This is a genomic window from Citrobacter sp. wls717 (assembly GCF_005280955.1).
GTDB classification, from domain to species: domain Bacteria; phylum Pseudomonadota; class Gammaproteobacteria; order Enterobacterales; family Enterobacteriaceae; genus Citrobacter; species Citrobacter werkmanii.
This window is the reverse complement of the sequence record NZ_SZWW01000038.1, coordinates 173015-230685: the sequence shown is the minus strand read 5'-3', so window position 1 is coordinate 230685 and position 57671 is coordinate 173015. Positions and strand designations below refer to the sequence as shown.

Here is a 57671-nt window from a genome sequence, read left to right as displayed (position 1 = left end):
GTAACTATAGCTAAGAGCGGCATATCCGGAGGTAATGAATTTGTTGCCCCCGGTATTTGTTACGTTCACCTTATGTTTTTCACTTCTCTGAAATAATAGTACCCGTGAACGTGTTAAGGGTACTATCGCCGTACCCTTAACAATCCCGCCGGGAGCCTGGGTTGCAAGGGAGGCGGCGGTGAGCCTCCCTTGCACGTTCACGGGTACCTGTGCTTCAGAAAAGTGAAAAGCTGAAGTGAACGGAACCCTGAGTCGCAATCACATGTTCTCCATAATGATTAACTGACAAGCATTACGCTTCTGACGCGTTTTTTTATGCCTGCCGCCCAGCTTTCCGACCTTCGTCACACTTCCTGATTACTGGATTATATGTCCAGTAAAAGCATTATTTGTCTGATAACGGTCGCTACTTGCCTCGGACCATAATTTCTCTCGTTAACTATTACGAGGAAATGAATATGAGCAAAAAATTGATTGCTGTCTGTGCGTGCCCAATGGGGCTGGCTCACACCTTTATGGCGGCGCAGGCGCTGGAAGAAGCGGCGGTTGAAGCCGGTTATGAAGTGAAAATCGAAACTCAGGGCGCTGACGGAATTCAAAATCGACTGACGGCGCAGGATATCGCTGAGGCGACGTTAATCATCCATTCAGTTGCCGTTACCCCGGAAGATAACGAGCGTTTCGAGTCGCGTGACGTCTACGAAATTACGCTACAGGACGCGATAAAAAATGCGGCCGGCATCATTAAAGAGATCGAAGAGATGGTTGCCGCTGAACAACAATAATCATCGACAGGGAACTACGTATGGCCATTAAAAAACGCAGTGCAACCGTTGTGCCAGGCGCATCTGGTGCGACAGCGGCAATAAAAAATCCACCGGCCTCCCGCAACAGCTTCTGGGGCGAACTTCCGCAACATGTGATGTCGGGTATTTCACGCATGGTGCCGACATTGATTATGGGCGGGGTAATTCTCGCCTTCTCGCAACTGATCGCTTATAGCTGGCTCGATATTCCTGCTGACACGGGCATCATGGATGCGTTGAACAGCGGAAAATTTACCGGTTTTAATCTCTCATTACTGAAGTTTGCCTGGCTGTCGCAATCTTTTGGCGGCGTGCTGTTTGGTTTTGCTATTCCGATGTTTGCCGCGTTCGTTGCCAATTCGATTGGCGGCAAACTGGCGTTTCCGGCGGGGTTCATCGGTGGGCTGATGTCTACTCAGCCTACCCAGATGCTGAATTTTGACCCATCGACGCTGCAATGGGTAACCAGTGCTCCCGTGCCTTCCACCTTTATTGGCGCGCTCATTATCTCGATCGTTGCCGGATATCTGGTGAAGTGGATGAACCAAAAAATTCAGCTCCCTGATTTCCTGCTGGCGTTCAAAACCACCTTCTTGCTACCCATTCTCTCCGCCATTTTCGTCATGCTGGCGATGTATTACGTAATCACGCCGTTTGGCGGCTGGATCAACGGTGGAATTCGTACTCTGCTGACCGCAGCAGGAGAGAAAGGGACGCTGATGTATGCGATGGGGATTTCCGCGGCAACGGCCATCGACCTCGGGGGGCCGATTAATAAAGCTGCTGGATTTGTCGCCTTCAGCTTTACCACCGATCACGTTCTGCCGGTCACCGCGCGCTCTATTGCGATTGTGATTCCGCCGATTGGTCTCGGACTGGCAACGCTGCTTGACCGCCGCTTAACGGGGAAACGTCTGTTCAGCGCCCAGCTCTACCCGCAGGGAAAAACGGCAATGTTCCTCGCATTTATGGGCATCAGCGAAGGGGCTATCCCGTTTGCGCTGGAAAGCCCCATCACGGCAATTCCCTCTTACATGGTTGGCGCCATTGTCGGATCGACGGCTGCCGTCTGGCTGGGTGCGGTGCAATGGTTCCCTGAGTCGGCTATCTGGGCATGGCCGCTGGTGACCAATCTCGGTGTCTATATGGCAGGGATCCTGTTAGGTGCGGTGATTACGGCGCTGATGGTGGTGTTCCTGCGCCATCTGATGTACCGCAAAGGCAAATTGCTGATTGAAAGCCTCTGATCAAAAGGATTGTAACCATGAGCTTACTTGCCTCGCTGCGTGACTGGTTAACGGCGCAACATCTCGATGCGATGCTGCTGTCATCGCGGCAGAATAAACAGCCACATATGGGGATCTCCAGCAGTTCAGGGTATGTGTTTATCAGCCATGAAAGCGCGCATATCCTGGTCGATGCCCGTTATTACACTGATGTCGCTACGCGTACCCAGGGCTACCAGATCCATCTCCTCGATGGCACACAGACGTTGTATTCGCGGGTGAATCACATCATTGCTGACGAAAAGCTGCAGACGGTGGGGTTCGAAGGCGAGCAGGTAAGCTGGGAAACGGCACAGGCCTGGGCAGGCAAACTGCATGGACGGCTGGTCAGCGCCGTGCCGGACGTGCTTCGGCAGGTGAAAACGGCCCAGGAAATAGCCTGTATCCGTGAAGCCTGTCGGATTGCCGACCTCAGCGCTGAACATATACGGCGGTTTATTCAACCCGGTCTGAGTGAGCGCGAGATTGCCACCGAACTGGAGTGGTTTATGCGCACGCTTGGCGCAGACAAAGCTTCTTTTGACACCATTGTCGCCAGCGGCTGGCGCGGCGCGCTGCCGCATGGTAAAGCCAGCGATAAACGGGTTGCAGCAGGTGAATTCATTACGCTGGATTTTGGCGCACAGTATCAGGGGTATTGTTCGGATATGACGCGAACGTTTCGCATACCTGACGCCAGGCAACCAGCAGAAGACAGTGCGCTATTTTCGATTTATCAGGTTGTCCTGGAAGCGCAACTGGCGGCGGTAGCGGCAATTCGACTTGGCGCGCGTTGCAATGAGGTGGACGCCGCAGCCAGGCAAGTTATTACACAGGCGGGCTATGGTAATGCGTTTGGTCACAATACCGGACACGCTATCGGCATTGAAGTCCATGAGAACCCACGTTTTTCCCCTACCGATGAGACGCCTCTGGCGGCGGGAATGCTGCTCACCGTTGAACCAGGTATTTATCTGCCGGGGCAGGGCGGAGTGCGTATCGAGGACGTGGTGCTGGTTACGCCAGACGGCGGCGAGGTGCTCTACACCATGGCGAAAACATTGTTACACACGGGAGAGGCGTGATGGACTTATCGCTACTGAAGGCGCTGAGCGAGGCTGATGCGATCGCCTCCTCAGAACAGGAGGTGCGACAGATCTTGCTCGAAGAAGCAGATCGTCTGCAGAAAGAAGTGCGCTTCGATGGGTTGGGATCGGTGTTGATCCGCCTGAATGAATCAACCGGTCCGAAGGTAATGATCTGCGCGCATATGGATGAAGTGGGATTTATTGTGCGCAGTATTTCCAGGGAAGGGGCGATCGATGTCTTGCCGGTGGGAAATGTGCGTATGGCGGCCAGACAGTTACAGCCAGTGCGGATTACCACCCGCGAAGAGAGCAAAATCCCGGGGCTGCTCGACGGAGATCGCAGTGGCAATGAAGTGAATGCGCTGCGGGTGGATATTGGCGCGCGGTCTTATGACGAAGTACTTCAGGCCGGCGTATGTCCAGGCGATCGCGTCACCTTTGACACGACTTTTCAGGTTTTGCCGCACCAACGCGTCATGGGCAAAGCCTTTGATGACCGACTTGGATGTTATTTGCTGATCGCGCTGCTGCGCGAATGGCATAACGCCATCCTTCCTTGCGAGGTGTGGCTGGTGGCCAGTTCCAGTGAAGAAGTGGGACTGCGCGGAGGGCAAACGGCAGCGCGTGCGGTTGCGCCCGATGTGGCGATCGTGCTGGATACAGCCTGCTGGGCGAAAAATTTTGATTATGGCGCGGCCAACCACCGACAGCTCGGCAAAGGCCCGATGCTGGTGCTGAGCGATAAATCGCTGATTGCGCCGCCAAAGCTGACGGCATGGATTGAAAGTGTAGCCACTGATGCGGGCATCCCGTTACAACTCGATATGTTCAGTAATGGCGGCACAGACGGCGGGGCCGTACACGTCAGCGGAACGGGGATCCCGACGGTTGTTATGGGGCCAGCTACGCGGTATGGGCACTGTGCGGCATCAATTGCCGACTGTCGTGACATCATCCAGACGCAGCAGTTGTTGTCGGCGCTTATTTCACATCTTACGTGCGAAACCGTGGCTCATCTGACGGACTTCAGGTGCTGATTTCGCGCTAATCAGGAGTTGTTATGCTAACGATTCAATTTCTTTGCCCGTTACCCAATGGACTGCATGCGCGTCCAGCATGGGAGCTGAAAGAGCAGTGCAGCCAGTGGCAAAGTGAGGTGATGTTTTTCAACCATCGTCAAAACGCCAAAGCGGATGCGAAAAGCTCGCTGGCGCTGATTGGCACCGGGACGCTGTTTAATGACAGCTGTAGCTTAACCATCACCGGTCAGGATGAAGAGCAGGCCAGGCGGGTGCTGGAGGAGTACATTCAGCAGCGGTTTATCGACAGCGACAGCGTTCAGCCAGGAGCGGCGGAACTGGCGGCGCATCCGTTGCCGCGTTCGCTGATTCGACTCAATCCGGATTTACTGTATGGCACCGTGCTGGCAGGCGGCGTGGGGGCAGGTCAGCTCACGCTGTGGCAGAGTGATAATCTGGAGAGCTATCGCGCGATTGCGGCGAGTGCGGAAGACAACGCCAGGCTGGAGCACAGTCTGGCGACGCTGGCGGAGCTGCTCAATCAGCAACTGCGTGAGCGCGATGGTGAGAGTAAAACCATTCTCAGCGCGCATCTGTCTCTGATTCAGGACGACGAGTTTGCCGGGAATATTCGCCACTTAATGCTGGAGCAGCATCTGGGGCTGGGGGCGGCGATTATTACCAATATGGAGCAAGTATGCGACAAGCTGTCGGCTTCCGGCAGCGATTACCTGCGTGAACGCGTCAGCGACATCCGTGATATCAGTGAACAATTGCTGCACATCACCTGGCCTGAAAAGCGGCCACGCCATGCGCTGGTGCTGGAAAAACCAACGATTCTGGTGGCTGAAGATCTGACGCCCAGCCAGTTTTTGGGCCTCGATTTGCAGCATCTGTCAGGCATGATCCTTGAGAAAACAGGGCGCACCTCGCATACGCTGATCCTCGCTCGGGCGTCGGCGATTCCGGTGCTTAGCGGCTTGCCGCTGGCAGCGATTAGCCGCTATGCCGGGCAACCCGCAGTCCTGGATGCCCGATGTGGGGTCCTGGCCATTAATCCAGACGAGGCGGTTCGCGGCTACTATGCGATTGCGCAGAAGCTGGCTGACGAATGCCAGCGTCGGCAAGCGCTTGACGCCGCCCAGCCCGCGTTAACCAAAGACAATCAACGAATTGACGTCGCAGCGAATATTGGCACCGCGCTGGAAGCGCCGGGAGCGTTTGCCAATGGCGCGGAAGGGATCGGGTTGTTTCGCACAGAAATGCTGTTTATGGATCGCGACAGCGCTCCCGACGAGCAGGAACAGTTTGAGGCCTACCAGCAGGTATTGTTGGCCGCAGGCGACAAGCCGGTTATCTTTCGCACGATGGATATTGGTGGCGATAAGAACATCCGCTATCTCAATATTCCGCAAGAAGAGAACCCATTCCTGGGCTATCGTGCGGTGCGGATTTATCCTGAGTTTGCCGGACTGTTTCGCACGCAGTTGCGCGCCATTTTACGCGCGGCGACCTTCGGTAATGCGCAGTTGATGATCCCGATGGTGCACAGCCTCGACCAGATTTTATGGGTAAAAAGCGAATTGCAAAAAGCGCTGGTGGAGCTGAAAGCGGAGGGTTTACGTCATGCTCCGACAATTTCATTGGGTATTATGGTTGAAGTACCTTCGGTGTGTTACATCATCGACCACTTCTGCGACGAGGTGGATTTCTTCAGCATTGGTTCCAATGACATGACTCAGTATCTGTACGCTGTCGATCGCAATAATCCTCGCGTGTCGCCACTGTACAACCCGATTACGCCCTCGTTCTTGCGGATGTTGCAGCAGATTGTTCGCGTGGCGCACGAACGTGGTAAATGGGTGGGCATTTGCGGAGAACTGGGCGGCGAAGGACGTTACTTGCCGCTGCTGTTGGGCTTAGGGCTTGACGAACTAAGTATGAGCAGCCCACGGATTCCGGCAGTAAAAAGCCAGCTTCGTCAACTGGACTGCCAGGCGTGTCGCGAACTCGCTATACAGGCCTGCGAGTGTCGCAGCGCTCAGGAGATTGAAGATCTGCTGAACCAGTTTGCGCCACAGAAAGAGGTGCGGCCGCTACTGGCGCTGGAGAATATTTTTGTTGGTGAGCCCCTTACCAACAAAGAGCAGGCGATCCAGTTCTTATGTGGCAATCTTGGGGTAAATGGACGCACCGAACATCCGTTTGAGCTGGAGGAAGATGTCTGGCAGCGTGAAGAGATAGTCACTACCGCCGTAGGTTTCGGGGTTGCTATCCCACATACTAAATCCCAGTGGATCAGCCATTCCAGTATCAGTATTGCCCGGCTTGCTCAGCCGATAGACTGGCAGTCCGAGATGGGCGACGTTGAACTGGTGATCATGCTGACGCTAGGCGCCGATGAAGGCATTAACCACGTGAAGGTCTTCTCGCAGCTGGCGCGTAAGCTGGTGAACAAGCAGTTCCGCCAGTCGTTGTTTGCCGCTACCGATGCCGAAAGCATTCTGGCGCTGCTGGAGGCGGAACTGACGTTTTAAATTCTACAGAGAGGAACGCTTTCCAGCCTGCAGCGAGGCGCTTGCAGGCTGCGTAAACGCTTCTGATAGAGAAATTATTAATTTATGGTGTGTTGAATCGGCAGTTTCCCGGCCCTTAATAACGTCATCTCTTGTTTGCAGAGCAGTACCACCGCCTGGCGACCTTTTACGCGTCGGGCGGTGAGCGCTCTTTTCACGGTCCGACGATCCGCACCTGATTCCAGCATCTGAAGACACATCAGGGAAAGTGCACGTCTGTTTTTCATCGAATATTCACTTTGTTGAGTCAGCCTGCACGTTATGTGCGAAGGGGCATTATTTTACAACGATACAAGTGGATATGACTAACGCGTTGGTGTTGTCTCAATCAACGTGCTGACTGGAAACGCGCGCCGTACTCGCCCGGCGTCAGTCCAAACTGACGGCGGAACAGGCGGCAAAAATAATCACTGTCCTGATACCCGCAACGCTGTGCGACTTCGCTAATCGACAGATGATATTTCTGTAAGATGATGCGCGCCTTCGCCATTCTCACCCACCGCACGTACTCGACAAATCCCATGGTGCCATGCTGGGTAAATATTTTTGATAAGTGATTCGGCGTGATATTAAAAAACTGCGCTACGTTGTCCCGGCTCAGCGATTGGGCATAGTTGTCCTGAACCCAATTACATATGCTGTGATAGAGAAATTCAGAGCGCGGGCGCGCTATATCAGGCCGGGTGTTGACCTCGCTGCGGCACAGGTGCAGCAGGCTAAGCACCAGCGGTTGAATAATATCCTGGGCCTGAGGTGAGCGGCTTAAATGGGTCAATGCGGTAAGCATCGCCTCGCCTTCACCGCGCTGCGGATGTGGTAACTCAATGCGACGTACGGGACGCAACAGCGATGCGGTTCGGTTGTCGTAAAAAGAGAGGCCCAGCCAGGCCGGAGAAAATACCAGGCTCAAGAGCATCACCGGTTTATCGTTGCCTGGTAAATTCGCCGCTTTCGCCGGGATGAACAACATGTCGCCTTCCGCCAGGCTGTGCTGCTGCTTTTCCAGTTGGTTGCTGTACTCTCCGCGCAGCACGATATCCAGGCGGGGCAGGTCAATACATAAACTGCCGGTCGGTAATGTGGTTCGCGGCGTAGCGAACCATACGCGCCCCAGACGCTGCGGATTTAACACCAGGCCGCTGAACAGATCGGCAAAAAACTGTTGGTCGGCGGGTAGGCCTGGCTCTTTCATTGCTCTTTCTCTGCGCTATAAGTGCATTAACTGTCTGAACTCTTTCACTTTACTCCGACTCACCGGGATTTCAAATTCCAGGTCTTTTAAGCGCAGAATGTAGGTGTTGTTAAACCAGGGTTCGATCTCGCGAATTTTATTCAAATTGACACAGAATGAGCGGTGGCAGCGGAAGAAATGCGAAGCAGGCAGTTTGCTGCAAAATTCGGTGATGTTCATTGGCATCACATACGACTCGCGCCGGGTATAGACGAAGGTCATCTTTTCATGGGCTTCAGCGTAGTAGATGTCGTTGATCGGGGTTACGATGATCCGCTCATCTTTGATCAGGTTGATCGTATCGTTTTCACGGATCATCGGGCTGGCTGGCGAGGTTCCCGCTTGCTGCTGTTGCCAGGCGGCCTCCAGCTTTTGCAGCATGCCGACAATGCGCGATTCCTGATACGGTTTCAGAATATAGTCAAAAGCTTCCAGTTCGAAAGCTTCAACAGCGTGCTCTTTCCACGCGGTAATAAACACAATAAAGGGCTTATGCGCGAACTGGCTGATGTTTTGCGCCAACAGTACACCATCCAGCGAGGGAATATTGATATCCAGAAAAATAGCGTCAACGCGGTTGTGCTGGAGATATTTCAGCACGTCAAGACCGTCGTCAAATGTGCCGACAATCTCCATCTGGCTGTGCTCTTTTATCAGCCAGCTTAGTTCCTGTTGGGCCAGGAATTCATCTTCGACAATGATGACTTTCACGACTTCACTCCTGGTTAAAGCAATAATGTGGCCGGTGCGGCTGCGGGCGAGTGCTGATTAGGCACATAAAAGGCAATCTCTGTGCCCGGCTCCAGACGGCGGATCAGTAATCCTTCGCCATAGAGCAGCTTAACGCGATGATGGACATTCAACAGGCCAATTTTATTACCCGGCATTTCATTGGATTCGACCCGCTCAATCACTTTCGGATCGATCCCATGACCGGTGTCCCGCACGGCAATTCGTACCCGATTTCCGCACTCTGCAACGCTGATGGTCACCACGCCTTTCCCTTTGCAGGGTTGAATACCATGAACAATGGCGTTCTCGACAAGCGGCTGAATCAGCAGGCTGGGAATATAACAGCTTACCTCTTCATCAATATCATAAATAACCGTCAGCTTGTCGCCAAAACGGGCCTGTTCGATGGCGATGTAATCCTTGATTTGGTACAGCTCTTTCTTGATGTCGATCTGCTCATCATCTTTTAATTCAATATTATAGCGAAGATAACGCGACAAATTAAAAATGAGCTGGCGCGCGGTGTCCGGGTTAAGTCGCACCGACGACGAAATAGCGTTCAGGGCGTTAAACAGGAAATGGGGATTTATTTTACTCTGCAGTGCCCGCAGTTCTGCCTTATTTGCCATTTCGCGTAGCTGTTCCGCCCGAGAAACCTCAAGCTGAGTCGAGATAATTTGCGACAGGCCGATGGCCATTTCCTGTAGCGAGGAGGTGATCTGGTGAGCGTGACAGTAGTAGATCTTCAGCGTGCCGGTGACAACGCCTTTCTCCCAAAGCGGGATCACCAGCATGGAGTGTATTTCCGGTGTTCGATGTGCTTCATCATTGTTTTTTATGATGATTTTTCCGTAATTGATCGCCTGTCGCGTGGTCGGGCTGACGAAGTCATCGTTATCGCGGTAATTCAGTTCACCCACGCCAACGTAGGCCAGAACGTGCTGGGTATTGGTAATCGCGACGGCGTCTGCATGGATGTCATGGCGAATAATTTCACACACCTGGCGGAGCGACTCGCTGTTGACGTGACGGAAAAGCGGCAGGGTTTTGTTGGCGATATCCAGTGCCAGCTTGGCCTGTTTCGCGGCGCTGGCTTCTTTCTCGCCCTCCACGCTTTGAACCAGCATGACGATAAAACCAATACAGACGCTGCCCAGGATCATCGGGATACCGATTTTCGAGACGATATCCAGCCCCAGCGCGGTCGTAGGCGCCCAGGCAACGACGAGGATCATGGTCAGGGATTCGCACAGCATTCCGCCTAAAATACCTGCGCGCCAGTGTTGTGCTTTGGGGATTTTACGGTTGATCCACCCGGCAATGCAGCCTGCCAGAATACTGGTAATAAAGCAGGGTAGGGCGGTTACGCCGCCAATATCAATCAGGTAGCGGTGGGTGCCGGCGATGAGTCCCGTAATGATGCCGACCCACGGACCGAATAAAATTCCCCCTGACATGACCGCGATAATACGTACGTTTACCAGTGAGCCTTCAACCGGTACGCCGGACCAGGTACTGAACAAGGCAAACATCGAGAAAATCGCGGTGACGGCGAGCAACTCTTTCGGGGAGTGAGCTGACTTGTGCAACAGTTCGCGAAACAGGCGGATACGAATCAGGAAAAACAGACAAAACAGCATCAGCGCTGCCCGGTCAAATACCGCCAGCAGCATATTAAATATTTCGTGCACGGGTGACTCTTGCGCAGGGGTTAAACCTCTATGATAGGCAACCTGAGTCTGGATGACCAGCGCCCGCGCAGCCTGCGGCTAATGAGGAAAAACCTTAATATTAAAAGGGGATTGTTGCATTGTTGTTGTATTTACAATACCTGTCTTCTAAGCGCAAAGATCAAGGTAATGTTTTCAACAACAAAATGTTAAATGATGGTAATTTTTAGCGGTGTGTGAAAATGAATATTTCCTCATTTTTTTTCCTGTTCCTCATTTGTGTCGAAAAAAATATTTTGTTTTGCCTCTCGACAGAAGGAAATTATTCAGGCTATTTTCTAAACGTGCCACCATCGTGGCAGCGTCGCTCGGACGGTCCGGGCGCTAACGTTAATCTGAGGATATTATGGCTGACTCCCGCCCTGAACGTCGCTTTACGCGTATTGATCGCCTTCCCCCTTACGTTTTTAACATTACCGCTGAACTGAAGATGGCTGCGCGTCGGCGCGGCGAAGATATTATCGATTTCAGTATGGGGAACCCGGATGGGGCCACGCCTCCTCACATTGTTGAAAAACTGTGTACCGTGGCGCAGCGCCCGGACACGCATGGCTATTCCACGTCTCGCGGCATTCCGCGTCTGCGTCGGGCGATTTCCCGCTGGTATCAGGAACGCTATGACGTTGAAATTGATCCCGAATCCGAAGCGATTGTGACTATTGGTTCCAAAGAGGGACTGGCGCACCTGATGCTGGCAACGCTCGATCATGGTGATACGGTTCTCGTACCCAACCCGAGCTATCCGATCCATATTTATGGCGCGGTGATTGCCGGGGCGCAGGTACGGTCAGTGCCGCTGGTTGAAGGTGTCGATTTCTTTAATGAGCTGGAACGCGCGATCCGTGAAAGCTACCCGAAACCGAAGATGATGATCTTAGGTTTCCCATCCAACCCGACAGCACAGTGCGTCGAGCTGGAATTTTTCGAAAAAGTCGTCGCGCTGGCTAAACGCTATGACGTGCTGGTGGTTCACGATCTCGCCTATGCCGATATCGTTTACGATGGCTGGAAAGCGCCATCGATTATGCAAGTACCTGGCGCTCGTGATGTCGCGGTTGAATTTTTCACCCTGTCGAAAAGCTACAACATGGCGGGCTGGCGTATCGGTTTTATGGTTGGCAATAAAACGCTGGTCAACGCGCTGGCACGCATCAAGAGTTATCACGATTACGGGACGTTTACACCGTTGCAGGTTGCGGCAATCGCGGCGCTGGAAGGCGATCAGCAATGCGTACGGGATATTGCCGAGCAGTATAAACGCCGTCGCGATGTACTGGTTAAAGGGCTGCATGAGGCCGGTTGGATGGTCGAGATGCCAAAGGCTTCAATGTACGTTTGGGCGAAAATTCCTGAGCAATATGCCGCGATGGGCTCACTTGAGTTTGCCAAGAAACTGCTGAACGAAGCGAAAGTATGCGTTTCGCCGGGGATTGGCTTTGGTGATTATGGCGATACGCACGTGCGTTTTGCGTTAATTGAAAACCGTGACCGTACCCGCCAGGCGATCCGCGGCATTAAAGCGATGTTCCGCGCAGATGGCTTACTGCCTGCCAGTGCGAAATCGGCTATTGAAAGTACCGACTAACCGTTCGTGAGATCTCCAAAAGCAAACAGGAGCCTGATGGCTCCTGTTTTTGCTGCGTCTTTTATTTAGATCATCAGGGCGAACGTACCGGCCCAAACGATGACCATAAAAGAAATGCCCATAAAGAAATATTTCACTTTTCATCTCTCCGCGTACCTGGGTACGTCTGAATGAACATATGCTTACCTGACAGAGAGCTGATGCACGCACAAACGAAATGGAGAATATCCCTCGTTTGCCTGGCGGCATCACCTCAGAATTCTGAGCTTGAGTGCTCCAGACGGCGCTAATGTACGCCTAAAAATGAGGTGAGACAAGAGGCATTTTTCTATTTAATTTTAATAACTTACAAGTGTCGTGATTCGGCGACAGTTTAATTTCTGCCGGTAATAAATTGCTATTGAGCGACGTAATGATTAGTCGGAGAATTCTCATATCACCATAGTATGAATGCGGTTAATTTTTCGCGGAATTCAATAATGAAAAGGTTAAAAATGACCAGATTAATGATGTTAGCACTCGTTCTTACGCCAGTGACGTCGATGGCGGCCTCACCGTTGGCGTTTAATTTCAGCTGCGCAAGTATTGGTGGTGTGAATAGTGATGGTAAAGGTAACGTTTGGATTGACGGTGCCAAGGCGACCGTAAAGAGCTTCAATGAAAACTACTGGGAAGCCAAAAGCGGCAAAAATACGCTTTCCATCTCCCGTAAAGATGACGGCAACCCGGAAGTTTCATGGTCAGGGCCAAATCGTAAGCACGGAATTTGTCAGCCTGAAGACAATATTGACTACGCTCCGGGGGAAAAATCGCCCCACAGCGGTCCTTCTTTCTCCTGCTCAGCGGTGGCAAAGGGAAGTATTGAAGAGGTTATTTGCCAGAGTCCATCACTCTCCGCGCTGGATGTTAAGTTGAACGGGGTCTACAAACAGGCGTTGGTTAAATCGAAAAATAACCCAACGCTGAAAGCGGAGCAGCGCGGCTGGGTTAAAGGACGAAACGAGTGCTGGAAAGAGCAGGATAAACCAGCCTGTATTGCTCGTAACTACAATGAGCGCATGGCTGAACTACAGAACGAGTGGGGCGTTAAGTAATTCAGCCACAGACAAAAAGAAAGGCCGTAAGGCCTTTCTTGTTAGATATATAACGAGGCTTCACCCATGGGGCGGGTTTTGAAGCGACGGTGGATCCAGAGATACTGCTCGGGCGCGCGCATGATCTCTTTTTCGATAATTTTATTCATATAAGCCGCAGCCTGGCTTTCATCTGCCGGGTAACCTTCCATTTGTGGTGTGATAAACAGGCGGTAACCTGAGTTGTCTGCTTTTCTCACCATGGTTACGGTCAGCATCGCTGCGCCCGACAGGCGTGACAGCACGTAAGTACCATTGGTGGTTGCCACGTTTTTAACGGCGAAGAAAGGCGCGAACGAGCTTCCTTTACGACCGTAGTCCTGATCGGGAGCAAACCATACCGCTTCCCCTTTTTTCAGGGCGCCGACAATGCCACGCAGATTATTTCTGCCGATCATGGCTTTGTTGGAACGCATACGACCGCGGGTTTGGATCCACTCCATCAACTTATTGTTGTGCGGGCGATAGGTTGCCATCATCGGCTGGCACAGCCCCATTACGCGGCCACCTAATTCGAGCGACATAAAGTGTACGCCTACGACCATCACGCCACGGTCTTCCATCTGGGCGCGTTTCAGGTTGTCCAACCCTTCTACATCAAACCATTTGCGAACGCGGTGATCCGGCCAGAACCAGGCCATACCTGTTTCAAGCAGTCCCATGCCGAGTGAATGGAAGTTCTCATCGACCAGTTTGTCTCTCTCTTCCTGCGACAGATTGGGGAAACAGAGTTCGAGGTTTTTACGTGCAATAGATTCACGGCGCTTTAAAAATGGACGAGCCAGTGTTCCTGTACGGGTACCAAGAAAACATAATACGGGATAGGGAAGTTGTACCAGTAACCAGAGCACACCGACGCCAAACCACGTGAGCCAATAGCGCGGATGTAAAAACGCGCGTGAAAATTTACATTGGGGAAACATAAGCACCTGTTGTTGATACGAAATAGATGTATCGCGAAGACGCTGGGTCTGGCGCGTTACACTCTGCACAGATCGTTAGGCCGCCATAAACGACATTGGTTCCTGCAAAGAGTGTAAAACTGAGTCAGGACAAAACCACGAGGGGCATGAATGATCGGACGCACAATGTACACCCGAAGATTAATGTCAGCCAGAAATAATTACTCAAGTTTCGTAAATATTTTGGGGGCGATTAAGAACAAAAAAAAGACTATTTATAATTCATTGTTTTTATGATGAATAAATAAACTCCAGGTGTATATCTAAATAGTAAGCAGATGAGTGATTTTTGTAACGTAAATGTTGCTTAAATTGCGAACTGATGGAAATTATCTTAGAATATAAAAACAAGGGAGTGTAAGGACTTACGTAAAGTTTTATGGCAAACAGGAGGTATCGCTATGCTCTATTTTTGGACCTTTCTCGCATTGAGTATTCTGAGCGTCAGTTGCTACATCTGGCAGGTAATGGGCGCTGCGGCGTCAATAAGCGCTTTTATCGGCATGGTCATACTCACCGCCTTAATTTACGTTTTTACTATGCGGTTGACTAATGGTAACGAAATGGTAACCGGATTATTCCTTTTTCTTGCCCCAACATGCGGTTTGATCATTCGCTTTATGGTGGGGGACGGTAGGCAATAATCCGGCGTGTTACGATTGGAAATGAATTTTCACGTTTAGCTGTTTTTTATTTAGCAGCTACGCTGGCACTTTTTGCGAGACTGAACTCGATTAACGGGCGTCAGCCAACTGGAGTGATGCTTCTTCTTGCTGAGCATTTTTCCGCTGTTGCTCAAGTTCCAGCGCCCCGCGATGAGAGAGGTAGCAGAACAGGATGCAGCAGACAATTCCCCCCATCAGCAGATAGAAACCGCCATGCCATCCCATTTTGTCGACCATTACGCCAAACAGGCTGGTGCCCAATGACGCGCCAAAAATGTAGCTCATAAATCCGCGCAATCCTACTGCGGAACCCACTGCGAAGCTGGGTACGATTTCCATGGTCTGAACGGAGGCCAGGAACTGAGGAACATAAATCAGGCAGCCAACGATGGCGGCAAAAATAGTCACCATCAACAGCGATTCGCTTTTCCAGTAGCCGATCAGACAGACGAAAATCAGTGCCATACAAATCATGGCCAATGGCATGCGACGGCCTTTAAACAGTTTATCGGTAAGCCAACCCGCCAGTAATGTGGAAGGGATTGCCGCCCATTCGAAAAATAAAAAAGCGACGCTCATTTCCTCTTTCGAGAAATGTTTTTCGGTTAACAGATAAATTGGCAACCAGCTAATCATGCCAAAACGTACCATATAGACAAAAACATCTACCAGTGAAACATACCAGGCATTTTTATTACGCAGGACATAAGTGCAGAAGATCTGGAAGGCGCTCATATTTTCTGGCGCCTGGACAGCGTGTCGGGCATTTAATACAACTTTTTCTTCCGGCATCATTTGTTCCAGAGCCGGTAAACCTTCCTGGCGTGGTGAACCTTTCCCCAGCATCAGCACGATAAATGCAAACAGGACGGCAACGCCGGCCGGAACAATATAGCTGGCGCTTTGCCAGTGTTCACTTCCCAAAATGGCAAAGGCGGCACCAACGATCGGGGCAACAATACCACCACCGACATTGTGTGAGATATTCCAGAATGCGCCAACGCGTCCACGTTCTTTACGCGGAAACCAGTTGGCGATAGTAATAAATGAAGGGCCGACGCCCATCCCCTGGAACAAGCCGTTGAAGACAACCAGCGCGGCAAAAATCCAGAATCCGGTACTGAACCCTAAACCTACGTTGACGATGGCGCACAGAATCAAACCGCATGCCATAAAGACTTTGGGGCTGGCTTTGTCTGCCAGGCTGCTCATAATGCCTTTACTGATCCCATAGGCGATAAGCATGCAACTGCTGAGTAAACCGATCTGCGTGGCGCTGAGATCCAAATGCTCCTTCAGATAAGGCGTTGAGAGCGTGAAGTTATTACGCACAATATAGTACGCAAGATAGCCCAGGAATACGCTGAGTAATGCCTGAATGCGATAGCGGCCATAAGTTTCCTGGACTTTCTCCGCCGGGACTTTATTTGCCGCAGGCCCTGCCTTAAATATTGATAACATATCATCACCTAAATTTATATTGATGTGAATATCAGGAGTTTTCGTGGTGAAGAGTGAAATAGGCAGAAGAGAAACTCAAGTCGATGAAATGTGTCATTATTGACCCATTTTGTGGGTGGCGCGGCGGATTTTGACTCTTTTTAAATAATGGTATTTTATTTCTGTTCTTTTGCGCGGACTTTTATTGCTGGCATGTGCGGATATTAACAAATTCATACTGTATTTTCGGGTATTCTTTGCTGATGTAGTCACTTTCCGTTTGGTAAACTTGCGAATAACCTTATTCCTCTCTGCTGTAGTGATAAACGGGTAAGTTTTGTCTCAATATTATTTTTTGCACATGTTGGTATTTATGAACGGGATCACAAACAGACTTTTCTGTTGGCGGCGTTTTTGGGCAATCTTGCTCTGTTTCATGTCGCTGTTGGCGAGTCGCCAGGCGTTGAGTAAAGAGCTGGTGATGGCCACAACCTTTTCTCCCGGTGCCACGGCCTGGATTATCCAGCGCTGGCAGACGCAGCCGGGATCGGTGATGATTCGCACGTTAAACCGGACCAGCAGCTCGCTGGAACAACTGCTTGATACCGCGAATGCGGAAAACGTTGATCTCATTTTGACCTCATCGCCCATGCTGTTACAGCATCTTCAGGAGCATCAGAAGCTGGCGCCCTTTGATAATGCGCTGCCGGAAAGCCAGAGGCTGGTGCCTGAGTCTATTCGTTCTACCTCTGTGGCGGTGGCGATATCCGGCTTTGGCCTGCTAATTAACCGTTCCGCGCTGGCGGCGCGACACCTTTCTCCTCCCGCTGACTGGGCGGATTTAACGCAGCCGAAATACCAGAATGCGTTGTTGATGAGTAGTCCGTCACGTTCTGATACCAACCATCTGATGGTTGAGTCGCTGTTGCAGCAAAAAGGGTGGGAAGAGGGCTGGGCGACGCTGTTAGCGAGCGCGGGTAATCTGGTGACGATTTCATCACGCAGTTTTGGCGTCGCCGACAAAATTAAGAGCGGTCTTGGCGTTGCCGGGCCGGTCATTGATAACTATGCCAATCTGTTGCTCAATGATCCGCATCTGGCCTTTACCTATTTTCCTCGCTCCGCAGTGTCGCCAACCTATGTCGCCGTTCTCAAGAACAGCCAGCACGCCAGTGAAGCGCGTCGTTTTATTCGCTACTTATTAAGTCCGGAAGGGCAGCGGATCCTTGCGGATGCGAATACGGGAAAATATCCGGTTACCCAGCTCGCGCCAGATAACCCACGGGCCGCTCAACAGGCTATGTTGATGAATCAGCCTGCGCTTAATTATCGGCTGATCCTTAAGCGGCAGCGGCTGGTGCAACGGATGTTTGATACCGCCATCAGTTTTCGTCTCGCACAACTGAAAGATGCCTGGCGAGCGCTATACAGTGCGGAAGCGCGCCTTAAACGCCCGTTACCCGAAATCAGAGCCTTACTGACCAGCGTCCCGATAGATGCCAGGCGTAGTGAAGATGAGGCCTGGCTTGCTCAGTTCGATAACAAAAGCTTTGCCGAACAGCAGATGATGGAATGGCAACTGTGGTTTCTTAAAAATCAACGTCAGGCGATAGCAAAACTGGAAGAATTAAAATGAAAGGTGGATCGATACTGCAACGCCTGCGGCAGCTCAACATCAGCAGCAGCCTGCGGGGAGCCTTTCTGACGGGCGCACTACTGACGTTGAGCGTAAGCTGCGTCAGTTTGTACTCATGGCATGAGCAGAGCTCGCAGATACGCTATTCGCTTGATGATTACTTCCCGCGCGTGCATTCCGCTTTTTTGATTGAAGGGAATCTTAACCTGGTTGTGGATCAACTTAATGAATTCCTGCTGGCCCCCAACACGACGGTGAGGCTGCAACTGCGCAATCAGATAATTTCGCATCTGGATAAAATCGAGACTCTGAGCCGGGGGCTACAACCCGCAGAGCAACAGCAGCTGGCGGTGATTTTGCAGGACAGCCGGGCGTTGATGGCGGAACTGGACCGGGTGCTCTACAACATGTTCCTCGTGCGTGAAAAAGTGAGTGAACTCTCCGCACGCATCGACTGGCTACACGATGATTTTAACACCGAGCTGAATTCACTGGTGCAGGATTTTACCTGGCAACAGGGGACGTTGTTGGATCAAATCGAGGCAAAAAGTGGCGATGCGGCGCTGTATCTCAAACGTGCCAGAGAGGTGCAAAACGAGCAGCAGCAGGTTTACACCCTGGCAAGAATTGAAAATCAGATCGTCGATGATTTACGCGACAGGCTTAATGAACTGAAATCGGGCAGCGACGACGGGATGCTGGTGGAGAACCATATCCGCTACCTGGAGAATCTGAAGAAAACCGCCGATGAAAACATCCGTACCCTCGATGACTGGCCCAGTACCATAACCCTGCGGCAAACCATTGATGAGCTGCTGGAAATCGGGATGATGAAAAATAAAATGCCTGATACGATGCGCGATTATGTCGCTGCGCAAAAAGCGCTCATTGATGCCAACCACGCCAGAGAGGCAACACTCGGGCGCTTTCGAACACTGCTTGAAGCGCAATTGGGAAGTAGCCATCAGCAAATGCAGATGTTTAACCAGCGGCTGGAACAAATTGTTCGCGTCAGCGGCGGACTTATTCTGTTGGCGACGCTGCTGGCGCTCCTTCTCGCCTGGGGACTTAACCACTACTTCATTCGTTCCCGGCTGGTGAAGCGTTTTACCGCGCTCAACCAGGCTGTGGTGCAAATCGGTCTGGGGCGAACGGACGCCACTATCCCGGTTTACGGGCGCGATGAATTGGGGCGTATCGCGGGCCTGCTGCGCCATACCCTGGGCCAGTTGAATGCGCAAAAAAATCAGCTTGAGCAGGAAGTGGCGGAGCGTAAGGAGATTGAGTCCGATCTCCGGGCGACGCAGGATGAGCTGATCCAGACGGCTAAACTGGCGGTGGTCGGCCAGACCATGACCACTCTGGCACACGAAATTAATCAACCGCTGAATGCGCTGTCGATGTACCTGTTTACGGCGGGAAGGGCAATTGAGCAGGGGCAATCCGCTCAGGCCAGAAGCACGTTAACCAAAGCGGAGGGGCTGATTACCCGCATCGATGCCATTATCCGTTCGCTGCGTCAGTTTGCGCGCCGGGCTGAGCCGGGCGCGCCTTTACATCCGGTCGATCTACGACAAACGTTTACTGCTGCCTGGGAACTGCTGGCTATGCGCCATAAGCAGCAGGGCACGCTGACGCTTCCTGCTCACAGTGTGTGGGTGGCAGGTGATGAAGTGCGTATTCAGCAGGTACTGGTAAACATACTGGCAAATGCGCTGGATGCCTGTCCGGCTGCCGCGGAAATAGAGGTTCACTGGCAGGCTGAAGGCCACCGATTATGTGTCTTAGTCTGTGATAACGGCCCCGGCTGGCCAGGCGCGTTGTTGCCATCACTATTAAAGCCGTTTACCACCAGTAAGGATGTGGGTCTCGGTATTGGTTTATCGATTTGTGTATCGTTAATGACGCAAATGAACGGCGAGCTGCGCCTGGCCTCGACGCCGGGGCGCAATGCCTGCGTCGTGCTGCAATTTAATCTGACGGATGTAAACGATGTTGTGTGATGAATATGCTGTTTTGCTGATTGATGACGATGCCGATGTTCTCGACGCTTACACGCTGTTGCTTGAACAGGAGGGTTATCGTGTATACGCATGCAGTAACCCTTTTGACGCCCGAAATTGGCTACAGGCCGACTGGCCGGGGATTGTCCTGAGCGACGTGTGTATGCCTGGCTGCAATGGAATCGATCTCATGACGTTGTTTCATCAGGATGATAATCAGCTGCCGATCCTGTTGATCACCGGCCATGGCGACGTCCCGATGGCCGTGGAAGCGGTGAAAAAAGGGGCATGGGATTTTCTGCAAAAACCGGTCGACCCCGGCAAACTGCTGTTGTTGGTAGAAGATGCGCTGCGTCAGCGAAAATCGGTGATTGCGCGTCGCCATTATTGTCAGCAAAAGCTGCAGGTTGAGCTGATCGGTTACAGCGAATGGGTCAATCAGTACCGCCAGCGTCTGCAGCAGCTGGCGGAAACGGATATTGCCGTCTGGTTTTATGGCGAGGCGGGAACGGGGCGTATGACGGGAGCCCGTTATTTGCATCAGCTTGGACGCAGCACCGAGGAACCGTTTATCCGCGGTGAATTGACGCCAGGCAATGCGGGACAACTCAATGACCTTATTGCCCAGGCGCAGGGCGGTACGCTGGTCCTGAGCCATATTGAATGCCTGACGCGTGAACAGCAGCACCAACTGGTGCACCTGCAAAGCCAGGAGCGGCGTCCTTTTCGCTTAATCGGCATTGGCGCCACATCGCTGGTGGAACTGGCGGCAACTAACCAGATTGTGGCCGAACTCTATTACTGTTTCGCGATGACGCAAATCGCTTGTCAGCCGTTATCACAGCGTCCCGATGATATTGAGCCCCTGTTTCGCCATTATCTGCAGAAAGCCTGTCTGCGCCTGAATCATCCGGTACCTGACGTTGACGGGGAACTCCTGAAAGGCATGCGGCGCCGTGTGTGGTTAAGTAATGTTCGGGAGCTGGCGAACGCCGCTGAGCTTTTTGCTGTTGGGCTACTTCCGCTGGCTGAAACCGCAAATCCGCAGCTGCATATGCCTGAACCGACGCCGCTCGATCGCCGGGTGGAGGAGTACGAGCGGCAGATTATTACCGAGGCGTTAAATATTCATCAGGGACGCATTAATGAAGTGGCGGAGTATTTACAAATTCCGCGTAAAAAACTGTATTTACGCATGAGAAAATACGGGCTGAGCAAAGAACACTATAAGTTTTAGTGGCGAGGTTCCAGAAGAAGAGACGTTGACAGTATTTCGGTGGCGGCGCGAGCGCTCACCGAAATACGCGACGGAAGTCTGAATTATCTGTTTGTTTTTCTTACCACATCAAATCATCAGGGACGACAAAATCAGCATACGGATCGTCTTCGTCCTTCGCTTCCTGGCTAAGCTCGCAATTTAATACAATATAGCTTGCATCGCGCTGGGCAATTTTATCGGCGACGACAGCCGGAATGATGGCATATTCGCTATCGCTGCTGCTTTCAGCCGTCAGACGCGCAATGGCCAGACGGCCCTTGATTAACTGCGACTGGGTCACTTTATCAACATAGACTTTTTTGATTAGGTTATTATCAGTGAAGTTGTAACCAATATCGCCACGAGAAATGGTGATTTTATTCATTTCAATAAGTTGTTTGATCTGCGCTTTATACTCTTTAGACAGCGCAGCCTGCTTTTGCTGCTCGCTGAGCTGTTTATCACGCTCGGCCTGTGCTTTTTTATTCTCTTCCACCGCTTCTCTGGCTTCACGAGCCTGAACGCGCGATTTTTTCGCCGTTCTCTGCACTTTTGCCATTTTTTTGCTGCTGACCAGACCGGCCTTAAGCATCTGTTCCTGTAGGGTAAGTTTTGTCATCGTCGCTTCTAATCCAATAAAATCGTTGTAAGGATTATAACCTTAACGTTCGGTGGGAAGCCAGATGAGGCGCGCTCTGCAGGTAGCTCTTTGGGCGCCACTCGCGGTGGGAGCGATCTTGTGTCTTTCTGCCGTTGAGCATCAAGTTAATCATTACCCTCCTTAGAATAAGATATAACATGCTATATATTCTCAAATAATAAAATATAGATTTGGGAATATAATATAAATGGATGTTTATCCTGTTTGTTCTAATTATATAGAGGTATATTGAACAATATTAAACCAAATAAATAGCCATGTATCTCTTGAAAAGATGTAAAGTGCAGCAACACCACGCCGATAACCATGACGAAAATATGGATAAGGGAGGTAAGTGGCATGTGGTGGGTTTATCGAATGCCGATGAAAATGAAGTTAATAATCGCGCTGCAACCACTATTATTGGCGTTATGTTGGTTTGCTGGTTCAGGAATATGGACGCGCATCGAAACAGAACGACAGATGGAGAATATTGCCCAACTGACAGCCCTCGCGCGCAGTGCCGGAAATGTGGTGCATGAACTGCAAAAAGAGCGTGGAATGAGTGTCGGGTTTCTTGGGGCCGAAGGGAAGACGTTCAAAGATGAACTAAACGCACAACGGGCCTTAACCGATCGCGAGATCGAGGTATTTGTGGATTCGCTGTCCGATACCGGCTTACAGGCAGGGGATGTCACTACCTCGGTCGCCGCGTTTAAGAAAAATATTCTGTCACTGGCGACACTCCGGGAAAAGGTGACGCAATTGGGTCTGCCAGCCTCTGAGGTGGTTAAGTTTTATACCAACGTTATTGCTGATGTACTGAATTTTGTGGGCCGGTTAGGGACGTTGACGGATTCCGGCGAGATGGCGAATTCATTCGCAGCCTACTACAACCTGCTGAATTTGAAGGAGCAAGCGGGTATTGAGCGGGCGCTGCTGGCAAATATCTTTTCCTCTGGTCATTTCGCCGACGGACAATTACATCAGCTTAGCGATGTGGTCAGTAAACAGAATGTCTGGCTGGCGCAATCTTTGCGCCTGAGTCCACCTGAACAGGCCGCCATGCTCAAAAGTCGCTTACAATCCACCGACGCTACCCAAGCGCTTTCATTACGCGAAGCTGCGTTTAGTCATGCGGCGAATGGTGGATTTGACGTCGATCCTACCGTCTGGTTTAAGGTACAAACCCAGCGTATTGAAGTGATGCGACAGATTGAAAATGTGGCAGCGAATCTTCTGTGGGAAAGTGCGATAAAACTCGCGCAGGATGCGCGTAAGAACTGGCAGATATATATGGCCGTGAGCCTGCTGGCGCTACTGGCATCATTGGCGTTCGCCGGGGCCATCGCACTCAATATGCACCGTCAGTTCAGCGACACGCTAAACAAGATTGCGGGTATGAACGGCGATCTGACTCAACGTCTGGCGACACCAGGTAAAGACGAGCTTTCTTCGCTCAATCGCGCCTATAACACGATGCTGGAAAATATTCAGCACATCGTGCAGGAGATTAAACAAGGCTCTCTGGTGCTGTACGATGCCAGCAGCAGTATTACGGCGGGAAATCAGGATCTGGCCCAGCGCACCGATGAACAGGCCGCATCGATTGTAGAAGCCGTGGCCAGTATGGAACAGCTCTCAACGACGATTACGCAAACGGCGGACAATGCCCGCGAAGCGGAGCTCCTGACAATAAGATTGGAAAAAGAGGTTCGCCAGGCCAGTAACGTCGCCAGCGCGGCAAATCAGAGCATGGGGGATATTCGCTCCTCCAGTGAGAAAATCTCAAATATTGTTACCTCAATTGATGATATTTCTTTTCAGACGAATTTGCTGGCGCTGAATGCGGCTGTTGAAGCGGCTCGCGCCGGAGAGATGGGAAGGGGGTTTGCGGTAGTAGCCAGTGAAGTGCGTAACCTTTCACAGCGCTGTGCTAAAGAAGCGAATCAGATCCGTGAGCTGGTGGCGCAGAATATGGTAAAAATCAGCGAGGGCGTTGAGCGGGTTACCGCATCAGCTACCGCGCTAAAAGCGGCGGCGGATAATACCACCAGTATGAAGCAATATATCGGCGATATCGCCCGGGTAGCGACGGAACAATCGCAGGGTGTTTCCCAGATAAACCTGGCGCTGAGACCCATGGAGCAGGTTACACAGCAAAACGCGGCATTGGTTTCTCAGGCCGCGAATGACAGCCAGCGGCTGGATAACCTCTCAGTAACCATGAGGGATCTGGTTAATCGTTTTGTTGTCTGACATGACACCGCTATCCCGATCCGGCAAAGGTGTCGGATCGGGAGGGCTCATTACCTCAGGATGAGCCTTATTCTATTAACGTGGCGCCAGAACCACCCTTCGCCGGGCATACAACGTTACCGCAGACAAGTGAAAATCGACATTTGCTGTCCGTAACTTTCGGGATTTGAGTTCTTTCATGGTGATACCGCGAATATGACCTTCATCTATCAGGCTCTTAATCTCCGCCGTGCTGAGTAAAAGCTGGCGCTTCAATATCGATAGCGCACTGATCTGAAAAGCACAGGTAAGCCTGATGCTGACGGCGAAGTGCTGGTCAATGTTGATGCTGGCCTGCCATTGTTCCTGAACACGAAAATCAGGCTTACCCGCAAGCTCAGCGTTGTTTCGGCTCAGAGTGGCTTTATCATGAGAATAATAGTGAACCGTACTGGCATCATTAGTGATAAACCGCTGGTACAGCTCTCGGTTAATTTTGCTGATGTGAAGCCGTGAGAACAGCGAGATATTCCACGTATATTCACAATGCCTACATTTATAAATGCTCCAGATATCGAGCACTTTTTTTTGTGAATTGACCCTGAAGGACCCGGAAGGTGCAAACTCGCGTTTTACATTACATGCGGGACAGCGTTTGGTAATACGCTGGTACCCGGCAGGAGTGACAGTCCATGTGACTTTCATACCGTACCTTTTTTAACCCAAATAAATTCGGATCCGTATTGAACGAACCATCGTTTTTATATGAGAAAAATATTTGTTAGATATTTTTCAGTGGGTTAAGAAAAGATTTCTAACACGGTGACCCTGTCCGCCAGCCAATGAATTCCATGAGATTATCAGTGTGATAACAATTAAGTATATGAGTTGAATCAATATTTGTTAGGTTGCCGGGCTTTCGGTAGTCGTCTGTCGCTGGTAAAGTGAGCAGCAAATACCGAAATGTGGCCAGAAGGGAATGCCGTGTGAGCGGACGTATTGATTATCAGACTGAAAAGTACAGCTTTACAGAGGCTGCTGAAAGTTCTCGTCTTACCGGCCAATGGGCTGACGTCATTGCTGAATGTCGGGAAATGAAGGCTGGACCGGAAGAGCGTCTGCGTATTGCCTTACTGAACGTGGACTATGTGACCAGCTTTGAGCTGCCTTTTCGGTTGTTATTACTTCGCACCCCGCAATTGATTGCCAGCGTGCGTGACGCGCTACAGCTTAGCCAGAAAAACGTCATCTTTAATGGTAAACGCTTTGGGTGTGTATATACCCTGAAAGCGAGCCTTGACGGTATACCGGATGAATTTCAGTATCGCCTGTCGCATCGTATCCGGCGCATAGATCCAGAAGGGTTGACCGAAGCCCCTTACCAGCAGATCGCAAAAGCGGTGAAATCTCCACGGGAACGCCTGAAGATGGCGCTCGAATCAGGACTTGATGTCACGGCGTTGGACGGGCTTTTCTGGTTTGGCAGCCAGCGTATAGCAGCTGACGTACTGAGGTTGAGAAAATCAGGGATGCGGGTAGCGACGGGCCAGATATTGGTGTCTGATAATCTCACTGCAACAATGAGGCCTGTACCGTTTTATCGCCTGGCTCAGGGCTGAGCTAAAGAGATATTTTCTTGCAACGTTCAATGAGATAGTTAATCGCATCCTGGGGAGACAGCGCCCGGACGATGTGGGACTGAATCATGGCATCGTTGCAGCAGATATCACAGCATTCAGCCAGCTTTCGGCAATATCACGGGCAGAATTCAGCAATGGCTCGCCGGTTGTGACAGGGCACCAGGCCTGATTGGCAACCTGACGATAGGCCAGGGGCGACAGTTTGGCCGGCAGCGTAAAAGTTGGATTCATTAATAACCGTTCTCGGCTTAATGGGAATTTATGGCATATGCTGGCAGAGGTATTTTGAAAAGCCAGACCATTTTCACACTTCAATTTTTAAAATTCGATCTTTTTCGGCGATTAATCAATGATTGCTGGAATATATATCTATTTTATAAATACTTTGACGCATTCATGATTATTGTTGTGAAGAATTATTTTTCAATGGAGAATAAGTTCCTGGAATAAATAATTTTATTTTCTGGAAAATGGTTTAACATTTAAAATATACATAAAACCCACTCTGAATTCTCTGCTTTATGTACATGGTGGGTAATTAATAATTGTCAAAAGATATTGTTTATGTTGTTTGTATTTATGGGGTGAAGTTTGCGGATTGAATAATCATCAGATTGGAAAAACTTAATCGGAGCTGAGCGCTAAATTGTTACTTAACCGAAATAATTAATAACGGGAATTAAGTGGCGCGATGGCGGGTTGTATACGCTTAAATCCTTTATGGGCAATGGATCCGGAAAGAAATATTTGTTCATTTTCTGAAATGGAAAATAGCAGTGACGGACTTTAAGTGAAATTATTATTTACATTTGCATTGGGCGTGCAGACTTGTTAACGCCATCAACCGGCGTACGATTTTCATCGTAACCCTCTGTTTTATTCATCATTATTTATCGCTGTCAGGGCGGTGGAGTCGTTCTGTGGAAAGCTCCTGTGGCTTTCACTTCATCTGCTGTCGTAGACACGTCAAATGAAGGAACATTGCATGTCCGGTTCGTACCAGGAAGAAATACCCAAAGCTCGTATTAACTTATATTTAGCCCTGCACACCGGTGGGGCCCAGAAAAAAACCGAGCTGCCGCTGAAACTGCTGACAGTTAGGGGCTTCTGTCATGGCCGGGAAAATCGTCCGTTGTCTGAACGCGAAAAGGTAAACATTTCGAAGCGCAATTTCGACAGCGTAGGCGACGATCTGCAGGCGTCCCATCCGTTTCGCAATACCAAAGTCATTGTTGAAGACATTGAGGACAAGCCGGGTTTCTTCCGTGTGAAACGCTTTGCAATCCCTCATTTCCAGGTCGATGGCATGGACGTCAATCTGTCTGTGGCATCCCGGATGCCTAAAGCAAAAGCATAAGGCAGGACAGGGATGAAAATTTATCGTCCACTGTGGAACGAGGGGGCTTTGCTGTCCCCTCAGCAGTTCCAGCAGCAGGCTGAATGGGAATCTTTTCGCAGTGCCGGTGCATCAGCGCTAGCCACCCCGTTCCCTTGGGGCGTGGAAAAGATTGAGTTTAATGACAGTTTTCTTTCGTCCGGCCTGATCCAGATTACGCAGTTACGCCTCTGGCTGGAAGATGGTTCACTGATTGATGCGCAAAGGAGCGATCTGCTTCCCCCTTCTCGCGAGTTAGACCCGGATCTGTTGGCTGGTCTGGATGCGGTAACAGTCGTTATCGCACTCCCTCATTTGCAGCCCGGTGTTGTTAATGTTGAACAGGAAGGCATGACCGCTGACCGTCCGCTTCGTTACCGGGAGGAATGGGTAACTATACCGGATGTTTTTGGTTCTGAAGAAGAATCCATGGCAGTTGCCCGGTTTAATTTCACCATCCGGTTTGCCCATGAAAGTAATGAGGCCTGGAAAGTCTGCCCGGTAGCAAGACTGCTCCGGGATGGACCAAATGCGTGGCGACAGGATCCGTCTTTTATTCCTCCAGTGGCGTCATTCGGAGCAAGTCCGGTTCTTCGCGAACGTCTGGTGCTGCTCAATCGCCAGTTACGCTCCCGACGCCAGCGTCTGATGGCCATGCGTCGTGAAAGCAACGAAAGACTTGCCGATTTTGCTGTCGCGGATGTTTCCCTTTTCTGGTTGCTGAATGCACTGAATTCTCACGCCAGAGTGCTGACGGAATACGAACGTTTTCCTTGCCGTCCACCTGAACAGGTGTGGGCGGAGCTCGCTCGTCTGGCAGGCAGTATGCTGACCTTTTCCCTGGACCATGACCTTGACGCTATACCGGGGTATGACCACGAGGAACCAGCCAATGCGTTTCCCCCGCTGTTTGACCTGATAGCGGGGTTGCTGGAGGCAAGTCTGCCATCCCGGGTCATTGCACTGGAAATGTCCCGCCCGGACGGACAGACATGGAAGGCCAACCTTCACGATATTCGTCTGCGTGAAGAGGCCGACCTCTGGCTCTCTGTGCGCTCAGATATCCCTGCCTGGCAGGTTGCCGACAAATTCCCGGCACTCTGTCAGGCGGGGTCACCTGATGAGGTTAATACCATATATGGTGCCGCGCTCAGGGGGATTCCATTGATTCCGGTGAGCAGGGTCCCGGCAGCATTGCCTGTACGTATGGAGAACCAGTACTTCGCGCTTGATATGGAAAGCTCCGCTGCGCATGAAATGCTGGAGCAGGGGGTGTGTATGTTCTATGTGCCTGAGTTACTTGGCGCTCTGGAACTTGAACTGTTTGCGGTATTGCGCTCATGAGACAGGATATTGATATCGACCAGCTGATGGCGGAGACCTGGCTCACCGTCACCATGCTGAAGAACGGCGCTGTCACGCTTAATGGCTCTGCGCTTTACCACAAATGCGTTAAACAGGTTGAAAGTGTGCGGGAAGCGCTGGAGCGTGCCGGTTATGACGAGGCCAGTGTCGGGCATATTTCCTACGCACAATGCGCCCTGCTTGACGAGACGGTGATGAGCCGTAAGCCTGAAAAAAGCGAGGAAGGAGAGGCGACGAAAGTTGATGAAGGCCAGATAGCCTGGCGTAAAGCGCCGCTTCAGGCCCGGTTTTTTGGATCACTTCGGGCAGGTGAAGCGCTATGGGATCGCATTGCAGAAGTCCTGCGTCAGCCCTCACCGAACCCGGCCGTTTTAACCTGTTATCACCGGGTGATTGCCCTGGGTTTTCAGGGGTTATACAGCCTGAAAGAGGTCAGCCAGTCGCAGCGTGATGAGGTAGTGAAAGCCCTTTCTGAACGCGTTTCTCCGCCTGATGCAGGTCTGTCACTGGTTGTTGACCTGATGGGGAAACATCGCTGGAGTCTGTTCCGTTCAGTCTGGTTCTGGATAGCGCTTGCCGTCATTCTTACCGGCGTTATCTGGTGGGGGGGCCATCTGTGGCTTCAGGCTCTGTTGTCAGCACAAATACCGGAGCTGCATGGCTAATGCGTAGAACAGTCATCATTCCGGTAGTCCTGCACACCCTGGTAGCCGTTGCCACGTTGCTGTGGTTGCTGTGGTGTTTTATCCCGACAGGCAACGTTTTTAACGGCCTGATCACTCTGCTGCTCCTCCTTCTGGCAGGCGGGTATGTTGTTAAAAACTGTCGGAGTGAAGAGCCTGCTTCTGACGTTACCCTCCCGGTTGTTGAACTGCCATTACTCGACACCCAGGGCCCCGTTGTACTGGTGTGTGGTGACATGCTGGAAACGTTGTTTCAGGGAGGTCCTCTGCGTAAAACAGCCCAGGGATGGTGGCTACGGGCCGGTGACGTCAGCCGGTTAACTGACATTGTCCGCAGCATACAGAAGCAGTTCCCGCGCCAGGTCGGACAGCTCTCGGTGATGTACCGTTGCCTGCCAGACCATCATCAGGATGAAGCCGTTCTGCGTTCCGCACTGAAAACGCTCCGCCAGCAGTGTAAACAGATTAAATCCCTGACGGGTTTCACACTGCCGGTTGTGTTGAGTGCCGAATTTTCCGGGCCTGAAACGCCGTGGATAATCGTTCGGGGTGATAAGCGGATTGTATGCCCGGTTAATGATTCGCCTCAGGCATTCATTGACTGGCAGCAGGCGGGAGACAATATCCTGGCGCTGCCAGCAGTCAGCCAGGCATTTTCCTTTATCCGTAATATGCTGGCCGATGAGCTGGAGAAACCTGACCGGTTAACACCGCCTGTGCGCGTATTTTCCGTGGCTATGCGCCTCGGAGTAATCAATCCAGAGACTCAGTCTGTCTGGTCCGATTGGCTCTATTCCCGCACCTGCTTGCAGTTTTCACGGGAATCCCTGCAGCCACTTCATACCGGTTTGTTCCCGGATGCCGTTCTGCCACTTTTGGTACCGTTTACTTCGACAGTTCAGGGGGGCCAGCGTACCCGCCGTTTGGTTCTGTTGATGTGGCTGTGCGTTCTGACGGCTATGGGCATGTCCGCGCTTAATAATCGTAATCTTATTCGTCATGTCAGTGCCAATTTACAGCGCTGGAATGCTATTCCCATGAAACATTACCGTCCTAAAGCAGAATCACTGGCCGCATTGAAACAGGATGTGCTCCTGCTTGAGCGGTGGCAGCGTCAGGGAGAGCCTTTACGTTACAGCCTGGGCTATTATCCGGGGCAACGCCTGTGGCTGGCCTTGCAGCAGGCTATCGATACCTGGACTCCCCCACCTGCCCCTAAACCAAAACCGGTACCCAAAATTGTACGGCTCGACAGCATGTCGCTGTTTGATTCTGGCAAATCAGCACTTAAAGACGGCTCAACCAAAATACTCGTCAACGCACTGGTGGGGATCAAAGCCAGAACAGGCTGGCTCATCGTGGTTAGCGGACACACAGACAATACCGGCAGCGCGCAACTCAACCAGACCCTGTCTTTACAACGAGCGGAGGCCGTCCGTAACTGGATGCGTGATACCGGGGATATACCGGAAAGTTGTTTTGCCGTGCAGGGTTACAGTGACAGCCGACCAATTGTATCAAACGACACGCCTGATGGCCGTGCGCACAACCGGCGTGTCGAGATCAGCCTGGTACCGCAGGCTGACGCCTGTCGTCTGGCAGATGCAAAACACGCGTCACAGGATGTAAGTGACGTTTCAACTAAATAAATGGAGAAATAAACATGGCAATCCCGGTTTTTCTACGGCTGAAAGACGATGGCGGCGCTGACATCAAGGATCCTTCTTTTGAGAAGCATAACCACCTTGAGCAGATCGAGCTGCGCTACGAAAAAATCTCCTGGACCTACAAAGACGGCAACATCATTCATTCCGATTCCTGGAACGAACGTACCACGGCGTAAGCCCCTGGCGGGCATATCCCTTCTGCCCGCCATTTTTGTATTGCTCCGCACAGCGCCTGTCAGGTGGACGCTTTGCAGAGCAGTCACACAATTTATCGGCATGAACCTTATGGGCATCGGTTGACGGTCAAGGGCGGTAGCGTGCCTGAACAAGAGGGAACGACATGGAACATTATTCAGCAGTCCTGCTACGACGACTTAACCCTTATTGCGCCAGAGCACTGGAGGGGGCGGCTTCTTTATGTCAGAACCGTGCGCATGCAGAAATCACGCCTGAGCACTGGTTGTTAAAGTCGCTGGATCAGGGTGAAGGTGACCTGCCGGTTCTGAGTCAACAGTTGTTAAGCCATATAGCGGCAAAACAAAAGCCCTCCTCATTACAACTGACCTGGGATGACGAAAAGGGCATTGTGCTGGCGTTTGATGAACGGGCAGAAGGCGATCCGTCATGAGCAGTTCCCTGATCAACAAGGCAACTAGCGTGGTACCGCAGCTTTTAGGGCAGTCGCGGTACCGGGTTGAGGTGCATGAATGCAGCGAATTTCTGGATGTTCTGCACTACAGCGCGGTGGAATCCCTCAGTCAGCCCTGGCGGTATGACGTGGCGGTCACCAGCTCCTCTGTGGATATTGCCTGCGGCGCGTTACTGCTGAAACCCGCGTCATTTACTTTCCAGACCCCGGTGTTTGACGGAACACCTGCGCTGCCGGTCAGGACGGTGTTTGGCGTGGTGGAATCCTTTCGCCGCGTGTCCACCTCGAATGATGAGACCCACTATGCGCTGACGATCGTTCCCCGTATCGCCCTGCTGGAGTATACGAAAGGGAGCGAAATCTACCTCAGTCAATCAGTGATTGAGGTGGTCGAACAGGTACTGCGTAAACACGGTCTGGAAGAGCATGATTTTGAGTTCCGGCTCTCCCGCGAATATCCCTCCCGGGAGCTCATCACCCAGTGGCGGGAAACTGACCTGGAATTTATCCAGCGCCTACTGGCGGAGGTGGGCATTTACTGGCGCTATGAAATGGACAGCCGTCTTGAGCAGGACGTGGTGATTTTTCAGGACAGCCAGCAGCAGTATGAATTTGGTGTCACCCTGCCATTGCGCAACCAGGCCGGGATGAGCGACAGCGGGCAGGAGAGCATCTGGGATATTCAGACCGCATATAAGGTGGTGAGCGGGAGTGTGGCCACCCGGGACTACAACTACCGTGAAGCGCTGAAACCTCAGGACAGTGCCGAAAGCATTTTCAGCAAGGAAGGGATCACCATCGGGGAAACATACCATTATGCGGAACCTTTCCTGACAGCCGATGACGCTGAAAGCACTGAGACCGGGGCATACTTCGCCCGCCTGCGTCATGAACGTATTCTGAACGCGCAGTCCCGCGTCAGCGGGCATTCCTCCAGCCCCCATCTGGCTCCGGGTCAGGTACTGGAAACGGACGGCACGTTACCCGATGCTGTCAGGGAAGGCATCGTCATCACCACGGTACGCACCAGCGGTTCACGCAAAAGCAGCTTTACGCTGACCTTTGAGGGTATCCCCTACAGCGAAACCGTCTGCTGGCGTCCGGCACTGCTCAGCCGCCCGGTAATATCCGGCTCGCTTCCGGCCCGGGTGGAAAGCACACAGAAAGGTGATACGTACTCCTGGCTCGACGCACAGGGCCGCTACCGGGTGAAACTGGACTTTGACCGCAACAATACCGAACAGGGCTATGCGTATTTGTGGCTGCGGCTGGCGAAACCCTATGCCGGTGATACATACGGATTCCACTCACCGCTTATCGACGGAACGGAAGTGGCTGTCGTATTTGACGGCGGAGACCCGGATCGTCCCTACATCGCTTATGCCTTGCATGACTCAGATCATCCGGATCATGTCACCAGCGATAATCATACGCGGAACGTGTGGCGCACGCCGGCGAACAATAAGCTGCGGATGGAAGATAAGCGCCAGGAAGAGCATATCAAGCTTGCGACGGAATATGGCAAAACGCAGCTGAACCTGGGGCACCTGGTCAACAGCCAGCGAGAAAAGCGCGGCGCCGGTTTTGAACTGCGAACGGATGAACATGGTGCAGTACGTGCGGCAAAAGGGCTGTTCCTGACGGCGGATGCCCAGGCCAAAGCGCAGGGCCCGGTGCTGGAAATGACCCCTGCCATTAACCAGATTCACCAGGCCAACAGCCAGATGCAGGCCCTGAACAGCGCCGCCGAAGCCGCCGGAGCCCTGGTCTGTGACATCAACACCCAGATTAATTTTGTGACCGACAAAATCAGGGACCTCCAGTCAGCGGTCCTGCTGGGTAGCGCTCCGCAGGGGGTGGCAATGGCCTCAGGTGAACACCTTCAGCTCAGCAGCATCGGCAATACCATGATCAATGCAGGCCAGCATCTTGATATCGGTGCGATGAAAAATCTGTCCGTGAGCGTTGAAAAAGCCCTCGGTCTGTTTGTGCATAAAGACGGGGCGAAGCTGGTTGCCAACCAGGGAGACATCGAGATTCAGGCGCAGCACAACACGATGGCCCTGTTTTCTGAAAAGCAGCTGACGGTGACCAGTAGTGAAGATGAAATAATTATCAGCACCCCGGAAACGCTGACGCTTAACGGTGGTGGGTCTTACCTGAGGCTGAGTAAAAACGGCATTGAGCATGGTTCATCAGGTGAGTTCATTATGAAGACGTCGAATTATATGGTACCGGGTACTGGCGCGAATCTTCCAAATGAAACCCCAAATTTCAGCCTGACGGATATTATCCAGGAAAATAAGATCAGCAGTAAGTCATTCAATGACTGATACAAAAATAGTGAACAGGGAACATAGACTATGAAATCAACGCTTAAAAATTTATTGCTTCTGTTAACTTTTGTTTTCGCAATATTTTTAAACTTCAGTTTTGGAGAAAATAACAGCCCGACACTCGATGCGAAAAGTCCAGAATTCGTTGTTAAAAAGTTTTACTCTGACTATCTCACCGCGTGGAACGACCCTGATGTGGAGAGTGGTGCAGAGAAAAGTCAGAAGGCAATTGATAGCTATACGACGCAACACCTTCAGCAACTTAACAGTGACAATGATACTGGGGCTGATTATTTTATCAACGCTCAGGAAATATGTCCTGACTGGGTTAATGAAATCGAGGTTAAAACATCTTCCGTGAGCAGTAATAAGGTTGCAGCTGAGTTAACGCTTGGACATGCTGATAGTGAATCAAAATATGATATCGGCCTTGTTCTCAAGAATGACAAATGGCTAATGAATTCGGTGAAGTTCATATCCAGAAAAACAGGCCATTGCAACGAGAGCTAACGGAGAGAGACAATGTTCAATCAAAACACTGCTCTGAGCACGTTAAAATCAAATGCGGCGTCTATTGCTGCTATAAACAAAAAGAATTTTGATAGCGGCAAAGATAAAAAACTGAGATATGGAAAGTCCAGATGTGCACATTATGTAAAATTGGCATTGATTTCTGGTGGGCTGTCGGCAAAAAACTCCGGAATTAATTCAGCAAAAGATTACGGGCCTTGGTTGGTTGAAAATAATTTTAGACCTGTTGAAGGTGTAACAACGGTAATTAGTGGTGGCGTTTATTCCATCTCAGGACAACAAGCCGGTGATGTTGCAATCATTCAAGCCGTGGGAAAGCATACCGATGGCCATATGACCATGTTCGATGGAGCCAAATGGGTGTCTGACTTTGTGCAGGACCGTGGATTCTATCCTGCCCAAGAGTACAGGGAAAATAGTGTTGCATATAAACTTTATAGCTTTGCTGGTGCAACGGCTGTAAATAAAAGTACAGCCTCTACTAAGGGGAAAATAAATATCGTTTGGCCGATCCCCTCTAACAACCGTGGAACTGAATTTCGTAGTCAGGAAGATATCCTTTCGCATCTGGGTGGGGAGTCAACCGGACAATACGCAATTGGCCGTAGTGGGATGTGGCATGGCGGTATTCATATAACACATACCACGACACCGTGGTGTGCTCTCAGTGGCAAGGCACCTTTGGAGGCATTCGATTTCCCGGTTGCTTTCAAAGGCGAGCAGGCTGTACGTTGCATGGCTGACGGCGAAGTAGTTGCTTATCGGATCTGCAAGGACTATCTGACGCTTGCTTGGGAATCCGGCCCACTGAGTTTTTCCGGCTCATTTGTGCTGGTAAAACACTACATTCAACCGGGTGATAAAGAATCCAGCGGGCTGCATTTCTACACCCTGTATATGCATCTTGCGCCGTATTCAGCTTATGAAGCTGAAGCAGAAAATCAGTGGGTCATTCAGGATACTCTAAGAGCATATTCTGAAATGGACTGGCTGACGGCGAAACTGACTTCAGATAAAACTTCACCACAAATTGCCGGACACATGCCTAAAGGGGCAAGAGTGGAGTGGGACCCAGCAGACAGCAATCTTAACGCCACAGGAAATAACAAGCGAAAATATGGCCTTGTGATACTAAAAGGATTACCAGAAGAAACCAGCAGTATCCTCACACCTGGTCAGCGCTATTGGGTTGTTGTGGATAACAACAATATTAAGCCAGCGCCGGGGGCCGGTCCAGGCTGGTGGCGGCATTTGCTTCCTCCCGCAAAGGAAGTCATGGTATTCGATAAGACAGTAAGTCTCAGTTCTCCATTTGCTATTAAGGCCGGTGACCCGCTCGGCCACATGGGCTACTATCAGGCACCAAAAGACGGTGGTTATGAGGCACGATACCAGGTACATATCGAATGCACGAGCATGGATGATAATCTGGAGAACTTCCTGACCAACCCAGAAAAAGTGGGGGAGAAAAACCCGCTCTGGTTGAAGTATTCTCCTGGTCTTGCTCTTTTCACAAAAGATGTTGCGAAGGGCACTTTCGCAAAGGGGGCGACGTCAACAACGCGGACAGGAATTCTACCGTTGAGTCAGGTCACAACAGAAACTGATAACTCAACAAAGCAAGAATACTGGCAGCTGCGGCCGGAAAATGCCTATGTGCCCAAAGGCCAGGCGGAGCCTCAACTTCTGTCACAGTATGATCTGGCGAAGCTAGGTTTTAGAACTGAAACCTCAGAGCCTACTAGTTTTGATTATCTGGATGGAAAAAACCAGCCTATTGGATTCTTCCGCAGCCTTATCAACTCGCTCTATGAGGCTGCGACCGGTGATACGCGAACCAGTCATGCCCTGGTTAAGCATAATTATCAGCGCCTGCTGGATAAAATTGACAGCGGAAGTGAACGCTATTCTCCAATGGAATACTGGAGAGCACTTCACAACCCTGATTATCGTGACGTCATTCAGAAAACTATTGTAAAACATCCCAGCGACTGGTACTTCAAAAAAGACGATGCTATCTGGCAACCATTCCTGAATCCGCTGAAAAAAGACGCTCCGGAATGGAAGAAATACAGCGAAGATTTTCTTGATCAAATGGTATGGATGCAGGATGTGTCCACTGAGAAGCTCGGGCCTTCATTATGGCATATGCATCCAATAATGTTTTTGGGGATGATGAAGCTCAATAGCAAAATTAAATACATATATACTGATTATAAACTTACACTACAAGAAATGTTGAAGAAGCAACTGACAGTGTTAAATATGTATGGAAATGACCCAATATCACCCGCGTCAAGAGAACGTGTTGTGGGGGAATATATCAACCCAGAGAAATATGAAGATAAAGAGGGGGGTGGTATATTTCAGTTCTTGGTGATCAAAGGCTACATGGGAGTTCCAGAGGAACAATTAAAGGCTTTTTTAAGTGGTAAAGGAACACTATCTGGCCAAGAGAAGATATTTATCGAAGCGGCTAAGAAATACGATATAAATGAATGTTATCTCGCTGCTCACGCGGTAGTTGAAACAGGAAACGGTAGTCCAAGAGGAATGGGGGGAGGACGAACGTTCAATTATAAAAATCAAGGCGAGAGGAAAGTATACAATATGTACGGGATTGGGGCCGTTGACAACAATGCTACATTGGGCGGACTCGGCACAGCTTACTATAAAGGATGGTTTACCCCTGAACTTGCCATTGATGGTGGTGCTCAATATATATCTGCAAATTTTGTTAACAGTACAAAACATAAATTCCAAAACACTCTTTACAAGATGAAATGGAATCCTGAAGCCCCAGCCAGTCATGAATACGCATCGTCTGTCAACTGGGCAAATGAAATATCTAAAAACATCCGAAAAATTTGTGGCCATGACCTTTCGGCAATATCTTCCGATATAGTGTTTGATATCCCTAGATACAAGGAGTGATTGTGAAAACCTACCTACCATTTTTTATTTTAACATGTTCAATGATCACTGGCGCACACGGAGCTTGCCTTGACAATATAGCATCTAAAAATATCTTAATAAATTCACCTCCAAAAGAAATGATTGTAAACACACAGAATCGCTTGTATTTCTATTCTGCTCCAGAAGAAGACTGCAAAATTAAAGATTTGTTTGTTGTGAATAGTGATCATTTGCTTGCATATCATGAAAGTCAAAACTTCACATATGTAAGTTATTTAAGTGACAAAAATAAAATAACAAGCGGGTGGGTTCATTCAAATGGCGTGAGTACAGTAGCACCTCAAAATAACACACAAGATGTTATAAATATAAATTATTTTCTAGTAACCTATAAAAGCAAATCGCCTATTTTATTAGGTTCCTCATCTAAAAAATTTAATAGCTGGGCACAGAAAAGCAGACTGGAATTGTCTGACCCATCATTGGCTGGAATTGATGAAAACAACTGGACAGTATCATTCGATGGAGGATATGTCGGACTTAACGAAGTTGATAAGTCCATAGAAGGTAGGATCGATAATGATAGCGAGACCTATTTAGCTATCTTTAACATATCTGGCGCGGGGTTCGAAACATATCGTGGTGTCTCAATTGGCAGCAGTTGGAATGATATGTTAGATAAATATGGCAAAGGCAAGGGGATTGTTGACGGACAATCATGTTTATCTTACCCTTACTTTTGGATGAAATTAACTTTTTGCAAAAAAGACGATTCAGTTAGCATGATAGAAATGTCTGATGTCCCACCTAAATAATGGTTCTGAGAAATGAGTCTGTATCTGGAGGGCTTTGCGATGACTACCATTATTTCGGCAATGAACTGATTTTTGATGATCCAGTTTTAAAGGGATCAAATAATGAAGCATCTCAATTTAAATTTGTTTTTGTCATTGTTGCTATTTGCAGGGAATTCAATCGCTTCAACTAATTGCAAAGCAGAAAATAGTTATTATTCTTACAATCCCTCTCAAGAACCAGTACCCAAAGAAGCTACATCAAAGGGACGAGTTTATTATTATTCTTTACCCAATAGCGATTGTAGGACGAGCATATTCATCATCAATAATGATAAAGTGCTTAAGTATAGAGAAAACAAAGAATATAGTTTCGTAAACTTTGTTAATAAAAATGGCGCAGTTGTTGATGGATGGGTAAAGAACGAAGAAATTGCCCCTGGTGATGAACAGAATAATGAGTGAACCTACGATGATTTTGCATGGACAGAAAATGGCCAAAAAACCGTTCTTTTAGGAAAGGCCACACCTGAATTAAATAAGTGGGCTAAAGAGTCTGGTTTAAAACTTCCTGATCCCGACAATCACGGTTTTAATAATGGGTTCGAATCCTGGACTTTAACAATTAAAAACGAAATTGTGACAATATCTCAGGCCAATGAGATAATAGCGAAAAGATTAGGTTTTGATGATACATATGTGTCAGCGATCACATTTATTGATAATAAATATAAAACCACACGAGGCATAAAAGTCGGCGACAGCTGGAATATGGTAACTTCAGAATATGGAATGAGTAGTCATAAGGATACTGAGGACGGTTGCAGATTTTATCAGTACTTTGATATGAAGCTAAGCTTCTGCCTTGATTCATCGAATATTGTACAGTCTATTTCGTTTGAAAACTACCCGAAAAAACCATAGCAGTTATTGCTGATTCAGCATACATAGACATGGATGATTCATACTTGGCTCAAGGTAGAGCCTTAATAAAAATACATACTTCAAAGCGATAAAAGGACTTTTAATGAAGGAATGCATAATTCTGAAGTTTATCTTCCTAATCTCAATTTATTTATATTCCAGTGTTGCATTTGCGAACGACGTTTGCGGAAATTATGGAAGAGAATCTGAAGCATCGCAAACTTACATTAATCCGGATAACAATTCTTTTGAAGTGATATCCACAAAGCGGCTTCATTTCTTTAGTTCCCCGAATAAAACCTGCAAAATAAAAGACCTTTTCTTGGTGCCAGGAGATATTATAACCGGGCATACAGAATACAACGGCTATGTTTCTGCTTCTTATGCAAAAAATGAGTCATGGTCAGTCACTGGATGGCTTGACAAATCACAACTAAAACACATCGACATAAAAAGCAATCACCCTATAAAAAATCATTGTGAATTAGTTTCTGATTTAGCGGCGACTCAGGCTTTTAGCGGAGGGCTCAAAACACCAAGCAATGCATTCGCAACAGCGGTTAAGACAAAGGTTATGCTCTATAATGCGCCTGACCGAAACTGCCCAAAAGAAAGCACTTTTATTATAAAAGGTGACAATGTATATGCCCTCAAAAAATATGCAGGTTTCATTTTGGCACAGTATGTGACAACTTCGGGAAAAGATGTATTCGGCTGGATTCCCCAATCAGAACTAAAAGAATTCAATCCAACCACCACACTTCTTAATAGCACTCAAATTAATATTGTTGACTTTATTGTCATAAAAAATAAGAAATGGATTGGGATTGGTTCTTTCTATAGCAATAAACTTTCTGGCATAGATGAAGACGAAACAGGTTCTTCTTATATAGGAGACTTCCCTAATGGTGCCGGAGGGTTATATAAATACACAATGCATAATTATAAAGATATAAGTTTGGTTTCCTCAAATGCCAATTATGATAAGAGACAATATACAATTGATGATGATTATATAATCTCGGCAATTAACATAGAAACGCCAGCGTATTCTACGTTACGCGGAATAAAAGTTGGCGACCCTGCTGATAAAGTGTTTAAAGCCTATACTGCGAATCAGGCACAAATAACACCTGAAAAAAATCAGTTACACGCTAGGTGATATGTATCTGGATTTCACACTAAAAGCTAACAAAGTGGCATCAATTAACATGGGGATACCTATCCCTGGAGAGGAATAAAATGCTCCAGATTATCCGTAAAGGCGATAAAACTACCCACGGTGGTTCAGTACTGACCGCCTCAGAAACGATGAAATTTGGCGGTATCGGCGTTGCCCGCAAAGGCGACAAAGTGTCCTGCCCGGTTCCGGGACATGGCCCTACAACCATCGTAGAAGGAAACCCTGATTACCTTGATCATGGTATCCCGGTTGCCTTTCACGGCCACAAATGTGCCTGTGGTTGCACATTGATTAGTTCATTTGCCGCAGCAAAGGTTGCCTGATTATGCCCGTCTGGCTGGATGCCATCCCTGAAAAGGCTCCTAAGATAGCGCGTCCCGGCACCGGCCGTTGGCTGCTTTTTCTCGCGTTTGTCATGCTGGCGGGCATAGCACTCACGCTATGGTGCTGGACGTCAGAGCGAAGCGGCTTTGTCTTCTGGTTCACCGCTCTGGCTCTTCCATTTTGCACCTGGGGGCTTATTTTCGGTTTACGCCGGTTTGCCTATAAAGCAGAACAGGTTGGTGCTGAATCACGCAATGCCGCGCGGGAAGCACTCATCGACAGTGAAATTCTGCGCGGTCAGCGCTGCGTCTGGATCCTCGGCACATATATTCAGAGTCCGGCCGGAAACAAAACCGGCGACCTGCTGGAGGTAATGAAGGTCGCTGCTCCCGCTATCGATTTCTCACACCCAAGAGGATGCGACAAACCGGTCAGATACGCGGCATTAACAGAATATCAGACGGATTTATTGAAAGCGCTGACAGCAGCGGTCACCAAGCTGACCACGCGTGTAGATGTAATCGTTCAGCCACTTCCTTCAGAGCTGCCATGCTGGCTGATGCTGGACTGTGACAGTGACCTGTATCCCCTGGTTGAAGAGCAGCTAAAAGCCGAGCTCTTACTCAAAACAGGTAGGATATTTCGCCTGCTGGCTGGAAAAGGTCTGGGTGCGTTTGATGTCTGGCTGGACAAGCGATGGGACAACCCGGGCATCCTGGTTGCTATCACGCTGTCCTTACCGCCTTCTCCCCGGGAAGAAGACGCTGATGCCGTCTCGATGGTGGTATTGAGCAACCGCAAAACTCACGCCTGGCCGGATGCGCTCCGCCTTCATCGCCCCGAAAAGGGAGCAGAAACAACGCTCACAAAGTCACTCACCCGGGCGCTGCTCTGGGCAAAGACCAGGCCCGACGAACTTAAAGGAAGCTGGATCTCCGGCCCCACGTTGACGAAAGGCAGCAGCTGGAATAATGCCTGCGAAGAGAGCGGAGTTGAATTTAGCCTTTCAGAAGACAACTTCAGTATCGACCCTGTGCTGGGTTACTCCGGCCATGCGGCTCCATGGATTGCTATCACCCTCGCCGATGCAGTCTTTGAACAACGAGGGGTGCAGGTTATCGCCGCACAACCCGCCGCTGACAAAGATGACATCTGGATCGCCGTCATCACCAAAGAAGAAGTTCGCAAGGAATCGCCCAGGAATGTCTAAGGTAAAAGTAAAAACTCTCATTGGCTCTGTTGTAACTGTCGCCTTTTTTCTGACGGTCATCGTGGCATTTCTGTTTTATGCCTTTCCGGAACGCGTGGCTTCGGCCACCGGCTTCGGACCCTATGACCGCCAACGCATACTCACATTATGCGCCATACTGGTTGCTGCGTTGTTTTTACTCGGCTGGCTGACTGAGAAGGCTTTCGACCACGCGGGTAAATCCGGGTTGTATTTCCAGTGGGGGCAGAAAAAAGCGGAGTGTGTCTCTCCGGTGATGAATGCCATTGCCAGCGAAGACGACGACGAAGAACCTGTCTTCAGCGAAGACGCGGTGTCTGAGCATCTGCGGTTTCGCTATGGACGTCGCTGGCAACATAAGGTGCGACTCCTGCTGGTGATGGGTAATCCGGACGACGTCCAAAAAGCGGCCCCGGGCCTGTGTCATGACCTATGGCAGGAAGGCGACGGCAACGTGCTGATTTATGGTGGTGACGCGCAGTCACTTCCGGATGAGATCTTCTTTTCAAAACTGAAGCGCCTGCGATCCGGGCAACCGATTGATGGCATCATTCAGGTAATAAGTACCTCAGCCCTCCCTACGGATAGTGAACGGGATGCCTTCTTGCGTTGCCGCCAGAAAGCCGACCATCAGCTTGGCTGGCAGGCGCCTGTCTGGCTGTGGCTGACTGACAACGCTACCGGTGCTCAGGAGGGCGAGGAAACGGCGGCGACAGGGGTTATCTTCGGGCCGGAATGCACCGTAAAAAGTGCGGGTGAAGGGTTTTCTACACTGGCGCTACACCTGCAAAAAGTGGGTATGGCAAAGATACTGAATAATCCGGCTGATTTCGGTCTGCTTCAGTTGTCCCTCCGACTACGGCTGGAGCTGAAAGACAGTCTGGCTGTTTTGCTCAGCGGGCTGATGCAGGGATCTGCGGCCTGGCGTTTACGCGGTGTCATGTTCAGCCCAGACCTGGCTGTTACCGGAACGATACCAAACACACGCCTCGACACACCGACCTGGAAAGCCGTCATTGATGACTGTGATGCCTCCAGCGGCAGAAAGCTGGGCTTCGACTGGCTGAAGATGCTGCGGTTAATTCTGCTTTCCCTGATTGTTCTGTGGGGGGCCGGTACACTGCTGTCCCTGATCGTTAACCGTACCCAAATTTATCAGGCGCAGGAAACCGCGAGGCAGGCAGCAGATACCGCAAAACCACTGGCTGTACGCCTGCACAACCAGCTCGTACTACAGCAAGCCATTGCCCGTCTGCAACATCGTGAGGCGACCGGCGCTCCATGGTACACACGATTTGGTCTTAATCAGGACGGCGACACGCTGGCCGCACTCTGGCCGCTGTATGCGAAAAATAACGCACAGCTGATGAGGGATGCCACAGCAGATAGTCTCAGGCAGCAGTTGAATGCCTTTGTGCAACTTCCTCCTGCCAGTGATGCCCGTACGCAGGGCACACAGCATACCTACAACGTGCTCAAAAGTTATCTGATGATGGCTCGTCCGGACAAAGCGGACGCAGAATGGCTGGCAAAAAACGTGCTGAAAGCCTTACCGAAACGCCAGAATGTGCCGGATGGCACGTGGCAGGCGCTGGCCCCGAAACTGCTGAGCTTCTATGCGCAGAACCTCCCGGCACACCCGGAATGGAAAATTAAGCCTGATGCTGAACTAATCAGTACGGTCCGTCAGATCCTGCTCAAGCAAATAGGCCAGCGGAACGCTGAGTCCGGGTTATATCAGGAGATGCTTAAGCGCGTGGCCAGCAACTGGCCTGATTTAACGCTTGCCGATATGACCGGCGATACTGATGCCTCAACGGTATTCCGCACTGACGAAGTCGTCCCGGGAATGTTTACGCGTCAGGCCTGGGAAGAGCAGGTACAGGATGCGATTAACGAAGTCGTCAAAGCCCGCCGCGATGAAATTGACTGGGTGCTGACGGAGAAGACACATCAGACAGGGAGTGATATCTCCCCGGAGGCATTGAAGGCCCGCCTGACTGAACGCTACTTTACCGATTTTGGTAATGCCTGGCTGAAAATGGTCAACAGCATTCAGTGGCAGGAAGCTGCGTCACTGTCTGAGGCGATTGCCCAGCTCAGTCTCATTGGTGATGTCCGTCAGTCCCCGCTGGTTGCCCTGATGAACACGCTAAACTTCCAGGGGAAAACGGGGCAGAAGGGGGAGCTACTTGCCGACTCGATAGTGGACTCAGCGAAGAAGCTGATCGGTCAGAAAAAAAATGCAAAACAGTTTATAGAGCAAGCTCAGGGTCCTAAAGGACCGCTCGATGGGGTGTTTGGGCCACTTATGGGGGTGATGGAAGGTAAAGAAGGTACCGGTAGAAACGGTAATCTCAGTTTCCAGTCCTGGCTGGCCCGCGTAACTCAGGTGCGGCTCAAGCTTCAGCAGGTCACCAGCGCCCCGGATCCGCAGGCCATGTCTCAGATGCTGGCTCAGACCATATTCCAGGGCAAAGCCATCGATCTGACCGATACCCGCGACTACGGCAGTCTGGTTGCGGCGAGTCTGGGGCAGGAGTGGAATGGATTTGGCCAGTCGTTGTTTGTACAACCGCTTGATCTGGCCTGGCGGCAGGTACTTGTCCCGGCTGCGGGTAGCCTCAATGCCCGTTGGCAGGCAACCATTGTCGAACAGTGGAATAAGGCCTTTGCGGGACGGTACCCGTTTAAAGCCACTGGCAGCGATGCCTCCCTGCCATTACTGGCTCAGTTCCTGCGTAGCGACTCGGGTCGAATCACTGCCTTTCTGAAAACGAATCTTGGCGGGATCCTCCACCAGGAGGGGAATCGCTGGGTCATTGACCCTTCCGCAAGTCAGGGGATGGTTATCAGTCCGGATTTTCTCCGGGCGATTAATCAGCTGGCTGAGCTGTCTGATATCGTGTTTTCTCAGGGCGATGCCGGTGTTAACTTCGAACTGATGGCGCGTCCTTCACGGGATGTTGCCAGGGTGCAACTGACCCTCGATGAGCAGCATCTGGATTACTTCAATCAGATGGAAAGTTGGCAGAGTTTTATCTGGCCGGGGAATACTTACTATCCAGGCGTCTCGCTCAACTGGCGTAGTGTAAACAGTGGCATGCAACTCTACGCCAGTAATCAGGGTAACTGGGGCTTCATTCGCCTGTTGAACAAAGCCCGGATCACACCTCTTGATGCCAGCCGTACGCAACTGGTGTGGATCACTGCCGATGGCAATCCTCTGAAGTTTGTGATGCGCAGCGAGCTCGGCAATGGCCCTCTTGCATTACTGAAGCTACAGGGATTCACGCTGCCCGATACTATCTTCAGTGTCGCCGCTGGCGCAGAAGAGCGCCAGTAACGATGGGCGGGCAAACTTATCCCCGTGGTAGTTTATGGCCTTTCGGCAGTGTCAGGCATGGCTCTGTGACTGGCTGAAGCATAATCTCGCGCCAAAGGAAGGATTCCTTTGTCCCATGATTATGTAACGTTTCCCACCGCATATCGTTTATATGACGCTCGCTCAGGATCCGCTTTCCCGGAAGCTCACTCCGATGAGGATAGAGTATCTCGCGTTAACTGAACCGCCCGACCCGTGCCATGGTGCTCTGTGGCTAATTTTCTATTTAAAAATTTTCAGGAATGCCGTGCATGGATGATTTGACCCTGCGCTATTACGAAGCAGAGATGCGTTACCTGCGTGAGGCGGGTAAAGAGTTTGCCCGAGCCCATCCGGATCGGGCAGCAATGCTTAATCTGGATAAACCCGGCGCCCGCGATCCCTATGTGGAACGTCTATTTGAAGGCTTTGCCTTCCTGATAGGCCGTCTGCGTGAAAAGCTGGATGATGATCTGCCGGAAATGACCGAAGGGCTGGTAAGTCTGCTGTGGCCGCATTATATGCGGACTATCCCGTCGCTGGCCATCGTCGAGTTCTCTCCTGACTGGCGTAGTCTGCGTCAGGTTGAAATGCTGGCGGAAGGCTTCTCCGTTTTGTCACGTCCTGTCGGGCCGCATAGAACCGCCTGTCAGTACCGGACGACCCGCGATGTGCCGCTACAACCGCTGCACCTTGCAGATGCTCGCCTCCATACTGAAACCGATGGCCGCTCTGCTATCCGTCTGCGCTTCGAATGCCCTGAAAAAGTGGACTGGAGTAAAGCCGGGGTAGACAACGTCGCCATTTTTCTTAACGCAGAGAGTCCCGTTAGTTCTGCGCTGCATCTGGCAATGACCCGGCGTGTACATGCAATGTATGCCCGTCATGCCGGGACGTATACTGAACGTTATCAGTTTGATGGCTGGTGCAAACCCATGGGTTTTGATGACAATGATGGCCTGTGGAAGAAAGCCGATACTGCCTTCAGTGGTTACCAACTGCTGCTTGAATATTTCAGCTTCCGTCCAAAGTTTATGTTCGTTGAGCTGCGTGGCCTCGACGCCATCGGGCTCACTGCGGCCAGCACCTGGTTTGAAATCGACATTGTGCTCAGTGAAGCCTGGTCATCCGATCTGCCTTTTGAGACAGAAAACTTCCGGCTGCACTGTGCCCCGGTCATCAATCTTTTTACCCTCGAAGCTGATCCGCTGACACTTGATCCGCTGGATAACGAATACCTGCTCAGGCCGCTGCGTCTTCAGGATGGTCACACCGAGATTTACAGCGTCGATAACATCCACGGTGCGGTGAAGAATGGTAAACACCCCTATGTACCGTTCACCAGTTTCCGGCACCGGGGCGGTATGATGCGCCACGATGCCCCTGAACGTTATTACCACACCCGCGTGAAACGCGGCCCCTCTGGCCTGTATGACACCTGGCTAATTCTCGGGGGACGTTCATTCGAGCTGGAGCAACTGTCCGAAAAATCAGAATCCCTCTCGATGCGAATAACTGGCACCAACGGCCAGCTTCCGCGCAAAGCGCTGGAAAGTACGCTCCTGGACAGAGTGGTCAAAACCGGCAAAGTGCCCGTCAGAGTACTGAACGTCACAGCACCGACGATGCCGCTATATCCCCCGGCAAACGACCGTTTTCACTGGCGGGTGATGAGCCACCTTGGTTCAAACTTCCTCAGCATGATGGACAATCCGGAGGTTCTGCGGGGCACGCTGGCGCTCTATGACTGGACCGACGATGAAATGAACCGACGTCGGCTTGAAGCAATCGTTGCCGTGAAGCACACCCTGATCCGCCGTTTTGAGAAGGGCTTTATGCTTCGGGGCGTGGACATAGAGGTCACGCTGAACATGGATAATTTTGCAGGCGAGGGCGATGTAAGCCTCTTCGGCGAGATGCTGCACCGGTTCTTCGCGCTCTATGCCGATATTCACCTTTTTAACCAGCTCACGCTGGTACTGCAACCGACAGGGAAACGACTGAGATGGCGCGAGAATCACAGCCAGCACGTACCGGGCTGACGCTGGCCCTTAACAAAGACATCTGGCGGGCCAATTTCTATCGTTTCTGCCAGTTGCTGGAACAGGAAAATCCGGACGCGCCAAAACTGGGCGCCACCAGCCATCCGGGCGATGATCCGGTACGATTCAGACCCTGGCCTGGTATGGGTTTCCCGGTCAGTACCCTCAAAGCGGTGGAGACCGACGAAGACCATCCGACATTACCCCCAACGGTCCGCACGACATTTCTCGGGATGTATGGGGTGGACTCCCCTCTGCCGACGTTCTGGCTGGATGATATTGCGCAGCGCCGCGAAGGACACGAGGCGGTCACCTCATTTCTGGATATTTTCAGCCACCGCATCACCACGCAGTATTACCGGATTTGGCGAAAATACGCGTATCCGGCGACGTTCGAGGCGGGTGGCCGCGATGCCACATCACAGTGTCTGCTGGGGCTGGTGGGACTCGGTATACCAGGCACGGCGGAACAGGTGGCGACACCGGTTTCCCGTTTCCTGGCCCTTCTGGGCACCATGCGTTTGCCCACACGCAATGCCGAAGGTATCCGGGCCCTGGTAAGCCTGCTGGCACCGAATACCCGGGCATTCATCACCGAACCCGATCCGGTTAAGGTCCATATCGAAAATCGCAGTGGGCTGGGCACCGAAAACTGCGTCCGTCTTTCGCAGCGGGCCACGCTGGGTAAAACGGCAAAGGAATCATGTAGTCGTGTGCTGGTGACGCTGGAGACAGCGGACCCGGATGAGGCGGAAGGTTGGTTACCCGGAGGTGTCCTCCATACCGATTTGCTGGTCCTGCTGCGTGTCTATCTCGGCTACCGTAGCGACGCCCGACTGAGCCTCACCGTACCCGTGCGGTTGTTGCCTGAGCCGCGACTTGGCAAAGGCAGGCGTATCCAGTTGGGCCGTACCGGTTTGCTGGGCCTGAAAGCAGGCAAATTCAGCAATAGCCGGGAGAGTCTCACCGTCAGTCTGGGCTGCTATGAAGGGTTGCAATGTTCTGCGCTCCCGCCCGCTGAAGACGGACATTACCGCTTCGAATAATTACGTACTCCCTCTCTCACAAAAGGAACTTTTGAATGACAACAGTAACCCGCTGGCGGGCGCTGACACTTATTGCCTGTAGCCTGCTCGCTGGCTGCGGTCTGACGCAGACCGTCACGGACGGTACGGTCAGCATCACGAATTCCATCTTCTACAAGAAAATTAAAACGCTGCATCTGGATTTTACTCCGCGCACGGCCGTAAACGCCGATGGCGCACAGACGCCGCTGGCGACAATGGTGCAAGTCTATCAACTCAGGGATCGTAAAGCGGTTGAAGCCGCCGATTACCAGACGTTGCTGCGCCAGGCCGATACGGTACTTAAAGAGGATGTGCTGGCGGCGAAAGAGCTGCTGATAATGCCCAAAGGCAGCGTGACGCTCAATATGCCTATGGATGAAGACGCTCACTTCGTGGCGGTGGTGGGGCTGTTTAATCGACCGGATCAGAAGGAGAACCGCTGGCGCCTGGTGCTGACCCGTGACGAGCTCGACCCGGACACACCCCGTACGATTGAACTGGGTGATGGCTGGCTCAGCCTCGTGCCGGTAAAGGAGTGACGTGATGGATAACTGGCCAGCGCTATTTGACGGACAAAACCGCTATATCCTGATGATCAATGACAGCCCGGTAAAGCCGGATGTTCTGCGTTTTCGCGGCAGGGAAGCTCTGAGCGAGCCGTTTTCGTGGGAGATTGCATTCACCACACCGCAGGAGAACATTCCCCCGGAACAGGTACTGATGAAATATGCGACGTTGCTGATGCGTGGCGGTAAAAATGTCCATGGAATAGTGACCCACCTGGAATGGCTCTCCACCTCAGAAGACCAGTCTCACTACAGTCTCACACTCAGTTCCCGCCTGGCGTTGCTGTCGGAAACCCGGCAGTGTCGCCTGTTTCGGTTCCAGTCGGTACCGGAGGTGGTAGAACAGGTGCTTCGCGAACATGGGCTGGAAGGGGCCGATTTTGAGTTTCAGCTGGAACGAGGCTACCCGGATAGGCGTCTGATAACTCAATGGCGGGAAAGCGATTTGCAGTTCATCCAGCGTATTCTTTCTGAGGTAGGGATATACTGGCGCACGGAGATGGATAACGCCCGTGCATTGGATACGTACGTTTTTGCTGACAGCCAGCTTGGCTACCGGTTTGGTGTGCGCCTGCCCTATAGCGAACCGTCCGGTTTGAATGACAGCGCCGAAGAGTCGGTATGGGATTTTCGTACTACGCATAAAGTGGTCACCGGTAAGGTCAAGACACGTGACTACAACTACAGCAAGGCTTCCACGCCGATGGATGCGGCGGTCAGCGTGCGCAGTGATGCTGTCACCACCGGGGAGCATTACCGCTACGCAGCGCCTTACCGTGACGCGGGTGATGACACCAGCCCGGAGCCGGAGACCGAATCCGGCGCCTTTTATGCCCGCATCCACCACGAGCGGGAGCTCAACAAATCAGCCCGCATCCACCTGTACAGCAACGCTGCCCAACTCACCCCTGGGCAGGTACTCGAGCCGCAGGGGAATGTGATAGCCGACCTGAAAGAAGGTATGATCCTCACCCTGGTGACCTTCGAGGGGGCTCGTGATTCCCGTCTGCACGTGTCTGTCTGGGGAATGCCTTACACTGAGCGTTACTGTTTCCGCCCGGCGGAAATCCCGCGTCCGGAAATTCACGGCACACTTCCGGCCCGGATTGAAAGCCGGGAAAAAAATGACATTTACGCCCATATGGATGATCAGGGGCGCTATCGGGTGAAGCTGGACTTCGACCGTGAAAATACGGAGCCAGGTTACGGCTATTTGTGGCTGCGAATGGCGAAGCCGACTGCCGGTGAAACGCTGGGCTGGCATACGCCGCTCACTGACGGGACAGAAGTGGCGATAGCGTACAGCAACGGTGATATTGACCTGCCGTACATAGCATATGCGCTGCACGACTCCGAACATCCCGACCTCGTGAACCGGGACAATCACACCCGGAACATCCTCCGGACACCGGCCAACTCAAAATTACGCATGGAAGACAAGCGCGGAGAGGAGCACATCAAGCTCGCCACGGAGTATGGCAGGACGCAGCTCAACAGCGGGCACCTGGTGGACAGCCAGCGGCAACTTCGCGGCACAGGAGCTGAGCTGCGTACCGATGAGTGGGGAACGATACGCGCCGGGAAGGGGCTGTTTGTCAGTGCGGATGCACAGGCAAAGGCGCAGGGTGACGCGCTGGACAGGGACGCCGCGCTGAAGGAAATCGGTCAGCTTAATCAGCATTTGCAACAGCTGGGAATGGCGGCAGAGCAGGCGCAGTCCCTGAAGGCGGATATCGACAACCAGATACAGATGTTTGAGCAACGACTGAAACCGCTCAATGAAGCCGTGCTTTTCTCGGCGCCTGAAGGAGTGACTCTGACCAGCGGGGAGCATCTGCAAATGACAGCCGCGAAGAATGTTGCTGTCAACGCAGGAGGTGATATCAGTGTCGGAGCGATGGGCAATATGACAGCGCTTGCCAAGGATAAGCTGGGGGTGTTTACCCGGAGCGGACAACTGAGCCTGAAATCCGGCGAGGGGCCAGTAGAAGTACAGGCGCAAAACGCCAGCATGAGCTTGTTTGCAGAGAAGAAGCTGACTCTGGGTTCGGCAAGTGATATTTCCATTACCGGGAAGAAGCGAATTACATTAATTGGCGGCGGTAGCTACCTGCGGCTTGATGCTGGAAAGGTTGAATACGGTACGACTGCAACCTATCAGCGTAAGGTAAAAAAAACGATGGCGGCTGGCAGCGCGACTCTGGAGCAACATCCAGTAGCGTTGCCAGCAGCAGTATCGGACGAAAAAATCAGCAGCGACATGTTATTACGCAAACCAGGAGAAACCGATACTCAGTGGGCTGAACGTCTGGTGAAACTAAGCGTAGCTGCCCGACTTATTGAGCAGAAAACCGGGATTCCTCGCTCCCGTATCGCTAAATGGCCCATCTACCGAAAAATTATAGAAGAACAAAATCAGGCCAAAGCAGAGAAAACCCAGGGGAGACAACAAGCCGCTCAACTTATGTGTGATAAAGATATCGTTACCCATAAAGATCTTGTCGTGATATCAAGGAAAACCGGTATTCCAACGGGCACTTTGCGGCGTATGGACGAATATCGCGCCCGGAGGCCTGAGAAACAAAAAGAAACCAGGATACAGGATAAAGAAAAAGCGAAGAAACTCTTGCTTGAAAAGCGGTCAGTGAGAGCTATTGCAAAAGAGACTCAGGTTGCCGAAAGAACATTGCATAACTGGAAGCATGATCTTAAGAATTTAAAAACAAATGATGTTGCTGCCTCAGTCTCTGAAAGAGAAAATGTACTGATGAAGAAAATTGCGACAATAAAACAGGTGGTCGGCAAGGAGTGTAATGCTGTTCAATCTGTTCAGATAAAAATGAAAGCCTTATTGAGTTCTGCTATTGACGAACTGGATCCCTTTGTTCGGGACTGCACAACAACAGCAATTGGGGTGGATAACAACAATCAATATTACCTTTCATCAAGTAGCTATCCTGTTTGTCAGAAATTAAAAATCTGGGCACGTAGTCATCGTATCACTGTGGTGGAAGATGCCGGGCATGCCGAGGCCGTTTTGGTTAATAAGGTCAGCAAAATAAAACACATTGAACCCTCCCGGGATGTTTGTCTTGAATGCGAGCATAAGATGCTGAAGCATCATGTCACCACCAGTCGGCCTTTTTCACATAAACTTAGCAAAGGCCAACGTACCGGAAAGTCTTATACCGAGGAAGAACGCCAGTTCGCTAAAACCATGAAGGCAGAATCTTCGATAAAAGCAAATAATGTAGCCAAAGCAAGACGCCTTTTAGTCGAAGGTGATTTATCTCTCACCGATATTGGGAGGCAGACCGGAGTTAATAAAAGTACTATGGTTTCATGGCCAGAACATAAAATCTGGGTGGAGAAACAGAAAAAACGTAAAGCAGGTGATCCAAGGAAAGCTAAGGCATTAGCAATGTCCCTGGAGGGGATTAGCCAGAATGAAATTGCAAACAAACTCAAAACTTCAAAAACCAAGATAAGTCAGTGGATAAAAGAGTCTAAACAAAAGAATACTGACTACGCCATGCCTACGACCTCAGGTAAACGAGCAACTTTGCGGCAGGGGCTCAGTCACACCACGCGTGCGCACATGCAGTCTTCATTGCGAAGTGAAATTCGCGTAGCATCGGAGGGCCTTAATCAGCAAGGATTACTTCGCTGGCTTCAGGAACCCGGTATGAGTCAACATTCTTACCATGACATACTGGATGTGCTGGAAGAGGAAGAAATCGATTTTAATATTAACGATTTTATCAGTGCATGGAACGCGACAGGGCGCCCGTTACCAGAATAGAAAGAGGCAATGTCTCTCAGTGCTATTATTGTAAGCCGACACGGTAACTTACTCTTAACGAATCATCACATAGTCAGGAAGTTGAAATGTATAGCAATCACTATTTTGGTAAGTATGCTGAAGATATCGAGAAACTCGATTTTCACCGAAAGTTAATGCTGGGTGTTTTAGTTTTGCGTGATCTAAGTAATTGTGTCGCGCACTTTGATGGTATTTATGATGAGAAGCTTCTCCCGTTTTATGAAAATATGATTAATGCGTTGAAATTAGCTTCGGCTTCTGGATTGCCTGCTTCATCCTTATGCCATTTACGGGATGCCTGTATAAGGAGAGTTCCTGATACGGACACTTTCCCTGCTAAAGAAGGAACATTTGCTCAATATGCAATGATTAGCGCCTGTTACCTGCTGGCATTTGCGTTGGAATATAATGTCGGAGATTTTTATCGTTCACTGGACTTTTATATTGAGAATCTCTGTGCTCAGAACCAGTGTGCGGAAGAACCATTAAATGATGCGATGCTAAATGAATATATTACAGCAATATGGGCCTCTTTAATCGCAAGTCTTGAACAGGAGGCGCACATTACTTCTGCGGCTGATGGGATGAAATGAATTTATAATATCCATAACAGAAAGACGAAGTCTGCATGCGCAGAAATTCACCTTCTCTTTATGAACTGCTTACCAGCAGTTTTCGTGGGGAGTTACCGAGCTATATCGTCAGCAAAAAAGAACAGTTGATCCTGTCGGTAACGGAAGCGTCAGAGCCTGGAACCTTGAGGTTTTATGATAATGAATAATCCTGACCCATCTGAAAGGGTGTAGTCCGTCTCGTCGGGAGCTGCATTTTTAATCTGAATATTAGTTAAGGCCATAGATATCTCTCCCGACGTTCTGACCGTGTGAGAGTAACGAAAAGAGATACTTTTGTTCGTGGCTGCGAAAGCTATCGGCTGGAAATGGTTGGATACTGATTTCGGCTCTAAGCCTTGCGTGGTACAGGGTTCGTAGGATTATTTAGCAGGGGACATAAGCGCTCAGATTGTCCCCTGCAGGAATCGAACCTGCAACTAGCCCTTAGGAGGGGCTCGTTATATCCATTTAACTAAGGGGACGAAGCGGCACGAGTATAGCGTTTTTTACCCTCAACGGTAAGTCTCAAGCCGCCTGACTGCTCAAACAGTCACCATTCAAGCCTGTTTTTTCTGGTTTTTTTGTTTCGATTCTTCGCGTTTTGCTTGCTGCCTGGCTTCTTCCTTGCGTTTGTTGCTCATATCATTGCGGATCTGCGCGTGGCTCATCAGCGCAAAGATAAACGTACCGCCGCAGATATTTCCGGCGAGTGTCGGTAACGCAAAGGGCCAGAAGAAATCACTCCAGTGCAGCGTACCATTAAAGACCAGATAGAGAATTTCCACCGAGCCGACGACGATATGCGTGGTATCGCCCAGCGCAATCAACCAGGTCATCAGAATAATGACCACAATCTTCGCCGCACCGGCCGCAGGGAACATCCAGACCATTGTAGCAATCAGCCAGCCAGAAATAATCGCGTTAGAAAACATCTCTGTTGGGCTGTTTTTCATCACGTCCATACCGATTTTGACAAAGGCGTCGCGGGTCTCTTCATCAAAAATCGGCATATATTCAAAGGCCCACGCCGCAATGCCGGTACCGATAATATTACCCAGTAAAACTACACCCCACAGGCGCATTAGCAGACCAAAATTGCCGAGGGTGGGGTTTTGCATAACCGGTAGTACGGCAGTGACGGTATTTTCGGTAAAAAGCTGTTGGCGGGCCATGATGACGATGATAAACCCGAAGGTATAACCAAGGTTCTCGAGTAGAAATCCACCTGGCACGCTTTCTAACTGCACGTGAAAAATCCCTTTTGCCAGTAACGAAGCGCCCATCGACAGCCCGGCAGCGATGGCCGACCACAGCAGCGCCATCGCATCGCGTTCCATCTCTTTCTCCCCATCCTGGCGGATATGTTCATGAATCGCCATGGCGCGCGATGGGAGTCTGTCCTCATCGACCTCTATCTTTTTACCTTCTAACTTTTCATCACTTTCGACCTGGATTTCGTCGCTGTGCCGATCAATTTTTTCATTCTCAATATCATTCATAGCCGAATCCTGCATAAGCACGTATTGCTAAAGCGTAGCGGTTTTTATCCGAAAATCAGCGGGAGAAAGTCTGAGATAGCAAAAATGGTAACGTTTGTTTTTATCGGGTTAGCTAAAATAGAACCGCCGCGTAGTGTGCATAACCAGGCTATGATCAAATCAGTAAGACCGGGTATATAGACATCGTTTGACGTGCTGTTACAATCGCTCACATCTTAACAGGCGGATACGTCATCGTTCCGTCATGGATGGCAATCAGCGATAGCCATATTACACAGGGAGACACTTATGAAGCTTCGCCTGTCGGCGCTTGCGCTGGGAACCACACTTTTGGTGGGGTGTGCGAGCTCCGGTACTGAACAGCAGGGGCGTTCGGATCCATTTGAAGGGTTCAACCGCACAATGTACAACTTTAACTTTAATGTGTTAGATCCCTATGTTGTTCGACCGGTAGCAGTAGCCTGGCGTGATTATGTCCCGCAGCCGGCGCGTAATGGTTTGAGCAACTTTACGGGCAACCTTGAAGAGCCGGCCGTCATGGTCAACTATTTCCTGCAAGGCGATCCTTATCAGGGGATGGTGCATTTTACCCGTTTCTTCCTGAACACCTTGTTGGGTATGGGCGGCTTTATCGATGTGGCGGGTATGGCGAATCCGAAGCTACAGCGCGTTGAACCACACCGCTTTGGCAGTACGTTAGGCCACTATGACGTGGGTTACGGACCGTATATGCAGCTTCCGTTCTACGGTAGCTTCACGCTGCGCGATGATGGTGGCGATATGGTGGATACGCTGTATCCGGTACTGTCCTGGCTGACCTGGCCGTTGTCGATAGGTAAATGGACAGTCGAAGGGATTGAAACTCGCGCACAGCTGCTTGATTCCGACGGTCTGCTGCGTCAGTCTTCCGATCCTTACATCATGGTACGTGAAGCCTACTTCCAGCGTCATGACTTCATCGCGAACGGCGGGAAACTTAAACCAGAAGAAAACCCGAACGCGAAAGCCATTCAGGATGATTTAAAAGATATTGATTCCGAGTAAGGAATTGAGGCAAATAAAAAGGTGAGCTAAAAAAAGCTCACCTTTTTTAATGTCTGCAGAAAATCAGAATGCGTAGTTGAAGTTGGTACCGAACAGCCAGGCTTTACCTTCAGAATCGAAAGTATACGGGCCTTCTTTGACGGTCACTTTCTGACCGTGCATATAAGAAACACCAACATCAATAGATGCGTCATCATTGAATGCGTAAGTCGTACCCGCGCTCAGCCACAGGCGGTCCTGGTCTGGAATGGAGATGGAACGCTTGCTTGCAGGAACCGGGCTGTCGTCATAGGCGATACCGGTACGGAAGGTCCAGCTTTTATCCATATAGTAGGTTGTGCCCAGCGCGATGCGGTAAGAATCCTTAAAGCCTTCTTCTTTATAGAACAGTGTCTGGCCGTTGGTGCCGGTTGCTTTCAGCTCCTGGAACTGGCTCCAACTGGTATAAGCCATGCTGTAGTGAATAGCCCATTGCGGAGCGATGCGGTTATAGCCCGACAGTTCCCACATTTCCGGCAGGTTCAGCGTCAAAGAACCCGGGACGGTGGCATTGGTTGTGCCCCATGGGAACGCGGTGCCTGCGCCGGGTAACGCATTGGCCTGGGAACGAATACCGCTTTTGTAATCACCATCGAAGTCGATTTTAACTTCAGAGCGGTAGGTCAATCCGTAACGGTTATTTTTATCCAGCTCGTACAAAATACCGGCGTTCCAGCCGTAGCCCCATTCGTCACCCTTCAGGCTGGCGATCTTCTGGCTTACTTTCGGCAGTGCGGCGGTCTGCTCACCGGAATAACGCTCAATTTTAGCATCGGCGTAAACGGCATTAAAACCAACACCAAAGCTCCAGCTGTCATTCAGACGGTAGGCACCGCTCAGGTTAAGGTTGACCGTTTTAAGATCAGTCTTCCCGCCGTACTCACCGACGATATAGCTGTCATTAAACTCGGTTGCCAGACCATAGTTTGAGGTGACAGAAGCGCCCCAACCAAACTGCTCGTTGATAGGCATCACGAAGTGAGCGTTGGGAACCCACGCTGTAGGGGCGATGTTATCTGCGTCGGTGCTACGTCCGGTGAATGGCGATTTACCGGAAATATTAACGTCTGGATCGATATACACCGCGCCCGCAGAAAAAGTGGGGCGATCGAACATCATAATCAGTGCCGGGTTACGACTGGCGTTACCTGCATCATCTGCAATAGCGCCTTCACCCGAATATGCCCGGCCAAGGCCAGAGGAAGAAAATTCGTTTAACTGAAAGCCTGCAGACCAGGCCTGTGTGGAGATAATTGCCACTGCGACTGCGAGAGCAGACTTTGTAAACAGGGTTTTCTGGCTCATGACCATAACCTCATAGATTTATTTTTATACAAACAATGTTACATACCGTAACAGGAGCGCGAAGTGTAGGGTCTGAGGTACGACATAGAAATCAGACCAGTGCCGAGAGTATAGGTCTGACCAGCTGAAATGTTGCAAGTATGTTTATAAATATTTTCAATTCTGATCTCGGAAACGCGATCCAGCTGGCAAAATTGCAGGTATGCGCACTCACCTGTTTGGGTGATTTTTGTTTTAGATCATTTTTAAGTGTGATTTCGGTCACTTATCGCATTTCATACAATTAACGACTGGAGAGGCGAAAGAGGGGAGCGTAAAATATCCCTATCGTTTATCTGGCACCTCAGGTGCGAATACAGAGGAAATCTACAATGAGTAAATGCAGTGCTGATGAAACCCCGGTTTGCTGCTGTATGGATGTTGGCACCATCATGGACAACTCCGATTGCACCGCGTCATACAGCCGTGTGTTCGCGAATCGCGCAGAGGCAGAAGAAACGCTGGCCGCTCTGACTGAAAAGGCGCGTGGCGTGGAATCTGAGCCTTGTCAAATCACCTCTACCTTTACCGAAGAATCAGATGGTGTGCGTCTGGATATTGACTTTGTTTTTGCTTGTGAAGCTGAAACGCTGATTTTCCAGTTGGGCCTGCGTTAATCCCTTCTCTTTATACCCTTGCTGCCTGGT

At 50.6% G+C, this 57671-nt stretch carries 45 protein-coding genes, 1 tRNA gene and 2 pseudogenes; 35 read left to right on the top strand and 13 right to left on the bottom strand.

Annotation, left to right across the window (positions count from 1 at the left end):
* Positions 1–458: 458 nt before the first annotated feature.
* From FDX09_RS19335 to ptsP, 5 genes are read left to right on the top strand one after another with little or no spacing between them, the layout of a single operon-like run.
* A complete protein-coding gene (locus FDX09_RS19335) occupies positions 459–785 on the top strand; it encodes a fructose PTS transporter subunit IIB (RefSeq protein ID WP_003028254.1) in 327 nt (108 codons plus the stop codon).
* Between the two features lie 20 nt (positions 786–805).
* Positions 806–2053, top strand: coding sequence for a PTS fructose transporter subunit IIC (locus FDX09_RS19330; RefSeq protein ID WP_038642433.1), 1248 nt, complete (start codon positions 806–808; stop codon positions 2051–2053).
* Positions 2054–2070: 17 nt separating this feature from the next.
* The gene (ypdF, locus tag FDX09_RS19325; RefSeq protein WP_137347727.1) at positions 2071–3156 is read left to right on the top strand and encodes an aminopeptidase; all 1086 of its coding nucleotides are present in this window, start codon (positions 2071–2073) and stop codon (positions 3154–3156) included.
* Positions 3156–4196 (top strand): aminopeptidase, encoded by a 1041-nt coding sequence (gene ypdE, locus FDX09_RS19320; RefSeq protein ID WP_137347726.1) that lies wholly within the window; start codon positions 3156–3158, stop codon positions 4194–4196. The genes ypdF and ypdE overlap by 1 nt, the downstream gene beginning before the upstream one ends.
* Positions 4197–4219: 23 nt before the next feature.
* On the top strand, positions 4220–6715 hold the full coding sequence (ptsP, locus tag FDX09_RS19315) for a phosphoenolpyruvate--protein phosphotransferase (RefSeq protein WP_137347725.1): 2496 nt from the start codon (positions 4220–4222) through the stop codon (positions 6713–6715).
* A 77-nt stretch (positions 6716–6792) separates the two neighbouring features.
* Here ptsP and FDX09_RS19310 read toward each other — a convergent pair whose 3' ends face one another.
* The 4 genes from FDX09_RS19310 to FDX09_RS19295 form a co-directional block, all read right to left on the bottom strand.
* A complete protein-coding gene (locus FDX09_RS19310) occupies positions 6793–6981 on the bottom strand; it encodes a hypothetical protein (RefSeq protein WP_071888160.1) in 189 nt (62 codons plus the stop codon).
* A gap of 101 nt (positions 6982–7082) precedes the next feature.
* Positions 7083–7946: an AraC family transcriptional regulator gene (locus tag FDX09_RS19305; protein WP_137347724.1), complete on the bottom strand. Its 864-nt coding sequence runs from the start codon at positions 7944–7946 to the stop codon at positions 7083–7085.
* A gap of 15 nt (positions 7947–7961) precedes the next feature.
* The gene (gene ypdB, locus FDX09_RS19300; protein ID WP_137347723.1) at positions 7962–8696 is read right to left on the bottom strand and encodes a two-component system response regulator YpdB; all 735 of its coding nucleotides are present in this window, start codon (positions 8694–8696) and stop codon (positions 7962–7964) included.
* Positions 8697–8710: 14 nt separating this feature from the next.
* Complete coding sequence (locus FDX09_RS19295) at positions 8711–10408, bottom strand: sensor histidine kinase (protein ID WP_071888159.1); 1698 nt, start codon at positions 10406–10408, stop codon at positions 8711–8713.
* Between the two features lie 385 nt (positions 10409–10793).
* Here FDX09_RS19295 and alaC point away from each other — a divergent pair, with 385 nt between their 5' ends.
* Positions 10794–12032, top strand: a complete 1239-nt coding sequence (gene alaC, locus FDX09_RS19290; protein WP_042306985.1) for an alanine transaminase — start codon at positions 10794–10796, stop codon at positions 12030–12032.
* A 65-nt stretch (positions 12033–12097) separates the two neighbouring features.
* On the opposite strand, the gene ypdK is transcribed toward alaC, so the two are convergent.
* Positions 12098–12169: a membrane protein YpdK gene (ypdK, locus tag FDX09_RS19285; protein WP_010723117.1), complete on the bottom strand. Its 72-nt coding sequence runs from the start codon at positions 12167–12169 to the stop codon at positions 12098–12100.
* A 342-nt stretch (positions 12170–12511) separates the two neighbouring features.
* On the opposite strand from ypdK, the gene FDX09_RS19280 reads away from it, so the two are divergent.
* Complete coding sequence (locus FDX09_RS19280; protein WP_137347722.1) at positions 12512–13126, top strand: lysozyme inhibitor LprI family protein; 615 nt, start codon at positions 12512–12514, stop codon at positions 13124–13126.
* A gap of 41 nt (positions 13127–13167) precedes the next feature.
* Here FDX09_RS19280 and lpxP read toward each other — a convergent pair whose 3' ends face one another.
* Positions 13168–14088, bottom strand: coding sequence for a kdo(2)-lipid IV(A) palmitoleoyltransferase (gene lpxP / locus FDX09_RS19275; protein ID WP_085047788.1), 921 nt, complete (start codon positions 14086–14088; stop codon positions 13168–13170).
* Positions 14089–14528: 440 nt separating this feature from the next.
* Here lpxP and FDX09_RS19270 point away from each other — a divergent pair, with 440 nt between their 5' ends.
* The gene (locus FDX09_RS19270; protein ID WP_038642414.1) at positions 14529–14771 is read left to right on the top strand and encodes a DUF2545 family protein; all 243 of its coding nucleotides are present in this window, start codon (positions 14529–14531) and stop codon (positions 14769–14771) included.
* A gap of 90 nt (positions 14772–14861) precedes the next feature.
* Here the strand turns inward: FDX09_RS19270 and pgtP are convergent, their stop codons facing one another.
* The gene (gene pgtP, locus FDX09_RS19265) at positions 14862–16253 is read right to left on the bottom strand and encodes a phosphoglycerate transporter PgtP (protein ID WP_038642412.1); all 1392 of its coding nucleotides are present in this window, start codon (positions 16251–16253) and stop codon (positions 14862–14864) included.
* A 421-nt stretch (positions 16254–16674) separates the two neighbouring features.
* Between pgtP and pgtC the strand changes: the two genes are divergently transcribed.
* The 3 genes from pgtC to pgtA are packed head-to-tail and all read left to right on the top strand — an operon-like array spanning position 16675 to position 21108.
* On the top strand, positions 16675–17868 hold the full coding sequence (pgtC, locus tag FDX09_RS19260) for a phosphoglycerate transport regulator PgtC (RefSeq protein WP_121530023.1): 1194 nt from the start codon (positions 16675–16677) through the stop codon (positions 17866–17868).
* Positions 17869–17879: 11 nt separating this feature from the next.
* On the top strand, positions 17880–19871 hold the full coding sequence (pgtB, locus tag FDX09_RS19255) for a two-component system sensor histidine kinase PgtB (RefSeq protein WP_170973253.1): 1992 nt from the start codon (positions 17880–17882) through the stop codon (positions 19869–19871).
* Complete coding sequence (gene pgtA / locus FDX09_RS19250) at positions 19861–21108, top strand: two-component system response regulator PgtA (protein WP_038642409.1); 1248 nt, start codon at positions 19861–19863, stop codon at positions 21106–21108. Before pgtB ends, pgtA begins: the two co-directional genes overlap by 11 nt.
* A gap of 100 nt (positions 21109–21208) precedes the next feature.
* Here the strand turns inward: pgtA and FDX09_RS19245 are convergent, their stop codons facing one another.
* Positions 21209–21748: a DUF2058 domain-containing protein gene (locus tag FDX09_RS19245; RefSeq protein WP_038642407.1), complete on the bottom strand. Its 540-nt coding sequence runs from the start codon at positions 21746–21748 to the stop codon at positions 21209–21211.
* A 381-nt stretch (positions 21749–22129) separates the two neighbouring features.
* On the opposite strand from FDX09_RS19245, the gene FDX09_RS19240 reads away from it, so the two are divergent.
* Positions 22130–24028: a methyl-accepting chemotaxis protein gene (locus FDX09_RS19240; RefSeq protein WP_137347721.1), complete on the top strand. Its 1899-nt coding sequence runs from the start codon at positions 22130–22132 to the stop codon at positions 24026–24028.
* 75 nt (positions 24029–24103) lie between these two features.
* On the opposite strand, the gene FDX09_RS19235 is transcribed toward FDX09_RS19240, so the two are convergent.
* Positions 24104–24712, bottom strand: coding sequence for a DUF1062 domain-containing protein (locus tag FDX09_RS19235; protein WP_137347720.1), 609 nt, complete (start codon positions 24710–24712; stop codon positions 24104–24106).
* Positions 24713–24993: 281 nt separating this feature from the next.
* On the opposite strand from FDX09_RS19235, the gene FDX09_RS19230 reads away from it, so the two are divergent.
* Entirely contained in the window at positions 24994–25626 is a 633-nt protein-coding gene (locus tag FDX09_RS19230; RefSeq protein WP_085047793.1) for a DNA-binding protein, read from the top strand.
* 84 nt (positions 25627–25710) lie between these two features.
* Here FDX09_RS19230 and FDX09_RS23735 read toward each other — a convergent pair whose 3' ends face one another.
* The gene (locus tag FDX09_RS23735) at positions 25711–25878 is read right to left on the bottom strand and encodes a hypothetical protein (protein ID WP_170973252.1); all 168 of its coding nucleotides are present in this window, start codon (positions 25876–25878) and stop codon (positions 25711–25713) included.
* 754 nt (positions 25879–26632) lie between these two features.
* Here FDX09_RS23735 and FDX09_RS24030 point away from each other — a divergent pair.
* From FDX09_RS24030 to FDX09_RS19130, 20 genes and pseudogenes are all read left to right on the top strand, one after another.
* The gene (locus FDX09_RS24030; RefSeq protein WP_137347719.1) at positions 26633–27004 is read left to right on the top strand and encodes a type VI secretion system contractile sheath small subunit; all 372 of its coding nucleotides are present in this window, start codon (positions 26633–26635) and stop codon (positions 27002–27004) included.
* Between the two features lie 12 nt (positions 27005–27016).
* Entirely contained in the window at positions 27017–28366 is a 1350-nt protein-coding gene (gene tssK, locus FDX09_RS19220; protein WP_137347718.1) for a type VI secretion system baseplate subunit TssK, read from the top strand.
* A complete protein-coding gene (tssL, locus tag FDX09_RS19215; RefSeq protein WP_137347717.1) occupies positions 28363–29052 on the top strand; it encodes a type VI secretion system protein TssL, short form in 690 nt (229 codons plus the stop codon). Before tssK ends, tssL begins: the two co-directional genes overlap by 4 nt.
* A complete protein-coding gene (locus FDX09_RS19210) occupies positions 29052–30719 on the top strand; it encodes an OmpA family protein (protein ID WP_137347716.1) in 1668 nt (555 codons plus the stop codon). The genes tssL and FDX09_RS19210 overlap by 1 nt, the downstream gene beginning before the upstream one ends.
* Positions 30720–30778: 59 nt before the next feature.
* Positions 30779–30913: pseudogene (locus FDX09_RS19205) on the top strand (type VI secretion system tube protein Hcp); the annotation flags it as partial.
* A 164-nt stretch (positions 30914–31077) separates the two neighbouring features.
* Complete coding sequence (locus FDX09_RS19200) at positions 31078–31365, top strand: hypothetical protein (RefSeq protein ID WP_137347714.1); 288 nt, start codon at positions 31078–31080, stop codon at positions 31363–31365.
* Complete coding sequence (gene vgrG, locus FDX09_RS19195; protein ID WP_137347713.1) at positions 31362–33719, top strand: type VI secretion system Vgr family protein; 2358 nt, start codon at positions 31362–31364, stop codon at positions 33717–33719. Before FDX09_RS19200 ends, vgrG (FDX09_RS19195) begins: the two co-directional genes overlap by 4 nt.
* A gap of 30 nt (positions 33720–33749) precedes the next feature.
* Complete coding sequence (locus FDX09_RS19190) at positions 33750–34232, top strand: DUF3828 domain-containing protein (RefSeq protein WP_121529348.1); 483 nt, start codon at positions 33750–33752, stop codon at positions 34230–34232.
* Between the two features lie 12 nt (positions 34233–34244).
* Entirely contained in the window at positions 34245–37187 is a 2943-nt protein-coding gene (locus FDX09_RS19185) for a glucosaminidase domain-containing protein (RefSeq protein ID WP_137347712.1), read from the top strand.
* A gap of 2 nt (positions 37188–37189) precedes the next feature.
* Complete coding sequence (locus FDX09_RS19180; protein ID WP_137347711.1) at positions 37190–37984, top strand: hypothetical protein; 795 nt, start codon at positions 37190–37192, stop codon at positions 37982–37984.
* A gap of 102 nt (positions 37985–38086) precedes the next feature.
* Positions 38087–38428: a hypothetical protein gene (locus FDX09_RS23980; RefSeq protein WP_249360029.1), complete on the top strand. Its 342-nt coding sequence runs from the start codon at positions 38087–38089 to the stop codon at positions 38426–38428.
* A gap of 562 nt (positions 38429–38990) precedes the next feature.
* Entirely contained in the window at positions 38991–40049 is a 1059-nt protein-coding gene (locus FDX09_RS19170) for a hypothetical protein (protein WP_137347710.1), read from the top strand.
* An 80-nt stretch (positions 40050–40129) separates the two neighbouring features.
* On the top strand, positions 40130–40393 hold the full coding sequence (locus FDX09_RS19165) for a PAAR domain-containing protein (RefSeq protein WP_032418592.1): 264 nt from the start codon (positions 40130–40132) through the stop codon (positions 40391–40393).
* A gap of 2 nt (positions 40394–40395) precedes the next feature.
* Entirely contained in the window at positions 40396–41604 is a 1209-nt protein-coding gene (locus tag FDX09_RS19160) for a hypothetical protein (protein ID WP_137347709.1), read from the top strand.
* On the top strand, positions 41597–44968 hold the full coding sequence (locus FDX09_RS19155) for an ImcF-related family protein (RefSeq protein WP_137347708.1): 3372 nt from the start codon (positions 41597–41599) through the stop codon (positions 44966–44968). The genes FDX09_RS19160 and FDX09_RS19155 overlap by 8 nt, the downstream gene beginning before the upstream one ends.
* A gap of 290 nt (positions 44969–45258) precedes the next feature.
* Positions 45259–47028, top strand: coding sequence for a type VI secretion system baseplate subunit TssF (gene tssF, locus FDX09_RS19150; protein ID WP_137347707.1), 1770 nt, complete (start codon positions 45259–45261; stop codon positions 47026–47028).
* The gene (gene tssG / locus FDX09_RS19145; RefSeq protein ID WP_137347706.1) at positions 46992–48074 is read left to right on the top strand and encodes a type VI secretion system baseplate subunit TssG; all 1083 of its coding nucleotides are present in this window, start codon (positions 46992–46994) and stop codon (positions 48072–48074) included. Before tssF ends, tssG begins: the two co-directional genes overlap by 37 nt.
* A 35-nt stretch (positions 48075–48109) precedes the next feature.
* Positions 48110–48634 carry a type VI secretion system lipoprotein TssJ gene (tssJ, locus tag FDX09_RS19140; RefSeq protein WP_137347705.1) on the top strand — a complete coding sequence of 175 codons (525 nt, stop codon included), beginning with the start codon at positions 48110–48112 and terminating at the stop codon, positions 48632–48634.
* 4 nt (positions 48635–48638) lie between these two features.
* Positions 48639–50855: pseudogene (gene vgrG / locus FDX09_RS19135) on the top strand (type VI secretion system tip protein VgrG); the annotation flags it as partial.
* A gap of 1694 nt (positions 50856–52549) precedes the next feature.
* Positions 52550–53077 (top strand): hypothetical protein, encoded by a 528-nt coding sequence (locus FDX09_RS19130; protein WP_137347704.1) that lies wholly within the window; start codon positions 52550–52552, stop codon positions 53075–53077.
* 431 nt (positions 53078–53508) lie between these two features.
* Here FDX09_RS19130 and FDX09_RS19120 read toward each other — a convergent pair.
* A tRNA-Arg gene (locus FDX09_RS19120) sits at positions 53509–53580 on the bottom strand.
* Between the two features lie 75 nt (positions 53581–53655).
* On the bottom strand, positions 53656–54588 hold the full coding sequence (locus FDX09_RS19115; protein WP_137347730.1) for a formate/nitrite transporter family protein: 933 nt from the start codon (positions 54586–54588) through the stop codon (positions 53656–53658).
* A 297-nt stretch (positions 54589–54885) separates the two neighbouring features.
* Here FDX09_RS19115 and mlaA point away from each other — a divergent pair, with 297 nt between their 5' ends.
* Complete coding sequence (mlaA, locus tag FDX09_RS19110) at positions 54886–55641, top strand: phospholipid-binding lipoprotein MlaA (RefSeq protein ID WP_038642393.1); 756 nt, start codon at positions 54886–54888, stop codon at positions 55639–55641.
* Positions 55642–55704: 63 nt separating this feature from the next.
* Here mlaA and fadL read toward each other — a convergent pair whose 3' ends face one another.
* A complete protein-coding gene (gene fadL, locus FDX09_RS19105) occupies positions 55705–56985 on the bottom strand; it encodes a long-chain fatty acid transporter FadL (protein WP_038642391.1) in 1281 nt (426 codons plus the stop codon).
* A gap of 371 nt (positions 56986–57356) precedes the next feature.
* Between fadL and FDX09_RS19100 the strand changes: the two genes are divergently transcribed.
* Positions 57357–57641: a YfcZ/YiiS family protein gene (locus FDX09_RS19100; RefSeq protein WP_038642389.1), complete on the top strand. Its 285-nt coding sequence runs from the start codon at positions 57357–57359 to the stop codon at positions 57639–57641.
* The last annotated feature ends 30 nt before the right edge of the window (positions 57642–57671 follow it).

What these genes read in the sequence shown, in the direction of transcription:
- FDX09_RS19335 (WP_003028254.1), top strand. Translation starts at nt 459, where the DNA reads ATGAGCAAAAAATTGATTGCTGTCTGTGCGTGCCCAATGGGGCTGGCT.
- FDX09_RS19330 (WP_038642433.1), top strand. Translation starts at nt 806, where the DNA reads ATGGCCATTAAAAAACGCAGTGCAACCGTTGTGCCAGGCGCATCTGGT.
- ypdF (WP_137347727.1), top strand. Translation starts at nt 2,071, where the DNA reads ATGAGCTTACTTGCCTCGCTGCGTGACTGGTTAACGGCGCAACATCTC.
- ypdE (WP_137347726.1), top strand. Translation starts at nt 3,156, where the DNA reads ATGGACTTATCGCTACTGAAGGCGCTGAGCGAGGCTGATGCGATCGCC.
- ptsP (WP_137347725.1), top strand. Translation starts at nt 4,220, where the DNA reads ATGCTAACGATTCAATTTCTTTGCCCGTTACCCAATGGACTGCATGCG.
- FDX09_RS19310 (WP_071888160.1), bottom strand. Translation starts at nt 6,981, where the DNA reads ATGAAAAACAGACGTGCACTTTCCCTGATGTGTCTTCAGATGCTGGAA.
- FDX09_RS19305 (WP_137347724.1), bottom strand. Translation starts at nt 7,946, where the DNA reads ATGAAAGAGCCAGGCCTACCCGCCGACCAACAGTTTTTTGCCGATCTG.
- alaC (WP_042306985.1), top strand. Translation starts at nt 10,794, where the DNA reads ATGGCTGACTCCCGCCCTGAACGTCGCTTTACGCGTATTGATCGCCTT.
- FDX09_RS19280 (WP_137347722.1), top strand. Translation starts at nt 12,512, where the DNA reads ATGAAAAGGTTAAAAATGACCAGATTAATGATGTTAGCACTCGTTCTT.
- lpxP (WP_085047788.1), bottom strand. Translation starts at nt 14,088, where the DNA reads ATGTTTCCCCAATGTAAATTTTCACGCGCGTTTTTACATCCGCGCTAT.
- FDX09_RS19270 (WP_038642414.1), top strand. Translation starts at nt 14,529, where the DNA reads ATGCTCTATTTTTGGACCTTTCTCGCATTGAGTATTCTGAGCGTCAGT.
- pgtP (WP_038642412.1), bottom strand. Translation starts at nt 16,253, where the DNA reads ATGTTATCAATATTTAAGGCAGGGCCTGCGGCAAATAAAGTCCCGGCG.
- pgtA (WP_038642409.1), top strand. Translation starts at nt 19,861, where the DNA reads ATGTTGTGTGATGAATATGCTGTTTTGCTGATTGATGACGATGCCGAT.
- FDX09_RS19245 (WP_038642407.1), bottom strand. Translation starts at nt 21,748, where the DNA reads ATGACAAAACTTACCCTACAGGAACAGATGCTTAAGGCCGGTCTGGTC.
- FDX09_RS19240 (WP_137347721.1), top strand. Translation starts at nt 22,130, where the DNA reads ATGTGGTGGGTTTATCGAATGCCGATGAAAATGAAGTTAATAATCGCG.
- FDX09_RS19235 (WP_137347720.1), bottom strand. Translation starts at nt 24,712, where the DNA reads ATGAAAGTCACATGGACTGTCACTCCTGCCGGGTACCAGCGTATTACC.
- FDX09_RS23735 (WP_170973252.1), bottom strand. Translation starts at nt 25,878, where the DNA reads ATGAATCCAACTTTTACGCTGCCGGCCAAACTGTCGCCCCTGGCCTAT.
- FDX09_RS24030 (WP_137347719.1), top strand. Translation starts at nt 26,633, where the DNA reads ATGTCCGGTTCGTACCAGGAAGAAATACCCAAAGCTCGTATTAACTTA.
- tssK (WP_137347718.1), top strand. Translation starts at nt 27,017, where the DNA reads ATGAAAATTTATCGTCCACTGTGGAACGAGGGGGCTTTGCTGTCCCCT.
- tssL (WP_137347717.1), top strand. Translation starts at nt 28,363, where the DNA reads ATGAGACAGGATATTGATATCGACCAGCTGATGGCGGAGACCTGGCTC.
- FDX09_RS19210 (WP_137347716.1), top strand. Translation starts at nt 29,052, where the DNA reads ATGCGTAGAACAGTCATCATTCCGGTAGTCCTGCACACCCTGGTAGCC.
- FDX09_RS19200 (WP_137347714.1), top strand. Translation starts at nt 31,078, where the DNA reads ATGGAACATTATTCAGCAGTCCTGCTACGACGACTTAACCCTTATTGC.
- vgrG (WP_137347713.1), top strand. Translation starts at nt 31,362, where the DNA reads ATGAGCAGTTCCCTGATCAACAAGGCAACTAGCGTGGTACCGCAGCTT.
- FDX09_RS19190 (WP_121529348.1), top strand. Translation starts at nt 33,750, where the DNA reads ATGAAATCAACGCTTAAAAATTTATTGCTTCTGTTAACTTTTGTTTTC.
- FDX09_RS19185 (WP_137347712.1), top strand. Translation starts at nt 34,245, where the DNA reads ATGTTCAATCAAAACACTGCTCTGAGCACGTTAAAATCAAATGCGGCG.
- FDX09_RS23980 (WP_249360029.1), top strand. Translation starts at nt 38,087, where the DNA reads ATGAAGCATCTCAATTTAAATTTGTTTTTGTCATTGTTGCTATTTGCA.
- FDX09_RS19170 (WP_137347710.1), top strand. Translation starts at nt 38,991, where the DNA reads ATGAAGGAATGCATAATTCTGAAGTTTATCTTCCTAATCTCAATTTAT.
- FDX09_RS19165 (WP_032418592.1), top strand. Translation starts at nt 40,130, where the DNA reads ATGCTCCAGATTATCCGTAAAGGCGATAAAACTACCCACGGTGGTTCA.
- FDX09_RS19160 (WP_137347709.1), top strand. Translation starts at nt 40,396, where the DNA reads ATGCCCGTCTGGCTGGATGCCATCCCTGAAAAGGCTCCTAAGATAGCG.
- FDX09_RS19155 (WP_137347708.1), top strand. Translation starts at nt 41,597, where the DNA reads ATGTCTAAGGTAAAAGTAAAAACTCTCATTGGCTCTGTTGTAACTGTC.
- tssF (WP_137347707.1), top strand. Translation starts at nt 45,259, where the DNA reads ATGGATGATTTGACCCTGCGCTATTACGAAGCAGAGATGCGTTACCTG.
- tssG (WP_137347706.1), top strand. Translation starts at nt 46,992, where the DNA reads ATGGCGCGAGAATCACAGCCAGCACGTACCGGGCTGACGCTGGCCCTT.
- tssJ (WP_137347705.1), top strand. Translation starts at nt 48,110, where the DNA reads ATGACAACAGTAACCCGCTGGCGGGCGCTGACACTTATTGCCTGTAGC.
- FDX09_RS19130 (WP_137347704.1), top strand. Translation starts at nt 52,550, where the DNA reads ATGTATAGCAATCACTATTTTGGTAAGTATGCTGAAGATATCGAGAAA.
- mlaA (WP_038642393.1), top strand. Translation starts at nt 54,886, where the DNA reads ATGAAGCTTCGCCTGTCGGCGCTTGCGCTGGGAACCACACTTTTGGTG.
- fadL (WP_038642391.1), bottom strand. Translation starts at nt 56,985, where the DNA reads ATGAGCCAGAAAACCCTGTTTACAAAGTCTGCTCTCGCAGTCGCAGTG.
- FDX09_RS19100 (WP_038642389.1), top strand. Translation starts at nt 57,357, where the DNA reads ATGAGTAAATGCAGTGCTGATGAAACCCCGGTTTGCTGCTGTATGGAT.